Here is a 40971-nt window from a genome sequence, read left to right as displayed (position 1 = left end):
TGGTGGAGCTAAGCGGGATCGAACCGCTGACCTCTTGCATGCCATGCAAGCGCTCTCCCAGCTGAGCTATAGCCCCACAATATGCTTTTATGCGCCAATTCCGTTGGGTGCGGAATTTGGTGGAGCTAAGCGGGATCGAACCGCTGACCTCTTGCATGCCATGCAAGCGCTCTCCCAGCTGAGCTATAGCCCCATCGCGTAAAGCGTGTCGTGTTGACGGGCGGCATAATATGAATTCCCTTGCCAGGTGTCAACGGCAAAATCGCGCCGCATTATTCAATCGCTGAAAAAGCATGCAAATGAAAGACATTGCGAACGCCCTCGCAGCCAGTAGTTAAACATGTCACATTTTCCCGTAAAATGGTGCTATAACATAAGCCATTAATTACCCTTACAACAATTCGGGAAATTACATGCTCAAGGAACGAATGACGCCAGAAGAGTTGGCCAGCCTTACAGGATACAGCCGACAAACCATCAATAAATGGGTGCGCAAAGAAGGCTGGGTGACTTCACCAAAACCCGGCGTACAAGGAGGTAAAGCCCGTCTGGTCCATATAAATGAACAAGTCCGCGCGTTTATTCGCAGCGCACAGCGCACTGAAGATCAACCCAAAGCCACTCTTACCGCAGGTGATACCTCACTCGAGGCGTTATTAATGCGGCTGGCAAAAGAGATGACCGACGCGGAACAAAAACAACTCTCTTCACTTTTATTACGCGACGGCATTTCCGGCTTGTTACAACGTCTGGGGCTCCGCGATCAAAAATAATATGATGAAATTACCTAACAAAATGACCACCGAAGAATTAGCGGAGTTTCTCGGCGTCGCCAGACAGACGGTAAATCGTTGGATCCGCCAGCAAGGTTGGTCAACAGAACCGTTACCCGGTGTTAAAGGCGGTCGCGCCAGACTGATTCACCTCACGAAAGAGGTGCGCAGTTTCATTATGAAAACGCCCTCTATGCGCCACCCTAATTCTCCCTATTCGATTGCCGAACCCGCGCCGGTCTACGTCAGCGGAAACAACGCGCTGCATGAAATTATCAAAGTGCTGCAAAACATGACCGCAGAAGAACAAAAGCAGCTTTCGACACTGCTGGCGCGCGAAGGTATTAGCGGGCTTTTAAGCCGTTTAGGCATCGAGAAAACGCTGGCAGAATAAAAAAACGGCCTAATACAGGCCGATTTTTTATCTGTTTTCCATCAATGGGTATGCTGATGATTCTCCCGCCGGTACGCGCCCGGCGGAAGATTAAAGGTGCGGGTAAAGATGCGCGTAAACGTCTGCTGCGAATCAAAACCGTACTTCAGGCAGATATCGTAAACCCTCTGATCGGTATTACGTAAATCGCGCGCAGCGAGCGATAATTTGCGCTCGCGAATATAGCGCCCCAAACTCTCCCCTTTATATTGCAAGAAAAGCCGTTGCAGATGCCATTTGGAATAGCCCGCATGCGCTGCAATATCATCAATACGTAATGGTTGATGGAGATTGTCGTCGATCCACTCGACGATGGTGTCGATAACCTGAGCGGAAATAGTCATACTGCGCTCCCCCTCTGCTCTTCGATTAATAAACGGATTTATTCCCACCAGGCGTGGAAAACTTGCGCATTGATGTCCGCAAGCACCGGTTCGCCCAGCCTCGGTGTCAGTAAGCGATAGCTTTTGTCCCGGCTTGCTGCCGCCAGCCGTTTGTACGGATCGTCCCATGTGTGTTTTGCCAACACAAAACGCCCCGCATGGCCCGGCAGAACCGCGCGAGCATTAAGTTCCTGCGCTGCCAGCGCGGTCTCTTCCGGCATCATATGAATGTACTTCCAGTCTTCGTCGTACTGGCCATTTTCCATAATGGCCAGATCAACCACGCCAAACTGTTCGCCAATCGCTTTGAAATGTGGGCCATAACCACTATCGCCGCTGTAATAAACGTTTTGCGTAGCGGTAGTGAACATAAAGCTGGCCCACAATGTTTGATTACGTTTCAGACCACGCCCGGAAAAATGGCGCGCGGGTAAAACGTGCACGGCCAAATCGTCGCTGATCACCACTTTCTGCTGCCAGTCAGCTTCCTGAATAATTGCCGGGTTCATTCCCCAGTAACGCAGGTGCGACCCCACGCCGAGCGGCGTCACCACTTTTTTGATTTTCGGCATCAGCGCCTTGATGGTGGCGTAATCCAGGTGGTCGTAGTGATCGTGCGAAATAATCAGCAGATCAATCTCCGGAATATTTTGTGCCATCCAGAGATCGTTTCCGGCAAACGCTTTATTGAGGAATGAAAACGGCGCTGCGTAATTACTCAGGATGGGGTCGATCAGAATGCGCTTACCCGCCAGTTGCAAATACCAGGAGGAGTGCCCCATCCACACCAGCGTATCCTGCTCAAGCGGCAGGCTGGCGAGATCGGTGTGCACCGTCGGCAACGGCTGCTGCGGGCGCGCGTTCTCGCGTTTAGTGACTAAAAAATCCCACCATGCTGCCAGCATATTTTTCTTCCCGGTGAAACCCGGAGTCGGCAACTGGTTTTGAAACTTTCCGTCACGATAATGCGGTGATTTTTCGACTTCAGTAAGCTGTTCGCCCTGTGGAAGTTGGCCAAATCCGGCATTCAGAACAAAAGGTAAACTTGCGGCAGAAGCAACGAGCATAACGAGAACCACGCTAAAAATGAGACGCTTCATATCCTGACCCGACAAAATCGATCCATTCCGTAGATACGACGCTGTTTAAACTTGATTATGAGTGAGTAAGCACTCATTATAGAAAGCAACGCTCAGCCGTCAAGATCATTTTGATCTTTGACATTCGACGTTGCAGCGTTACAGAGGGCATGTTTCAATCGTGGTTTTTATAATGTGAGAGGAAAAGTGTAGTGGCTCGTCCAAAGAGTGAAGATAAAAAACTGGCGTTACTGGAAGCGGCTACCGAAGCCATTGCACAGTCGGGGATCGCTGCCTCCACCGCGTTAATCGCCCGCAATGCGGGTGTCGCGGAAGGGACGCTGTTTCGCTACTTCGCCACCAAAGATGACCTGCTCAACGCACTTTATCTGCATCTGAAAAGCGATCTGTGCGGGACCATGCTGGCGAATATCGATCTCTCGATCAACGATTCCAGGCACCACACGCAATGCATCTGGAACAGCTATATCGACTGGGGGATCCGTCACCCGAATGGTCACTGTGCCGTGCGCCAGATCGCCATTAGCGACAAACTCACCGACGCGACCCGTCAGCAAGTCGCCGAAATTTTTCCGGAGTTGCATGAGCTATGCCATCGCGCGGTACGCCCCGTGTTTCTGACCGATGAATACTCCCCTTTTGGCGATGCAATTTTCCTGTCGATGGCGGACACCACGATTACCTTCGCCAGTCGCGATGCTTCTCGCGTCACCGAATTTAAGCGCCTTGGCTTCGAAGCCATGTGGCGCGCGCTGGCCATTGAGGAAAATAATGGACAGTAAAACCCTGCAAGCGAGCGCACACCGTATTGCGCTCGAACTGCCATTCACCGAGCATTGCTGGCCGTTTGGTCCAGAACATGACGTGTTCAAAGTGTGCGGGAAGATTTTTATGATGACCACCACCGCTCACGGCAGGCCGATGGTGACAATGAAAGCCGAGCCGCAAAAATCGCTGCTTAACCAGCAGATCTACCCCAGCATTGAGCCGGGGTATCACATGAATAAAAAGCACTGGATTTCCGTATTTGCCGGCGATGACATCGACGAATCCCTGCTCGCATTTCTGATTCAGGCGTCATGGGATCGGGTGGTTGACGGCTTGCCGCTCAAAGATCAAAAGCGCCTGCGCCCTTAAGCGTTTTCCGCCAGCCACTTCAATGCCTTTTCACCCGCTTCATCCACCGGCAGATAAACGAGCAGCCGCGAGCCGTTACGCGGCGCCGAGAACCAGTACATCTGCTGAAGAGAAAACTCTCCCAGCTGTGGGTGGTTAAAGATTTTTACCTTATTTTCCACGCCGCGCACGTCCAGATGCTTGCGCCACAGCGCTTCAAATTCTGCCGATGCCGCACAAAACCGCGCCAGCTTCGCTTCCCACACTGCATCCCCCCGGTGCTCCGCCATGGCCGCGCGGAAATAGGCAACAAAGGTCTGTAATACGCTCTCATCATAGCCAAGCCGGCTGCGCCATTGCGGGTGGGTGAGATAGAGGTAAATGCAGTTGCGATCGTCGTCGGGAATTTCGCTGAAATTAATGCCCATCAGGCGCTCAAAACCAACGTTCCACGCCACAATGTCAAAGTTGGTTTTCTGAATACTGGCCGGTTGTGGCAACAGGCTATCCAGTAAGCGCCGGGTGCCTTCACTGATCCCTTCGCATTGCGGCGTATTCAGCGCTTCCGTTGGCGTCAGCCCGGCCAGCAAAAACAGATGGCGGGTTTCCGTTGGCGAACATTGCAAAGCAGCGGCAATCGCCTGCAACACGGTAGCGGAAGGGTTGACGTCCCTGCCCTGTTCAAGCCAGGTGTACCAGGTGACACCCACATCCGCCAGCAATGCCACCTCTTCACGCCGCAATCCAGGCGTGCGACGACGCGTGCTGCGCGGCAGCCCCAGCCGCTGCGGATCGAGGCTTTCCCGCCGCGCACGTAAAAATGCACCAAGCTGTTTGCGGTTCTCATCTAACACCGTCAGTTCCGGGTGCTTTTCGACCATCAGCGTCATAACACTCTCCAGCATGGTAGTGCCAGTACCAGTATAGGTAAGAACTGGTACCCGTTTTTCTGTTAAGCGATGCTACGACCATCCGATGAATGACGCAATGGAGTTACCATGAAAACGTCTGCTGTTTCTCCGGGCCGGGCAGGCCTGATCCTTCTGCTTACCGGGCAGATGCTGCCATTGATTGACACCTCAATTACCAATGTCGCACTCGATTCCATCACCCTATCGCTGCACACTTCTGCCACGCAGTTGGCGTTAATTGTCGCGCTGTACGGCGTGGCTTTCGCCGTCTGTCTGGCGATGGGCAGTAAGCTGGGAGACAACCTCGGTCGCAGGCGGGTGTTTTTATGGGGCGTAGCCCTGTTTGGTATCGCTTCGCTGTTGTGTGGGCTGGCGAATTCGGTCTCCGCACTGCTTGGCGCACGAACTCTGCAAGGTATGGGTGCGGCGCTGATTGTGCCGCAGATCCTCGCGACATTGCATGTCACGCTAAAAGGCACCGCCCACGCGCGCGCCATCAGTCTCTACGGCGGTATTGGCGGCGTGGCATTTATCATTGGTCAGATGGGTGGCGGCTGGCTGGTCTCAGCGGATATCGCCGGTCTTGGCTGGCGCAATGCCTTTTTTATCAATGTGCCTATTTGTCTGTTAGTGCTGGTGCTCAGCCACCGTTATGTACCGGAAACACAAAGTGAAACGCGCACACGCATTGACTGGCAAGGCACTGTCGCGCTGGCGATGATCCTCTGCTGCCTGCTGTTCCCGCTGGCACTGGGGCCGGAACTGCACTGGCCGTGGGAAACAAAAGTGGCGTTGCTGGCGCTGGTTCCGCTGGCGTGGTGGATGCGCACAAACGCCCTGAAGCAGCAGCAAGCGGGTTTTATGCCGCTGCTACCACCGCGTTTACTCAAGCTGCACAGCATCCGTTTCGGGCTGCTGATTGCGTTCCTGTTCTTTAGCGCGTGGTCGGGTTTTATGTTTTGCATGGCGCTCACCTTGCAAGCCGGGATGGGCATGACGCCGTACCAGTCGGGCAACAGCTTTGTCGCGCTGGGCGTCGCCTATTTTATCTCTGCCTGGTATGCGCCAAAACTGATTGGTCGCTATAACATGCGTACCATTTTGCTCACCGGGTTGGTGATTCAGGTCAGTGGACTGCTGGCATTAATTGCGACCTTGCAACTCTCCGGGCGGATGGTGGCTGCGCTGGCGCTCGCGCCGTCTACCGCGCTGATTGGCTACGGCCAGGCGCTGATTGTGAACAGCTTTTACCGCATCGGAATGCGCGATATCACCACCCATGATGCAGGCGCAGGTAGCGCACTGCTCAGCACACTCCAGCAGGCCACGCTCGGCCTGGGTCCTGCGGTACTCGGCGGGTTGTTTTTGCATCTTGTCGGCCAGTCGCAAGGTAACTACAGCACGGCGCTGAGTGGTTTTCTGGCAACAGAAGTAGTGATGATGCTGGTGCTGGCGGCGGCAGCGGTTAGCGCACGCCATCAACTGGCACCGCGCTGTCCGGCGAACTCCTGATTAGCGCTACCCGCAAGATTAAAAAGGGGATAATGTTATCTCTTTGTTAACAAAGGGGAGCGCCGTAGTGGAACTCGATATTTACCAGGTGGACGCGTTCAGCACGCGTCCTTTTTCCGGTAACCCGGCAGCAGTATGTATTACGCCGCAAGGGCTGGATGCCGCGTTAATGCAGCAGATAGCCGAAGAGATGGCGGTATCAGAAACCGCGTTTTTAAACCTGGCGGATAATAATCTTCGCTGGTTTACGCCGCAGGCCGAAGTCGATTTATGCGGCCACGGCACGCTGGCAACCGCGCATATTCTGCGCCAGAACGGGCGGCTCGCAGAGGGCGATGCCATCACCTTTCACACTCTTTCCGGCCCGCTGACCGCAACCGCCGTGGCGCAGGGCATTGCGCTTGATTTCCCGCTACTGACGCCGCAAATGCAGCCTGAAGCGCCAGTGGAATTACTGAAGGCGCTCGGGCTGGCACATGAGCAAGTGAGTGGTTACGGTTTGTTCGGCGCAAAGCAACTGGTGGTGGTCGAGGATGCGCAGGTAGTTTACGCACTCAAACCTGATTTTGCGGCATTACGCGCTCTGCCAGGCCGCGGCGTGGCGATCACCGCGCCCGGTCAGGATGAGTATGATTGCGTGTCGCGCTACTTCGCTCCGTGGGTAGGGGTGAATGAAGATCCGGTGACTGGCTCGGCGCACTGCGCGCTGGCGGCATACTGGTCGGCGCGGCTGGGTAAGCACTCGCTTACGGCCTACCAGGCTTCGACGCGCGGCGGCGTTTTAGCATTGGCGCTCAGGGAAAATGGCCGCGTGGTGATCGGCGGCGGCGCGCATACGGTACTGAGCGGCACGTTACGGCTTTGACGGTAAACGCGCAATCATCCGCCAGCGGAACCAAATCTGCGCCAGCAGGATCAACACGCCGCCAAGGATTTTTTGCAGCGGTAAGCGCTCACCGTACCAAATCGAGGCAGCAATCACCGTCAGTAACGGCTCCAGCACCATAATGATGGCGGCGCTGGCGACGGCGGCATATTTTTGCCCTTGCAGTTGCAGGCCAAAGCGCAGACTAGTGGCAATTAAAATGCTCGCCGCCAGCCACATCGCCGTGGTGCTACTAAAAGGTTGAGTCCAGGATTCAAACAACGCGGAAATTACCAGCCCGGCAATCCCGGTGATCGCGAGCTGTACCGCTGTAAGCGGCAGTAGCGGCACTTCTCTGGCACAGCGGCTGGTGTAGCAAAAATAGATCGACTGCACGAACGCCGTCAGCAAAAACCAGCCCTGACTGGCATGAAACGTGATGGGCATGTGCAGGCTCAGCAGCGCTAACCCAATAATGGCGACCGGTAAACACTCCCAGTAGGCGCGCGCCGGGCGGGTTTTTAGCATCACCCAGGCCACCAGCGGCACGAACAGCATCGACAGGCTCATGATAAATGCCCCCTCGCCCAGCGATGGCGTGGTCGAGACTGACCAGATCCACAGGCAGAGGTTGAGCGCCATCCATAATCCGCTTATCACTACCTGGCGCACTTTTTCCAGCGCAATGCGTTGCCCACGGCAAAACGGCAGCAGCACCAGCGCCGCGCCAAAAAAGCGCAGCCCAAGAAAGGCGAAAACCGGCATCCCGCTAATGGCTTCACGCGAGAAAATCCACCCGCAGGCGGCAATCAGTGTGGTCAGAACAAGAAATAAATCAGCTTGTCGTTGCCGGGTCATGGCAAGGCTCCCAGGGCAATAAAAAAGCCAGCGGGGCGGCTGGCGAAATCTTTACAGACATCATGCCTGAAATGTCAGGCGCTGGCGCGGGAAATATAACGCCAGTCCATGATTACACTTTCTGGTGGGCTATCCGGGTTATCAATGCGGTTCAGCAGTAGCCGTACTGCTTCGCGCCCCATCGCCTGTGAAGGTTGCTCAATGGTGCTGAGCGGCGGCGTAACCATCTCTGCCAACTCCGTACCATCGAAACCGACTACCGCGATATCCTGCGGCATTTTCAACCCGGCTTCATGGATCGCCAGCAGCGCCCCGGCGGCCAGCGTATCGGAAACGGCAAACACCGCGTCCGGGCGTTCCGGCACATTAAGCAGGTGCTGCATGGCGGTTTTACCGGCGCTGAAACTCAAATCACAAGCGTATTCCACTTTTCCATAACTCAGACATTGTGCCTGTAAACCGCTCTGGTAGCCGCATTCACGCAGTCGGGCATATTTATAGCTCAGGTCGTGGTTAATCATGGCAATGCGCTGGCAGCCGCGCTCGACCAGCCGATCAATTACGCAGCGGGCGGCATCGGCATCGTTAATGCCCACGCAGGAGACTTCACCGTTATCGGCGTACTCGGCGCACTGCACCCAAGGCGCGGCACCGATCATAGTGGCCAGCTCCGGCAATTTCGCACACGCATCCATGGTGATGATGCCGTCAACAATCTTGCCCGACAGCAATTTGAGCGCTGAGCGCGAGCGCGCCATATCCGCACCGGAGTTACACAGCAGGATGCGATAACCGTTTTTTTCCGCCTCTTCTTCAATGCCCTTCACTACTTCGGCGCAAAACGGGTTACTGATGTTAGAGACCAACACCAGAATCATTGAACTGCGCGCGGTGCGCAACTGGCGGGCTAATAAGTTGGGTTGGTACTGGCATTCCTTGATGGCCTGCAATACCCGTTCGCGATTTTTCGGTTTCACCGATTCGCTGTTATTCAGCACGCGTGAGACTGTTGCAACGGAAACGCCCGCCATCCTGGCAATTTTTTGAATCGACATAACAACAACATACCCTGCGGTTAGTGCCTAAGGTTCGAGGCTATCACAGTTAAGTCATCGACAACATCGTAAGCCCGGCGAACCGCAGCTCGCCGGATTGGGTGGGAAACGAAGCGAATTACGCGCGCTTCGGCGTGCGGCGCAGCACTTTAAACGCCACGAACAGGAATAGGATCCACACTGGCAGCAGCACCGCCGACAGGCGCATATCGTCCATGGTGCACATCAAAACGAGGATCATCAGCATGAAGCCAATGCACAGATAATTGCCCGCCGGGAAAAGCAGCGCTTTAAACTGCGGATCGCGCCCTTTGCGGCGCATCGCCGCGCGGAATTTCAGGTGCGCCAGCGAAATCATGATCCAGTTAAGCAGCAGCGTCGCCACCACCAGCGCCATCAGCATCGCGAAGGCTTTTTGCGGCAGCAGGTAGTTGACCAACACCACCAGCGACGTGATTGCACCCGAGAGGAACAGGGAATTTACCGGCACGCCGCGGCGGCTGACTCGCGTCAAAAAGGCCGGTGCGTTGCCCTGTACCGACAAACCAAACAGCATACGGCTATTGGAATAAACGCCGCTGTTATAGACCGACAGTGAAGCCACCAGAATCACGAAGTTCAGTACCGATGCCACCAGGTTGCTATCCAGTTCGTGGAAAATTATCACAAACGGGCTGCTGTTGGCTTTGACGTCAATCCACGGATAGAGCGCCAGCAGCACGACCAGTGAGCCGATATAAAACAGTAAAATACGGTACACCACCTGGTTAACCGCTTTCGGAATGGTGGTGTGCGGCTCGCTGGCTTCTGCGGCAGTAATGCCGATCAGCTCCAGGCCGCCAAAGGAGAACATAATCACCGCCAGCGCGAGGATAAGTCCGTGCCAGCCGGTGGCGAAAAAGCCGTTATAGCGCCAGAGGTTATCGAAGCTGGCGCGCTCACCGCCGTGACCGGTAAACAGCATCCACAAGCCAAAACCAATCATGCCGATAATTGCCAGTACTTTAATCAGCGCAAACCAGAACTCGGTTTCGCCGTACAGGCGCACATTAACGAGGTTGACGGCATTGATGATGACAAAGAAAACGGCGGCCCAAATCCAGGTCGGCACGTCCGGGAACCAGTACTGCATGTAAATACCGGCGGCGGTCAGTTCCGCCATCCCCACCAGCACAAACATCGCCCAGTAGTTCCAGCCAGAGAGGAAACCGGCGAACGGGCCCCAGTATTTATAGGCGAAATGGGAAAATGAACCGGACACCGGCTCTTCAACCACCATTTCGCCAAGCTGACGCATGATCAGAAAAGCGATAACCCCGGCAATGCCGTAGCCCAACAAAACGGCTGGCCCGGCCATCTGAATAGCGGGACCAATGCCCAGAAAAAGCCCGGTGCCGATCGCGCCGCCTAGCGCAATCAGCTGAATATGGCGGTTTTTTAAACCTCGTTGTAGTGTCGGCCCGGCTTCCGACACGGCATCGGTGCTGCTTCCCGCTGCCTGTGACGCGTTTTTCACGTCCTTCCCCTTTGTGGTTTTATTTAAAGGGGCACCTTTTAACATCTCCGCTGTGGGCTGGCAAGAAATGAACCCTGAGCGTCCGGTGATGTTTAAACCGTCAGGATCTCAATATTCTCTGCGCTAAAGGCCTGGTAAAACGCTTTACCGAGATCGGTTTCGACCACCAACACATCAATCTGCTGGCTGGCGGCAACAATGTAGCGGGCCACGCCTGGGATCTTATTCGCCGTTAATGCCACCACCACCTGGTTACTCTGAGCAATTACCGCCTTTTTAAATTCGCAGTCGGCATAATCAAACCCGGTCAAACCCATCTCCGGCGACATTGCGCAGCCGCCGATAAACGCCTGATCAAAAATGATCCCGTTAAGCTGACTAATGGCCGGGCCGCCCACGCAACCGCCGGTGCTGTTCTGCACCAGCCCGCCCAGCATGATCACTTCGCAGCGCGGATGTTTACACGCGACAGCGGCGATTTCCGGTGAGTTGGTCACTACCGTCAGGTTCAGCTCGGGCGGCAACGCTTTCGCCAGTTCGAGATTGGTGGTGCCGCTATCAATAAACACGCAGGTACCGGGCTTGAGCAGTGGCACGCAGCGCTGCGCGATAATGCTTTTTTTTGCTCTGTCCTGCTCTTTCCTTTCCGTAAAGCTTCCGGCGGCCGCCAGCTGCAACACTGCGCCGCCATACACTTTTTTGCAGATGCCCTCTTTACTTAGCTCCTGCAAATCCCGGCGAATGGTGTGCTCTGAAACCTGCAATTCAACGGCTAACTCTGCGCACACTACACGTCCCTGCGCCTGAAGACGCTGGCGGATCAGAGCTTGTCGTTGATCCGGGAAAGCTGCATAATCGAGCATAAATCCTCTTTTTAAAATTTAAATCGAGCAATAATGAGCATGATCATGCAAATGAATCAGGCTGTCAATTCACATCCCTTACTCCCTGGAGGTCACCTTGAACATTGCCCATGTCGCACTCTGGACACGCCATCTCGACGCACAGCGCGAATTCTGGCGCGACTTTTTTTCCGCCACCAGCAACGAGAAATATGTCAGTCAGAACCGCGCCGGTTTTGCATCCTATTTTATGTCGCTACACAACGGGCCAACCATTGAACTCATGACCGTACCGGAACTGGCCGATGCGCCGAACGCCGCAGAATTTGTTGGCTGGGCGCATATCGCTATTCATGTCGGGAATGTCGAGGCTGTTGATGAGATGGCAGAAAGAGCCCGCCAGCAGAACCGGTTAGCCAGCGCCGCGCGATGGACGGGAGATGGTTTTTATGAAGCCGTGATTCTGGATCCGGATAATAACCGTATCGAATTGGTTGCCGGATAAGGAAGACAGGGAGCCTGATGCCAGGCTCCCTGTTTAGGTTACGCTTCGATGCGGAACTGATGCACCGTCTGCGCCAGCTGCTGCGCCTGATCTTCGAGTGAGGTTGCCGCCGCGGCCATTTCTTGCACCAGCGAGGCGTTTTGTTGCGTCACACCGTCCATTTCATTGACGGCAATCGTCACCTGGCTGATGCCTTTGGCTTGCTCATCCGACGCGCTGACAATCTCATTGATGATGGCCTGCACGGAATTCACCGCCTGTGTCATCTCCTGCATGGTGTGACCAGCATCGTTCACCTGTTGCACCCCGGCTTCGACGCGTTTGCTGGACTCCTCAATCAACGCGCCGATATCTTTCACCGCGTCGGCGCTGCGCTGCGCCAGGTTACGCACTTCAGACGCCACCACGGCAAAACCACGCCCTTGTTCACCGGCGCGCGCCGCCTCTACCGCTGCGTTCAACGCCAGGATATTGGTCTGGAAAGCAATGCTGTTAATGATCGCCGTGATATCGCCGATTTTCTTCGCACTTTCGTCAATTTTCGCCATCGTTTCTACCACCTGGCCGACCAGTGTTTCACCCCGGCTGGCAATTTGCGTGGCATTGGCGGTCAGCGCTGTCGCCTGGTGGGCGTTGGCGGCGTTATGTTTCACCGTGGCGCTAAACTGCTCCATACTGGCGGCGGTCTGTTCCAGCGCCGCGGCCTGCTGTTCGGTACGCGAAGAGAGATTAATGTTGCCGCTGACAATCTCCCCAGCCCCCTGGCGCACCGAATCACTGGCTTCTTTGATCTGCCCGACAATCTGCCGTAGCTGCGCCTGCATGGTATGCAAGGCATAGAACAGGCTGCTGCGGTCATTATCTTTCACCGGAATAGTGTTATCGAGTTTACCGTCCGCGACTGCCAGCGCGATATTCGCCCCTTCCAGCGGCTCGCCACCAATCGGTTTCAACACTTTGCGGCTGAAGATCAGACCAAGCAGCGTACACACCAACAGAATGCTGATAACGCCCATAATAATGGCGTACAGCAGTTGACGGTTGGCCGCCGCCATCACCGAACTCACTGGCGCAACGACGCCGAGATACCACTTATCGGTGCTGTTGCCGATAGAGACAGGTTGCCAGGTGATCAGTGCTTTTTCGCCGAGGATCGGATCATCTTGTTCCACCACACTACTGGTGAAACCCTCCGTTTTACCCGGATAAGGTTTGCTGGTCAGGCTTTTATCCGGATAAGAGATAACCTTTCCGGCGGTAGAGAGCAGCACCGCATAGCCGCCGCCTTCCCACGGTTTAATCTGATTCACTTTCTGCTGCAGTGAAGCCAGCGAGATATCCGATGTCACGACGGCATGCAGTTTGCCACCGCTGACAATCGGTGCCGCCACTGACGTCAGTAAAGTAGGCACGCCGTTATAGGCGTAGCTATAGGGCTCAATTAACGTGTCTTTCTGGCTTTTTTGCGGCAGCAGATAGTAGTCGCCCTGGCCTGGCGTCAGGATCGACGCCAGCGGATGGAGTTTAAAATTACCGGATTGATCGTGATCGACAAAAAAGGCGTAGCGGCCTTTAGGCGCCTGATCGGGTTTGTCGGCGAACTCCGCATCGCGGCCGTCATAAGCGTTTTCTTCAAAAATAACGGAGATAGAGAGATAGTCAGGATTATCGCGCAGGGCGGAGATAAGCAGTTTATCCGCCACCTGGCGGTCGGTGATCCCAGCTTCAGGTAACGCAATCAAGCTGTGACCGAGGTTATGCGCCACATCGCGGGCATAGTTCAGTTGCTGCTGGATATTCAGCGCCTGGCTTTCCGCAATTTTTTGCAGATATTGTTCGGCACGGTGTTTTTGTTCACTGCTGGACTGCCAGCTTAGTACCCCAATAGTGACAACAAAACCGAGGGTGATGGTGATGGCCCCCGTCAGCAACATTTGCGCGCGGGTGCTCATTTTTTTGGTCACAAATTCTTTGGCCATTACGGCTCTCCTGGAGTCAGCCTTTTACGTCGTCATCTTCCTTTCAGCACGGGCTCCCTGTGAGATCTCTATCGGCGATTATTTTTTGATCTTTAATTGTTAGTGAAAGTGTTATTGCGGGGTAAAAACGCTTTTTAAAGCGAGAAATAGCAGCCTGCACGGGCCGATGAATGTAGTGGCAGTTAAGTTATCGGTCACTGCGGCTTACCACAGAGCTTTACGCTGAGGACGTTGCAGGTAACGATTTCGATCAGGCTTAAGAGATCAAGGCAGACAGCCCCGGCAGCACGCCAGGGCGGGAGGGATTAGCCGCGGTCGTCTTTCGGGCCGAGGAAATAAAAACCAAAAGGCAAAGAACCAATAATGGTGAACATCAGGCTGTAGATGGCAACCCATGCGCCCTGCATGATAAACATCGTTACCGTCCAGTTTTCCATCGGCAAATTGTACTGATCTTCAACGCCCTCGAAGGTCACTTTCGAAATGACGCTCACGGCAACCAGGAATACAATCACCACCGCAATGATAAATTTTTTCCCCTCGCGGGTACGCAATTTTTCCAGCATATAAACCTCCTGTCATGTGGCTTTTCTGTGCCGCGAGTGTAACCGATCTGCTGCCTGGTTGTTGTGAAAAATCAGGAAAAAGGCCATTTACGTGAAACCATGAGCACAACGAATACCGCTGGTTCAGCTTTGCTGAAGCCCACAAATTGCTCACGTTTCCAGGCCAGCGCAAACCGCTCGACTGGGTAAAAATGCATTTCGCGGACAACGCGCTCTCACCGCTGCTAAAAATGCCGTCTGCGCGTTGAACGCGCCATTTTTATATTATTTTTATCGCCGCGTATTTCCTTTTTACGCGGCGTTTATATCAAAATAAAAAGCGCTCTTTTATGCTGAGTTCACCGCCAAAAGGCCTGACAGAAAGAAAAAACATGAACTCGCCGATGACTATTTCGCTGCTGAAAAATATCCGTACTTTTTTTACCGCCACAACATTTCCAACACCGTTAAATTCGCGCTCTGCGCAAATGGTGGATCAGGAAATCAGCCAGCTTCAGCAGAGATTCCCTTACGAAATCAAAGAGTATCTGAACAAATACCCGCAAACGAAACATGTCGACATTTATCTTAACGATACGCATGGCACATTCCGGGGAAAAAGAGTGGCCGTCGAGAACGTATTTTCTCTCAGCACGGGCTGTTATTTCCCGCAATCTGTTTATGCCATGAACCGCGAAGGGAAAATAATCACCTCTTCACCGGACAGGCTGATTAACGAAGAGCCCGATAATTTATGTTTACCCGTTTCCGGCACGCTACGCCCGAGCGCGCACGATCCACGCCATAACGCGCAATTATTATTAACCATGCTCGACAGCGATAATATGCCCTGGCCGCTGGAGCCGAGAGTCATATTGCAAAATGTGCTGCGTCAGTTTCATCAACATGGCCTCTACCCGGTGGTGGCGGCGGAAATGGAGTTCTACCTTGTTGACCCCGCTGCGCAGCAACACCGCCCGCAGGGCTGTTTCCATCTGGCCGTGCCTTCCACCTACTCTGATTTTATTGAGGAGCTGGAAAGCATGGCGGCAGCGCAGCGTCTTCCCTTATCCGGGATCGTGAGTGAAGCCGAGGCCGGGCAGTTTGAACTGAATATGTGCCATTCACACAACGTGGTGGAGATTTGCGAGCAGGTGCTGGCACTGCGCAAACTCACCAGCACCGTGGCTGAGAAGTTTGGCTATCAAGCCAATTTTTTGGCAAAGCCATTCTCGGAACTGGCCGGTAATGGTCTGCATTTTCACGTCAGCCTTAATGGTGTGAATGGTGAAAATGTGTTTGCCAGCCCGGCGGAGGTACCCAATGAGATGCTGCGACTCTCTCTTGCCGGCATGCTGGAACTGATGCCCGCGTCGCTGGCAATCATGGCGCCGGGCGTGAATGGGTTTAGACGGTTGCGTAAGAATCTGGACGAACCGCTTTTTCACTCCTGGGGTTACAACAAACGCAACGCCGCACTGCGCATTCCCTGCTCTGATGCCCACAACCGGCGGGTCGAGTATCGTCTCGCCGGTGCAGACGCCAACCCCTATCTGGTAATGGCGACGTTACTGACTGGCATGTTATACGGCCTGGAACGTATTGATGATGACGCGCTGGCAAACTTCACCCACGCCTCGCCCGCTCTGCCGTTGTTCCAGCAGCCCGCGCTGGAGGAATTCCGCCAATGCGCTTACCTGGCAGACCATTTAGGCATCGCGTTTTGCGAACAGTGGTATCACGGCAAGCTGGCGGAACTGAACGCGTTTGAGCGCATTGTGACGGCAGAAGAATTGTCCTGATCTGCCTGACAGCAGTGGCATCGGTGTCTTAATCTTGCCATCACGTCATTACAAACGTAATGACAGAGGTAATTGCATGGGCAATTTGAATGTTCGTATTGATGACGATTTAAAAACGCGTTCCTTTGCCGCTCTGGAAAAGCTTGGCGTAACACCTTCCGAGCTCTTACGACAGACGCTCGAATATGTCGCCGAGAACGGCAAGCTACCCTTTCACCGCACACTGCTTAATGATGAAGATCGGCAACTGATCGAAATCGTGCGTGAGCGTTTGCGTGATCCGAAGCCGGTTCGTGTGACGCTTGACGATTTGTGATGAAACGCTGATACATGAAGGCGGCCAGGGAAAGGCTGCTTTTGGCAAACAAGGAGGTTGTATGGTTTATCAACTGGATTTCGATGAACGCGCGTTAAAAGGGTGGCGAAAGCTGGGCAGCTCTGTTCGCGAGCAGTTTAAGAAGAAAATGGCTCAGGTGCTTAAAGCGCCGAGGATTGAAGCAAACAGACTCAGCCACTTACCTGATTGATACAAAATCAAACTGCGTGCTTCAGGTTATCGTCTTGTCTACCAGGTGAACGATGGCCGGGTTGTGGTATTCGTTGTCTCTGTCGGAAAACGAGAACGCAACACTGTATATGGTATTGCTGCAAATCGCCTGAAATAGCCCGCTTTGCGCGGGCTACTCCATTACCCAGGCTGGGGGAGCGTTACATCACCTTCCCCCAGCGGGCGCTGCATCAGTACCGTATCCAGCCAGCGCCCGTGTTTCATGCCGACGCTTTTCAGCGTGCCGATCACCACAAAACCGGCACGGCTGTGCAGGCGTAATGAACCTTCATTTTCGCTGTTGCCGACGTTGGCGATGAGCTGGCGGTAGCCATTTTGCTCCGCCCAGGCCACCGCGTGGGCGAGTAGTGCTTTGCCTGCGCCTTGCTGGCGGAAGCTGTCATCAACGTAGATGGAGTCTTCCAGCGTGTACTGATACGCCCGCCGCTCGCGGTAGCGCGATAAATAACAGTATCCCCGGACCTGCCCTTCATGCACAGCGACATACCACGGCAAGCCATTGCGGCGGGTTTTCGCCAGCCGTGTGCGCATTTCATCCACGTCTGGCGCTTCGGTTTCGAACGTGGCGTTACCCTGCATCACGTGATAAGCATAAATCTGCACAATCGCGCTAAGATGGTGTTCTTGCGCGTCAATAATTTCCATAAACTGTTCCCCGTTTGCTGATATCTACAGGCTACCGGTAACGCAGCCAGAGCGGCACTGGGCTGCGCTTATCACCGTTATAAGGAAAACTTTGCCATGCCACGCTTCAGCTTTGACCAGTTAGCGACGTTTAAGCTGGTGCTCGCCCGGGGAAGTTTTACCGTCGCCGCAGAAGTGTTAGGCATTTCGCAACCCGCAGTCAGCCTGCAAATCCGCCAGCTTGAACAGGCATTGCACGTTCGACTGATTGAACGTTCCGGGCGCGGTCTACGCGCTACCGCCGCGGGGGAAACCTTTCTGGCGCATTGCGCAGAGATCGAAAATGCCGTCAGCGCCGCGGTGCAGTCAGTGGCGCAGCATCAGCACGCTGTCAGCGGCAGCGTAACGATTGGCACCGGGGCGACGACCTGCATTCACCTGTTGCCGCCGCTGTTGCAAAGGTTGCACCTCGATTTCCCGCGACTGTCAGTCGGGGTGCGCACTGGCAACACCAGCGATATTGTGCGCGCGGTAGAAGAAAACCGTATCGATATCGGCCTTGTAACGCTGCCCGCCAACGGGCGTAATCTGGCGATTTCACCGTTATTTACCGAAGAATTCGTGGCGATCGCAGCTCTGGGCGCTGACGATGTTTCATTACCGACACCTGCGTCGCTTGCGCCCCTGCCGCTGATTGTTTTCGAATCCGGCAGCAGCACTCGCCTGCTCATTGAACAGTGGTTTAGCGCAGGCGGCGTCGCCCTCGCGCCGGTGATGGAGCTGGGCAGTATTGAAGCGATAAAACGCATGGTGCGCGCCGGGTTGGGTTACAGCATCGTGCCCGGCGTGGCGGTTCAGGCTGAAGAAGAGCGCCAGGGTTTGCGCGTACAATCGGTGCAACCGCCGCTCCAGCGCCAGTTAGCGCTGGTGATGCGTCAGGACAAAGTGGTGAGCCGGGGAATGCGGGAAGTGTTGAATAGCCTGCAACAGGCGGGCATCACGCCCGCCGGATAAAACAACCCTCAGAAGTCGTAGCTCATTGAGACTTTCACGGTGCGCGGGTCGCCCTGGTAAATATAGGTGCCGTTGTCTTCAACGCTGGCCCAGTATTTCTCATTGGTGACGTTATCCACGCCCACGCGCCAAACCATCTCGTTTTTCTCCGCATTCAGCTGCATACGGTAGCGCAAGCCGAGATCCAGCGTGGTGTAACTGTCGAGTTTGCGGGTATTGGCGGTGTTTACATATTGCGAGCCGGTATAGTTCACACGTGCCGTGGCGGTCAGGCCATCGACCGGTTTGATGTCATACTCGGCACCCATCACCCCGTAGAATTTCGCCACACCAATTGGTCGGTTGCCCTGATTGATGCCATCTTTGGTTTTCGTCAGCTCCGCATCCAGCCAGGTCGCGCTGCCGTTCAGGCGCAGGCCGAGCACCGGCTCACCAAACAGATTCAACTCCACGCCACGGTTACGCTGCTCACCGTCCAGCCCGTAAACATTAGTCGTGCTGTTAAGAATGCCGGTCGGCTTTTTGATTTCAAACAGCGCCAGCGTACCGCCAATGCGACCAAAGTCCGTTTTCACGCCGATTTCGTTCTGTTTAGAATGCGCAATGCCCACACTTTGATAGCGGTTTTCCGCCGTCTTCGGCGCCACACCGCCCGGCTGCAACGCTTCAGTATGGTTGGCGTAGAAAGAGACGACATCCCACGGCTTATAGACCACGCCGTACGTCGGCATCCAGCGATCCTGGGTATAACGCGCCGTGGTGGTTTCCGCACCGGTGGCATTGCTGTAGTTGCGCGCCCACAATTTCTGGTGACGCGCGCCCACGGTAAACAGCAGCCGATCCTCGAATACGCCGAGCGTGTCGCTCAGGGTATAACCCTGCGAGCGGTAGCGCGCGGTTGTCAGCGGGTCACTGTAGTTGCCGCTATGGGTCAAGTTGTCTGGCATTGGGATCGCCGAGGGATCATAAATGTTCACCACCGGCAGATTTTTTTGATCGGACTGGGTCCAGGCAACGCGGTCACGCTTGATGTTCGCCGAATAACCGACGTTCACTTTATGGGAAATAAAACCGGTATCGAAGTTACCGCGCAGTCCAGCCATGCCGCTCCAGGAGTCGGAAATACGCACCGTATCCATGCGGCTAAAGGTGGAGTCACCGTTTTGATTAAACAGTTTAGGCGCGCCGTACGTGCCGTCTTCATGGGCATGTTGGCCACCGAATGCGCCATAAGCTGTCCAGTCATCGGTCAGATCATATTCGGCGCGCGCCAGGCCAAATTCGTTCTCAATATCGCTGTTCGCCCAGCGCTGGCTGTAGTTTTTACGGGTATCCGGTAGCGCTGGAATAAAGTCGACGGCGCTGATATTGACGCCCATTTCGCCGCCGTGAACCGTTTTGTTCTGGTAACCGAGATCCAGCGACGTGCGCAAGCGCTCGCCACGATAATCCAGACCAATCGATGCCGCCGTCGTGCGGCGATGATCGTCTTCTACCGCGGCATCACCTTCGCGGTGCAGCAGATTCATACGCACGCCGAACTGATTGTTATCGCCGTACCGACGCCCCACATCCAGCGAACCACCGACTTGTGAGCGAGTGGTGTAATCCACACCCACGCGGGTGAGCGGCGTGTCGTCGGCGTGTTTAGGTTCGAGGTTAATCATCCCGCCAACACCCGAACCCGCAGAACCGTTCATCAGTGCATTTGAACCTTTAAAAATCTCCACGCGCTCCAGCATCTGGGTATCGACAATCTGGCGCGGCACAATACCGGCCAGACCGCCCATCAACATATCATCGCCATCAAGCTGGAAGCCGCGAATACGGTACGTTTCGGCGAAGTTGCCGTAACCCTGTCCGACCTGCACGCCCGCATCGTTACTGACCACATCGGCGATGGTTTTCGCCTGTTGATCCTGTACCAGCTTCGAGGTGTAACCGATGACGTTAAACGGCACATCCATCGCTTTTTGCTCGCCGAGCACGCCAAGGCGGCCGCCGTGCGCCACTTGTCCGTCAAGAAACGCGGGAACCAGTTCGCTGCCACCGGGCTTGAAATCACTGTGCGTTGTGGACTGCACGACAATGGTGTCTTCGTGAGTAGATTTTATGCTGGCGTCAGCCGTTGCTGCCTGTGTGGTATGCGCAGCCGCGCCAATGGCCAGCGCAAGCAACGTTTTGCGCAAAGGTATCGAATGTTTTCTGCGATTATTCATCATTATTAACTATTGAAATAAAAAGGAAATGGCCCGTTTCCAGGCCAGTATCATTACTTGTTCAGATCGATCCTGACGACACTATCCGGGCCGTTAGTGGAGTGATCTTTGTTAAACGCCTGTTTAACGGTGACAAACAGCGTCTGACCATCGGCAGAAAGCAGCAGGCTGTTCGGATGTGACGGCAGATCCCAGCGCTGTTTTACGGCATAGCTGGTTGCATCGAGGCTCAGCACGTTGCCGGACTCACGCTGGGTAATATAGATTTCATGACGTTTGGCATTGAATTTCACCGCCAGCGCATCGCCCTCAATCTGTTTCACTATTTTGCCGCTGTGGATATCCAGCACCAGCGTAGTTTTGGCTTTTGAATTGTCCGTTACCAGCAGGCGGCCGGTGGCCTCATCTTCAGCGATATTCAACAGCAGCGCCGGTTTGTCACCCAGCGGTTTCCAGCGTTGCTCGATACGGTTATTGCGCGGGTTGACCACCAGAACTTCGCCGCCGCCATTCGCCACGTACAAACGTTGCGTCTGCTCAGAGAAGTGCAGGCCAGTCACCCACTTGCCCGCGTTTTTGATACGCGCTTTGACCTTCAGGGTTTTCGCGTCTACGACCCACACCAGCGCCGGATCGGCAACGGCGCCGATATACAAATTGCCGTTATGCAGCACAATTTCACGCGCGCCGTAGGGTAGGCCTTTGTCGTTGCGTTCCGGGAACAGCGTGCGGGAAAGCACTTTACCGTTGCGGGTGTCGATGGCGCTCACACCGCCGTCCAGCGAATTAGTGACATACACGGTTTTGCCATCCGGGGAGATAGCCATGCCAAAGTTTTTCAGATCGGTATGGGTCGCGCCGAGGGTTTTTAGCGTCTTCGGATCCAGTTTGTAAATCACCCCGCCCTGCACATCTTTAAAGCCTTCCGCGCTGGAAACATACAGCGCATCACCCTGCGGGCTGAGCGCCATTTCATACAGTCCGCTGGCAAGAGAGCGTTTCACCACGTTCGCAGGCAACGGCGTCGCCGCAGTTTTTTGTACTTGTGCCGCAGGCTGCGCACTGCTGGTGTGATGTGCGCTGCAACCGGCAAGCGCCATCGCCGCCAGCAGAGCCAGCACGGAGGTTTTCATCTTCATGGGGGATCCTTTACCGTTAATGTCATCAAGGCAGACGAGCGCCCATGCCACGCATCATGTGCGCGATCGTACGATGAGAGCAGATACGGCCCGGCGCAGCTCGTCACGGCTTTTTAGTGTTCCCTGTCAGCCTTCACGCTCACTGTTATTGCGGGAAATTTCCTTGCCGCACCCACAAACACTAAAGAGAATGAGAACTATACGCATTCTTTAATGTCAGGCAAGCACTATTGTTTCATTTCGCTGTTGTGGAAAAGTGGAGTATTAAAAAAGTGAAAAACGCCGGATATGCGGACATTCAGCGTGAAAAGCGGGAATGCCAGGCGGGGCAAGTTTTCGACGAAATGATGAAACGATTGATCTACCGGCCAGCGGTGTTGAAGCGCTAACTTTGCCGACGCCCAGCAAAAGATGACAGCCAACTGCCCTAATAATGCAAGGCGAGCACCGTTATTGATAAGGGCGGTATGGTCCTATCTATCAGTAACCGCGTAATTTTGAACGTTGCCATGCACTGTCGACCAGCTCAGCGGCAGCCTGCACCTGGTCGCAAAATGGTGCGCCAAAGGTTTCCATCAGCGCGGCGTGCCGAGTCAGAAACGCCATTCCCTCTTCGTTACCGGCAATGCTCTCCAGAAACCAGTCTGGCACCTCTTTTTTCAGGCACAGTTCGCACAGCGAGGCGGTAAATTGCGCACGCTGAGCGACATCCTTTATCCAGGAAGGCTGCTGATTATCCATCTCGCTGGCTACGGTCGCTTCCAGGGCACGTTGCGAGCGACTGTAATACTCGCGAATTTTCGCCGAACTCCACGCTTTTCCAAAGAACAGCAACAATATTGGTACTACACACCAGAAGAGGGTCATCGCTTACTCGTTGTCTGTTTTTACCCGCAGAGGATAGTACTGACAAAACCTGACAAAAGCATTAACAGGGATCACTGTTTAATCGGCAATATCGGCAAGGGAAAGGAAACGCAAGGTATTTGCCAGCGAGCCTTCATGCCGGGCTTATCAGCATCAGGAAGGTATTTATATTGAGATGTGAGCTGGCGCGAATTTTTAGAACCCGAGCATTAAGCCAGTGAAGTCGCACAAAATTTGGGGTTGACCGCAAAGATGATAAAGATTATCTTTCGCATTACCGAATAGTTGAGCAAATCACTCAGGTATTCGGTACGACATTGCTCACATTGCTTCCAGTATTATTTGCCCGCCTGACAAGTGCGGGCTTTTTTTTACCGCACCTCACTCACCGCCGCAAATATGGCTATGGTTTCACTTAGGGAGCAATAATCTCCCGTTATTCATCGGCTTACTTAATTGAAATCAAACCGTCACAAACCCGCCTTAACCTAAGATTATTCTTATATTGAGATGCTGTTTGAACCATGGATATACCGCTCTCTTCGCGACAGCTTAACGCTGGTATCTTGCGCCTTACCGTCCCGCACGTGACGCCAGATACCAATAACGTACAGGTCATGTCGTTATTCAGTGAACATAAAGCATTGATTGGCCTGCCAGTGCTGGAAAATAACCGCCCTATTGGCATGATTAACCGGCATATTTTTCTGTCGCAGATGAGCCGTCCGTTTTTCCATGAACTGTATGATCAGAAAAGCTGCATCGCGTTTATGGATAAAAACCCGTTGATTGTCGATGCCGATTCCGGTCTCGAATACCTGTCCGAGCGGGTGATTGAAACCGGCGATAAAGCCGTCACCGAAGGGTTTATTCTCACCCAGCAGGGGCAATACATCGGTATTGGCCTGGGCATTGACCTTATCCGCACAGTATCTGATTTACAGGCCAAACAGCATCTGCAAATTATGCAAAGCCTTGAATACGCGCGCATTATTCAGGAGTCAATGCTGAGCCGCTCGCGCAACACCATTGAAAAAACACTTGAAGATTGGTGCCTGCACTGGCACCCACGCGACTGTGTTGGCGGCGATATCTATGCTTTTCAGCGCGTGGAAAATGGCTGGCTGATGGTGCTGGCAGACTGCACCGGGCACGGCGTTCCCGGCGCGTTTATGACGTTTATTTTCTCCTCGGCGCTGGAAAAAGCGCTCAGCCTCGCACCTGCGAACTCGCCGGAGCAACTGCTCAGCCTGATTAACCAACATATCAAACAGACGCTCAGCCAGGTGCATCCTTCTGCCGATCGCAGCCAGTCCAACGATGGATGTGACGCCATTGTTCTGTTTGTCGATACGCAAAATGAGCAGGTCAGTTGGGCGAGCGCCCGTATGCACGCTTTTGTGCTCAGCGCGGAAACGGACAATACAGCGATGCTTGCGAGTTGCCGCAAAGGCATCGGCTACACCGACACGCCGGTGGACTACCAGTGGCAGCGCTATCAGGCACCACTGCGCCGCGGCGACACGTTTTTGATTGTTTCTGATGGCGCGACCGACCAACCAGGCGGCCCGCGCAATGTCATGTTTGGCAAAAAACGTATTCAGTCACTGTTAGCACAGAACCGCACGCTGCCGATGCCTGCGCTTTCTGACGCCCTGCTCGCGGCGTTGAAAGCCTGGCAGGGGCAGCAAGCGTCGCGCGATGACATGACGTGGTTTGGTTTTCGCTGGTGAACAACATGCAAATAAACGACCCGCAGGTCAAAGAAGCCGTTCTGTTACCCCTTTTCACGCTGCAACGACAGAACGCTGTTGAACTCTTTTATACGGGCTATTTTTCCCAGCAGCATATTGTTTCGCTGGGCGAAGTCATTCGTACATGGCTGGATAAACACGAATCCTCAGCGGTAACGCGCAGAAAGCTATTCTCGGCTTTTATCGAGATGGGACAAAACATTGTGCGCTATTCCTCAGACGACCGGTATTTATCGACGGAACAGCAAGAGCTGCGCTTCGGTTCGGTCTGCTTTCATATGGATCAAACCCACTATTACCTCGAAACCGCAAATCTTGTGGGGCCTGAAGCTTCCACGTTATTGCAGACAAATCTCGATGTCTTGCGCGGTATGTCGCAGGCGGAAATCCGCGATGCCTGGAAACAGGGGCTGCGCAGTGAAGCCCCGGCGACCAGTAAAGGCGCAAACATCGGTTTGTTGACCATGGCGCGGGATACCAGCTTACCGCTGGAATATCGCATTCACCCTCTGGCGGCGAGTTCTCTGTCCGCCTTTCACTTAAAGGCAACGTTCTGCCATGACTGATATGACACTGACGCCGGCTATTGAATTGCCCGCCACCGCCGCAACGCCGGAGGTGAAGTTTGATTTTGCCGCCCAGCGCCTGATACTGAAAGGCGAAGCCTACCCGGAAAATGCCGCCGCGTTTTTCCGCCCGCTGATGGATGCGCTGGAAGGGTGGTTGCAGAGTGGCCAACAGACGGACGCGCCGCTCCAGTTACATGTCGCACTGAGCTACTTCAACAGCTCCAGCACCAAGCTGTTATTTACGCTGTTCGAAAGCCTGAATGATTACGCCAGAGACAGCGCTGCGTGTGAGCTGCACTGGTACTATGACGCGGAAGACGATATTTCTGAGGAATTTGGCCAGGAGCTGCGCATTGATTTCCCGTCGCTGACCGTTTTTCTGATCCCGGACATTCACGCATGCTAGATATCAATGAGCTATTCAAGGAGGACTATTCCGTCCTCGAAGCTGCTCGTCTGGCCGCTGCCGACGACAGGCTAACGGCGGATGCCTGCCGTGAAAAATTGTGGGCGCTGGCGAAAAACTACCAGCGCTTAATTCGTGAATCGTATCGTCTGATTTCGCGCAGTGACCGCGCAGAGCGCGAACTGAACCGTATGAATGAGCAGTTGCAACAACTGGCGGCACGCCTTGAATATGAGGCGACGCACGACCCGCTGACTGCAGTGTTTAACCGCAGCGCGATCATTAATCACATTAACCAGGGTCTGACGACAGGCCATGTGGCGCTGATCCTGCTCGATATTGATCATTTCAAACGCATTAATGATGAATATGGTCACCCAATGGGCGACCGCGTGATTTGCGCATTGGTGGCGCGTATTCGCCGTGCGGTACCACAAAGCGCGGCGATTGGTCGCGTCGGCGGTGAGGAATTCACCATTGTGCTGCCAAAAGCGCGTGTTGAAGAGGCGATGATCACGGCCAGTTATATTCACTCTTCGCTGAACGCCTCGCCGCTTGAGGTATTACCCCAGCAACGGGTGACCGCCAGTTTTGGCGTCAGCCTGGGGCATAAAGACAGCGATTTCGAAACGCTGTATTGCACAGCCGATGCAGCGCTGTATCACGCGAAAAAGCGCGGGCGTAATCAGGTGGCGCTGCATGAGGATTTTTTTCGTCCGCAGGTGAAAATAGGGCTTTCATCGGAAAATGTTCAGCATTGAGGGAGATGGAGATTTCGACGGTGTTTGGTGGAATGGTTTGGCATTGTGGAATGTTTGCCTCTGAGGAATTGTTCCACTCATTGGCATTGTGGAATTGTTCCGTTCACCAGACATTCGGCAGACACCTGAACATCACCGCATGTGAACGGGAAAAGGGGAGCTTGCCGCGCCCCCCCTTTTCAATCCCCGCGGCCCCGCGGGAAATCGGTGCTTCGCACTGCGCTCACCTCCCGCATCTCCGACTTCGGCCGGCTCGACTCGACGTCCTGTCTCGTTTCGCCTCTGGTCGCCATCCCTGGCGCCCAGACCTTGTCGTCGGTGCTCCGGCTCGCCGATTTCAGCGGGGACACAACCCCGCCGCTGTAATATCGCTGCTTATAAAAATCCTTTATCGCGGCAGGAACGACGTCCCGCGATATGGCTCGCACGTGCTTTTCATTCTTTCACTAAAAAACAAAAGTTTTGCGAAGCTGCTTCCAGGAATGGTAATCCCTTCATCAGGTTAGCTATAATCCCTTGCCGCTTGTACGTGTTAGTCATATGTTCTCTCCGCGCCTGCAAAATCAGGCGTCGGGTTTAGCATCCTGATTAACCTTATCGGCGACATTTTCTGTCGTGTGCTCTGCCACATCTCAATGGTGGGCTGAGCGGGGGCACCGCAAGGTGCGCCGGTTTCCGATAAGGCCGGTAATGCTAACTCCGTTCAGCCCGCCACCCATGAAATTAGCATTTCCGGTGGTGGTGTTTTTATCACTTATCGGAGGCTGCCTTATGGCTACTACCCCAACCCTGACTCAGGCGTTATTGACTTCACCGTTCAATCACGCGACCGATTTCACCGAGCTTGCTGATAACTGCGAGCGTTTTGCGGAAGTGCTGGCGGAATGCGGCGAACCACAGCAAAAAATGGCGCTTTGCGGCAGGCTTTCCGCCTGCCTTGCTCTGTTGCAACCGACGCTTCTCGAACCTGTTCCGCAGGCGTTGAAAGCCAGCCTGACCGTAGAGAATATTCCTGCGTATGTTCCCTCATTTGAACCTGAATCCGACCAGTTGTGCCGCTATTGCCAGGTGCTAACGCAATTACTGATGAGCAACACGCTTGCGCCTGCATCCGAAAGCGTACTGCGGGATTTGCTCTATATGCTGGTGGCGTTTTTTGCCGATACACTAAAAGCACCGCGCTGGTTAAAACAAGGGAATGACGTTATCGAGCTTTAATACCGGGCCCGGTGAGACTCCACTTACCGGGCAACGTTCTCACATACAGCGACTCAGGCGCAGGTATCGCAGAAATAGTGAAGATGACTTGCCACGCTGTCGGGCTGATCTCCATAGACAACTCCCTGTCATTAGGTAAATAACTGGCTTAAAGCTGAAAGCTTTCCGCAACCCCCAGCCTGGCAGGGGGTTTTCTATAGACAAAAAAGCGGAGCCTGAGCTCCGCCTGTAAAAGTTGTCTGTCGGATGTTTCAACGTGCGGCACCGCGCGAAAATACCGATTAGCGGTCTGTTTTTTCGGTTCTGAATCACTGCCCTCACCGGCTGGATTGCAAAAACTTTCTCACCCTGTCCGAATCCGGGTTGGTGAAAAATTTCTCCGGCGGTGCTTTCTCAATTAGCAGCCCTTTTTCCAGAAACACCACTTCATCCGATACCTGGCGGGCGAAGTCCATCTCGTGCGTCACCACCACCATGGTGTAGCCCTCCGCCGCCAGATCTTTCATTACCCCCAGCACTTCGTTAACCAGTTCCGGGTCCAGTGCGGAGGTCGGTTCATCAAATAGGATCACCTCCGGCGACATCGCCAGCGAACGGGCAATTGCCACGCGCTGTTTCTGCCCGCCGGAAAGCGTTATCGGATAGACATCGGCTTTATGGTCCATACCCACTTTTTTCAGTTGCCGGTGGGCTATTTCATTCGCCTGTTCACGCTTCATTCCCTTCACATGCACCAGCGCTTCGCTGACATTGTGCAGCACCGATAAATGCGGCCACAGATTAAAGCTCTGGAACACCATGCCGACACGTTCACGGATGTGCGAAAGATCTTTATGCGACATCGCTTTGCCAGTTTTTTCATCCACACCAATACGTTTCCCGCTGATGCGCACTTCTCCGCGATCCGGTTGTTCCAGCCAGTTCATGCAGCGTAACAACGTCGACTTGCCCGAGCCGGACGAGCCCAGAATACTGACCACCGTGCCCTTCTGCACCGTCAGGTTGATATCGCGCAGGACTTCCACGTTATCAAACTGTTTGGACAGATTTTTAATGCTTACCGCGCTTGCTTCAGGCATGGGTCATTCCTCTTTTCGCTCCGTAATGACTTAACCGTTTAATCAGCAGTTCGAGCAGAATGCTGATGCCCCAGTACAGCGCAATGGCGACAATAAAGGCGTTAAACGGAATAAAATAGGTCGACTGCACGCTATTGGCAGCGGCGGTGATCTCCTGCACGGTAATAATGCACAGAAACGCCGTGTCCTTCAGGCAAATAATTAGCTGGTTGCCCAGTAAGGGCAGCGCGGAAGAGACAATATTTGGCAAAATAATACGCAGGAAAATTTTATAACGGGAAAAACCTTGCGATACGGCAGCTTCAATATAGCCGGAAGAGAATATTCTTCGCTGGCTACGCAATATTTCGAAGAAATAGGCACCGTGATAAATCACCAACGCGAGTAACCCTGCGGTCCAGGCATCCATGCTGATACCTAACTGCGGCAAACCGTAATAAAGCAGATATGCCAGAATCAAAAATGGCACGGCGCGCATCAGGCTGACAAAAGCAATAATCAGGCGATGAATAAAACGGTTCTGATATTCCATCACATAGCAAAAAACCACGCCAATCAATAACCCAATAACGGCAGCGACAATAAACAGCTCCAGAGTCGCCAGTAGCCCGTTGAAAAAACTCTCACGCGCAGCCCAAATAATTCCCCACTGATTCATAATTCCTCCGCCTTTTATCGCGCCAGGCGCTTCGCTTTGCGTTCGGCTACGCCCTGTAATTTCAGCAGCAGGCCGATGATCATCACATACAACAGCGCCGCGGCGAGGATCGGCGACAGCGGTTCATACGTTACCGATGAGATCCGGTTAGTGACGCGCGTTAAATCCACCACGCCAATCACCGCAATTGCCGGGCTGCCTTTGATCAAAAACGACATCTCATTGACCAGCGCAGGCAGGCTTTCAATCCACATTTGCGGCAACATAATGTGGCGGAAATAGGTCCAGCGCCGCATGCCTACCGATTCCGCCGCTTCCCGCTGTTCACGGGGGAAATTACGAAAAGCGTTGCGCCAGATTTCCGCGTTAAACGCCGAGGTGTTCAGCGTCAGCGCGACAATCGCCGCCAGCGTTTTATCCAGGTTAATGCCGAGCGTTGGCAGGGATAAAAACAGAAACAGCACCAGCGTTACCAGCGGCGTAGCCCGCGCCAGGCTGATGTAGACCACCAAAAACTGATCAATAAAGGGGATCTTCATCATGCGAATAAACGCAATAACCAGACCGATGACTACCCCGAACGCAATCGCCACACCAGAGATCCAGAGGGTCGTCCATGCGCCTTCAATCAATAACTGCCATGAGATTAAGTCCATGTTCCCTCCTGTTAAAACGGGCGGCGGTTGCCCGCCGCAGAACACTTAAAAACCGGCTAACTTGTGGAACTGATCGGCGTTGGTGATCGGCTCTTTCGGCAGCTCGTAGGTTTCGCCAAACCACTTTTTCTGCAGTTCTGTAAGCTTGCCGGTTTCAGTCATATGGTTCATAAAACCGGTCATAAATTTCAGCAGTTCTGGTGAGTTTTTCGGGATTGGCCACGCCATGTAACCCGGCCCGGAAACCGCCAGACCTTTGGCGAAGACTTTCGGTTTGGCTTTCACCAGATCGTTGACGGAAATCACCACGTTAATCACGTAATCAACACGCTTGTTCGCCAGATCGGCGTAGGCTTCCGGGTAGGATTGGTACTCGACCACTGGCCCGAGTTTTCCGCCCACTTTCTCCAGCATCGCTTTCAGCTCCGGCAAACGTGCCAACAGCGCGCTGCCTGCCTGTACGCCCACTTTTTTACCGCTGAGATCGGCAATGCTATTTAAGGTTTTATCGTCGGCGCGTTTTACAAAATAGTGCTGCGCGGAGGCCCATGGCGGGGTGAAATTAAAGACATTGAGGCGTTCATCGGTAATAACTGCACCGGTGAGTGCCATATCATATTGGCCAGTGGAAACCGCAGCGAGTAACCCCGTCCACGGTAAAATACTTTGGTTAATATTGAATTTTGCGTACTTGCGTAATTCCTCAAGCATATCCTTATTAAAACCATCCGTCTGGCCATTATTCATAAAATTGAATGGCGCGTAATCGTCTTCGGTCGCCACTTTCATGGTGCCGGATTTTTCAATTTCAGGTAAATCCGCTGCGACTGCGTGTAAGGAAAATGCCAAAGAGATCATGGCTGCAAGACAATATTTGCCGAATACGTTTTTCATCTCTCCACCCTTATTTAATGTGCCAGACCGGTATATCCCAGGTGTGCCGGAAGCGTTGCAAGATATATGCCGAAACACGACATCGTGTGTTTTTCATGACTGCGTTTTTACAATAGGGAGGCTTGCGCTTTTGTGAATAGAGCCAGTTCTGGCGAATGGGTGTGTCAGTTAACAGGAAGCTGGTATGGAATTTGCTCCATTGCATAACGCGATATATCCGAAGGAGTGCTGCATGATTCGTCACCTGTTGAATGTGAATTTTGACGGCCAACGCGGGTTGCAGGAGCAAGTCCGCGAATGTTTGATCAACGCCATTCTGAGCGGGATTTTCCCGGCGGATACCGCGCTGCCCTCTTGCCGCCAGCTTGCCAGCCAGCTTAATGTTTCACGCAATACCACCGCGTTGGTGTTTGAAGGCCTGGTCAACGAAGGCTATCTGGTTAGCCGCCCGCGCAGCGGTTACTACCTGCACCCGGATTACTACCGCTGCGGGCAAAACCCGACGCCGCCTGCACCTGAATGCGAGAGCGCTGCACCACTCTGGGGCAACCGCCTGAAAATTACGCCCAGCCAACAGGAGTCAATTCTTAAACCAGCGGGCTGGATGCACTACCGCTACCCCTTTATCTACGGTCAGCCCTATACCCAGCAGTTCCCGCTTGCCAGCTGGCGTGCGGCGGCAAACTGGTTGCACGGCGGGGTGCGCGACCCGGCGTGGGTGATCGATCATATTGATCAGGATGTGCCGATGTTGATTGAGCAGATCCGTACCCGCGTGTTGCCGAAACGCGGCATCGTTGCCGCACCCGATGAGATCCTGATTACACTCGGCTCGCAAAACGCCCTCTATCTACTGACGCGCCTGCTGATGTCGCCCACAACCCGCGTGGCGGTGGAGAATCCTGGTTTTCGCGAAGCCATTAACACCTTCTTATTAAGCGAGCCGCAAATCGTGCCGCACGATGTTGACAGCGAAGGGCTGGTGCTCAACGAAACGCCTTGCGACTACTACTATGTGACGCCGGGCCACCAGGTACCGACCGGCGTGACGATGAGCAAAGCGCGTCGTACGCAGTTGCTCGATTACGCCGCTCGCCACGATGCGGTGGTGATTGAGGATGATTACGACTCGGAAAGCAACTTTATGCAAAACCCACTGCCCGCGCTGAAAGCCAGCGATCGCAGCGGGCGGGTGATTTATGTCAGCAGCTTGTCAAAAGCGTTGTCGCCGGGTTTGCGGCTGGGGTACATGGTCGCCGCGCCGGAAATCATTGACGAAGCGCGGGCATTGCGCCGCCTGGTGTACCGCCATCCGCCAACCAATATTCAATACCAGATGGCGCATTTTCTGGCTCAGGGGCATTACGAAACCCATTTGCGCCGCTACCACGAAGACTCTGCCCGCCGTTGGGATTGTCTGCATAACGCGCTACACACGTTTCTGCCGGAGTGTCAGTTGATGCAAGGTAGCGAACATGCCAACGCCTTCTGGCTGCGCACGCCAGAGCAAATCAACACCCAGCAACTGACCTGGCGCGCCGCCCATGCGGGCGTGTTGATTGAGCCGGGCGCACGGCATTTTCTTGACGCCGCACCGCCGGATAACTTCTTTCGCATGGGGTTTCACGCCATCAACCCGGATGCGATTGCGCCTGGCGTGGAGGTGTTGCGCGGTCAGTTGGCGCAGCTGTGTTGATATTTTGAGCGGTTGTCGCCGCCTCGCAGGAAGGAATGATTAATCGCTTCCATACTGAAGCAAACCCTTTTCTCGCGAGGACACTATGCCACTGCCAGATTTTCATGTTTCCGAACCGTTTACGCTCGGCATTGAACTGGAGTTACAGGTTGTTAACCCGCCGGGTTACGATTTGAGCCAGGACTCTTCGCGCCTGATCGACGCGGTAAAACACCAGATAAGTGCCGGTGAGGTCAAACATGACATCACCGAAAGTATGCTGGAGATTGCCACCGGCGTGTGCCGGGATATTAATCAGGCAGCACATCAGTTTTCCGCTATGCAGCATGTGATTTTGCAGGCGGCATCTGAGCACCATGTGCAGATATGCGGCGGCGGCACTCACCCTTTTCAGAAATGGCAACGCCAGGAGATCTGCAACGATGAGCGTTATAGCCGCACGCTGGAGACGTTTGGTTATTTGATGCAACAGGCGACGGTGTTTGGTCAGCACGTGCATGTTGGCTGCACCAATGGCGACGACGCGATCTATTTGCTGCATGGTCTTTCGCGTTTTGTGCCGCACTTTATTGCGCTCAGCGCCGCCTCGCCCTATATCCAGGGCACCGATACCCGCTACGCGTCGTCGCGTCTGAACATTTTCTCTGCCTTCCCTGATAATGGCCCGATGCCGTGGGTGGCGAACTGGCAGGAATTTGAAGGGTTGTTTCGCCGCCTGAGTTACACCTCGATGATTGAAAGCATCAAAGACTTGCACTGGGATATTCGCCCGAGCCCACATTTTGGCACCGTTGAAGTGCGAGTCATGGACACGCCACTTACCCTGTCGCATGCGATTAATGTTGCCGGGTTTATCCAGGCGCTGTCGCACTGGCTGCTGGCCGAGCGGCCGTTTAAACACCAGCCGCAGGATTATTTACTGTATAAATTCAACCGTTTCCAGGCCTGCCGTTACGGGCTGGAGGGCGTGATTACCGATGTGCATACCGGTGAGCAATACACCATCGCCGAGGATCTCACTCGCCTGCTGGAGAAGCTCGCGCCGTCGGCAGATAAACTCAATGCGAGCAGCGCACTGGGTGAACTGGCAAACGTGGTGAAACGCGGTAAAAGCGAAGCACAGATGATGCGTGAATTCATCGCCGATGGTGGCTCGCTAATTGGGTTAATGCAAAAACACGCTGAGATTTGGGCGGCGGGATAAAGAGTTAATTTTTTAGTTATTATTCTTAACCACAACTTAAATAACCTGCGAATCAGCAGGTTATTTTTTTCTTATTACTCAAGATAATAACCACTAAGTGGTAGATGAATTTGACAGAATTGATAAATATCAACAAGCCCTGTGTTAGAAATAAAGACCTCGCCCTCTACTCCGATAACGAATTAAAGCAAACGAGAAAATGAGGCATTTGTATGAGATGGATTTACCGTTTATCAATGAAATTTAAATTACTACTGGCTTTACTGCCTTTATTGTTTGCCCTTATATGGTTAGCAACCAGCGGCATTCTGGCGCGTGTGGAAACAGGCCAGCAGATGCGCACCATCATGTCATTAACGGATCTGGCGAAAAATGCCGGTGGCGTTATTCATGAATTACAAAAAGAGCGCGGCATGAGTGCAGGATATATCGGCAGTAAAGGCCAGCAATTTAACGCTGAATTATCTGCGCAATATATTCTCTCTGATAAAGCCCTGAGCCAATTAGCCGAGGCGTTAAAACAATTCCCACTCCAGCGGGCGAATAACGATATTCGTCGCGCTCTCGAGCAATTCCATCAGCATCAACAAGGCATAACGGATTTTCGACAACAAATTCACGCCCTGAGCGTTAGCGGCACAGAATCGCTGACCTGGTACAGCACCATTATTAGCGATTTGCTCAATGTGGTGGGCGGTATTAGTCAGTTGACCGATAACGGCGAAATTGTGAATCAACTGGCGGCATATTACAGCGTGCTGAATGCCAAAGAGCAAACCGGCGTTGAACGTGCGTTGATGTCTAACGTGTTTTCCGCCGATCGGTTTACCGACGGGCAGTTCCGCCAGCTAAATGAAGTGGTAGGTAAGCAGCTTTCCTGGCTGGCGGCTACGCGCGCGTTCAGCACTGCCGCCGTCAATGAAAGACTGGCGGCGCAACTGCAAACCCCAGAAGTAACGCGCGCGCTTGAGATGCGCCAGCAGGCGATTGATCACGTAGCGACGGGGGGTTTTGGCATCGCCCCAACCGACTGGTTTAACGCCCAGACTGCGCGTATCAATACGCTGAAATCCGTGGAAGATGCCGCGGCAAACACCCTGTTGCAGACGGCAAAAGGTCTGGCGGATAACGCCTGGCGTGATGTGATTGTTTTTGCGGTGATAAGCATTGCAGCCCTGGTGATCGCACTGTTCTTCGCCCTGCTGGTCGCCAGCAGTATCCATCGCCAGTTGCATCATTCACTGGCAACCATTGAGGGGATGGACGGCGATCTCACCCAGCGGCTGGATGTGCCGGGCAGCGATGAGTTGTCTTTGCTGAACCGTGCTTACAACCAGGCCATCGAGAATATTCAGCATATTGTGAGCGAGATAAAACACGGCGCGGGCGTGCTGCGCGGCGCCAGTTCCGAGATTGCCAGCGGTAACCAGGATCTGGCCTCACGGACGGATGAACAAGCCGCATCGTTGGTGGAAACAGCAGCCAGCATGGAACAGATCGCAACCGCGGTGAACCAGACGGCGGATAACGCCAATGAAGCCAAACGGCTAACGCAAGAGATGGAACAGCAAGTGCAGGAAGCAAGCCGGGTGGCGGGTGAAGCCAGCCAGAGCATGATTGCCATTCGCGGCTCCAGCGAGCAGATCTCGAATATTGTTAGCTCGATTGACGAAATATCCTTCCAGACCAACCTGCTGGCGCTGAATGCGGCAGTGGAAGCCGCACGCGCCGGTGAACTGGGCAAAGGTTTCGCCGTGGTGGCGAGCGAAGTCCGTAACCTTTCGCAACGGTGCGCCAATGACGCCCATCAGATCCGCGAACTGGTGAGCAAAAACATGGAGCAGATCCAGCAAGGCGTCACGCTGGTGCAGGCTTCTGACCGCGCGCTGCAATCGGCAAAAGACCATACCGGGCAGATGCTGGCGTTTGTCAGCGACATTGCCCGCGCGGCGAGCGAACAGTCGCTGGGTGTATCGCAGGTGCATCAAGCATTGAACCAACTTGAGCAGGTAACCCAGCAAAATGCCGGGCTGGTCGCCAGTGCAGCGACCGCCAGCCAAATGCTGGATCAACAATCGGAAACCATGTCGACGCTGGTTGACCGCTTCGTCGTCGCGTAAATGCCTGTCGGGGAACGTTGCACAGCGCGCAGCTTTCCCCGACAATGCGGCTTTTCACCATCGATTAACACTTTATGAAACACTCGTTAGAACCGCTGCTTACGCTGGCAGGCATTCTGCTGATGGCCTTTCTTTCCGTGCTGCTGCTTCCCGCGCCTGCGCCAGGGTTGCAACTGGCGCAAAGTCTGGTACAGCGTTTTCATCTGCTCGATCTAACCCAGCTTTACATCATTCTTTACTGCTTGTGGTTTTTGTTGCTCGGCACGGTGGAGTTTTTTGTGGTGCGCTTTATCTGGAAGCGCTGGCTCGCCGTCTAAAAACGCAACGTTCCCCTTCCCTGTGCTTGTACGGTGGGGAACACGCCCGCCTTCACCCTAAATAACTATTCAATAGTCGTTCTAATTTTTTGAACACTACGCGCAAATAGTTCAGCTTTTTCTTTTGCCATCACAGGCCTATCATTCCTCCTATTCGGGCAAAACAGCCCATTACGAACGTAACTGGCCCGCAGGTTGGCCGTAAAATTAATCAAAACTTTCGTTGCAGGCCAGGTTAACCATGAACCCATTACAGAAACTTTTTAGCGCTTTGTTTCCACAGTCCGCGGGTAACAACGTAGCGGACGTGCAGCCAACTTCAGGAGTGATCATGTCAGACAATTTTCTCGCTTTAGCAAAACAACGCCGCACCATTTACGCCCTGGGTAAAGATCTGCCGGTGGCAGAAGATGTCGTCATTGAAACCATCAAAGAAGCGATTCGCCAGGCACCTTCGGCGTTTAACTCACAGAGTTCCCGTGCGCTGATCCTGTTAGGTAAAGAACATGTGCAGTTCTGGGAGCTGACGCGTGAACAACTGAGAAAGATCGTGCCGGAAGAGAGCTTTAAAGCCACGTCCGACAAGCTGGACGGCTTTGCCGCAGCGGCAGGTTCAGTGCTGTTCTTTGAAGATCAGGATGTGGTGAAAGGTTTGCAGGAGCAGTTTGCGGCTTACGCAGATAACTTCCCGGTATGGTCTGAACACAGCTCCGGTATTGCACAGTACGCTGTGTGGCTGGCGCTTGCCGAGAAAGGCATTGGCGCGAACCTGCAACACTACAACCCGCTGGTTGACGCCGATGTGCAGCGCACCTGGGGCATTCCGGCGAACTGGAAACTGCGCGGCCATATGAACTTCGGTTCTATCGTGGCGCAGGCCGGCGATAAAGCCTTTATGGATGACGCCAAACGCTTTGTAGTTGCCCGTTAATTAAGCGTAAGCGGCTGAATAATCATTACGTAGCAAGCCGACAGACATAAAAAAGCCGCCTTCATTGAAGGCGGCTTTTTTTACAGCAGGCAAAAATTACTGTTGGCTTTCGCGCTCAGCAATAAAACCCAGCGCTTTGTTGATACGCGCGATGCTGCGCGCCTGGCCAATGGCGTGAACGGTGACGTCCAGCGCTGGCGACTGACCTGCGCCGGTCACGGCAACGCGCAGCGGCATACCAACTTTACCCATACCCACTTCCAGCTCATCGGCGGTCGCCTGAATCGCGTGATGAACATTTTCCGCCGTCCAGTCGGTGATGGCAGCCAGTTTGTCACGCACCACTTCCAGCGGCTGACGCGCAACCGGACGCAGGTGTTTTTTCGCCGCATCGGCGTCGAATTCGTCAAACTCTTCATAGAAATAACGGCAGCTTGCCGCCATCTCTTTCAGCGTTTTGCAACGCTCGCCGAGCAGCTTCACTAACTCAAACAGCTGCGGGCCGGTATGGGTATCGATGTTTTCCTGCTCGATGTGCCACTGCAGGTGCGTCGCCACATACTCGGGATCCAGCGTATTAATATAGTGGTGGTTCAGCCACAGCAGCTTGTCTGTGTTGAACGCGCTCGCCGATTTGCTTACCGCGCCGAGTGAGAACAGCTTGATCATCTCTTCACGGGAGAAGATCTCCTGATCGCCGCTTGACCAGCCCAGGCGCACCAGATAGTTAAGCAGCGCTTCCGGCAGGTAACCGTCATCGCGATACTGCATTACGCTGACCGCACCATGGCGTTTAGAGAGCTTTTTACCGTCGTCGCCGTTGATCATCGACACGTGCGCATAAACCGGAACCGGCGCGTTCAGCGCTTTCAGGATGTTGATCTGACGCGGCGTGTTGTTGATATGGTCTTCACCACGGATAACGTGGGTAATTTCCATATCCCAGTCATCCACCACAACGCAGAAGTTATAGGTCGGCGAGCCATCAGTACGGCGAATAATCAGATCGTCGAGTTCGAGGTTGCTGAACTCAATCGGGCCACGAATCTGATCGTCAAAAATAACAGAACCATCCTGCGGGTTGGCAAAACGCACCACACACGGCTCATCATCAGCATGATGCGAGTGATCGTGGCGGCAACGGCCGTCATAACGCGGTTTTTCATTGTTTGCCATCTGCGTTTCGCGCAGTTGCTCAAGGCGTTCTTTCGAGCAGTAACATTTATAGGCGGTACCGGCTTTGAGCATCTCGTCGATAACCGCGTTATAGCGATCAAAGCGTTTGGTCTGGAAATACGGGCCTTCGTCCCACTCCAGATTCAGCCAGTTCATGCCATCCATGATGGCTTCAATTGCTTCCGGCGTGGAGCGCTCGAGATCGGTGTCTTCAATACGCAGCACAAACTCACCGCCGTGATTACGTGCAAATAGCCAGGAGTAAAGAGCAGTGCGCGCGCCGCCAACATGCAGATAGCCGGTGGGGCTTGGCGCGAAGCGAGTTTTGATTTTCATGAAATGGCCTTACGTTTATAAAGATGCCGACCGTCGGCAATAGCTAAAATGAAGTGGGCGATATTCTATCACTGTGGGCTGATTCCTCAATGTTGTTGCCGCAATGAGGGGTTTATCAGGCTATTTTGTTTAGAAATCATGCTCTCGCGACGCTTTACGCAGCGGGTTGTCTAATTTTACGACGAACGAACAATTTCTTTTGAAAATGCGTTGACTCATTTTCAACTCTCCCTATAATGCGACTCCACACAGCGGGGGTGATTAGCTCAGCTGGGAGAGCACCTCCCTTACAAGGAGGGGGTCGGCGGTTCGATCCCGTCATCACCCACCACGATTTTTTGTGGCTTCCGCAGTGTAGATAAGAATGAGAAGTGGGTGATTAGCTCAGCTGGGAGAGCACCTCCCTTACAAGGAGGGGGTCGGCGGTTCGATCCCGTCATTACCCACCACTTTCTCGCCAGCGAATTCTTATCAGTTGAAGTACCGAAGTGGGTGATTAGCTCAGCTGGGAGAGCACCTCCCTTACAAGGAGGGGGTCGGCGGTTCGATCCCGTCATCACCCACCACTTCGGGTCGTTAGCTCAGTTGGTAGAGCAGTTGACTTTTAATCAATTGGTCGCAGGTTCGAATCCTGCACGACCCACCAATGTAAAAAAGCGCCCTAAAGGCGCTTTTTTGCTATCTGCTCAAGTTGAAGATTCGAACCTGCAGCAGGTTCGAGTCGAACGCAGTGAGACAACGGAGCTGCCTGTGGCGACGGCCCGAAGGGCGAGCAAAGCGAGTCGTCCTGCACGACCCACCAATGTAAAAATGGCGCTGGCGGCGCTTTTTTGCTATCTGCGATTTACCCTTTGTCTGCCCATTCCGGCCTTCAGTTGAAATCTATTGATCACCAACCGCGCGACTCAAGTTATGCGACCAGTAAACCAATGAATTTTTCCCACCACGAAATTTCCACTAGGTCAGCATATAAACGCTTAAATTCCTGTTGGGTTAGCCATTAAACCCACTCTGACAGCAATAGGGAAACGAATAAAACCCTATTATTTTCAAAGAATAAAACGGTAACGCTTATCCATAATTTATCCTTAATGTCCGGATATGATGCCCGCCGAACGGCCATTCGATTAAGACAATTCAAGAAATAGATGATGACGGCCGATAACAATGTTTTATGGCAAAAAGGAGTGTGCAATGACCACAATCTCGACAACCACAGCGTCAATTCAAACTGGCAGCGCGGGCAGTTCATCGTCCACCAGCAACGACACCGCATCGCAAATCAGCCGCATTACTCAGAAGATCACCAAGCTGACGCAACAGCTGAAAGAAGTCGCTAACGGTAGCGGTTCGACCGAAGACAAAAAGAAACAGCAAGAGATGATTCAGGCTCAAATCCAACAACTGCAAGCGCAGCTGGCACAATTGCAGCGCAAACAGGCTGAGGAAGCAGAGCAGAAGCAAGCCCAGCAGCAACCGCAAGCCAAAGCGGAAGGGGTTAACAACCCTTCCGACGATCATCAGGTTGATATTTACGTCTGAGTAAATAACGGGTCGTCCTCACGGGCCTGGTTTAAACACCGGGCCTGTTCTCTGACCACTTCCCACAATGCCTGCGCAGCCCCCGATAGCGAACGGTTTTTCCGCCGCACCAGCATAATTTTGCGCTGCATATCCGGCACCAGCCTTTTTACCGCCAGCTCACTCCCCTGAGGCAGCGGCAACGCGAGTGCAGGCAGAATACTGATGCCGATCCCCGCTTCAACCATTGGAAACAGCGTCGCCGGATGGCCAATCTCCTGCACGATTGTCGCGCGTACGGCAAAATGGCGGAGCGCCGCATCAATAAGCGGTCGGCTGCCGGATGCATAATCCTGCACCACCAGTCGCGCGCCATCCAGCGCCGACCACGGCACCTCCGCAAGCTGCGCCCACTGATGATCATTGCGGCACAGCAAAAAGAACGGTTCCTCGAGGATCTCCTCGCTCTGAAAATCATTCACCGGACCAGGATCGATAACAATGCCAAAATCCACCTCGCCCTGGCGAATGCTCTCCAGCACCCATTGCTGCGGCCTATCGTGCAGCACGAAATCAATTTCGGGATAGCGCTGGTTACTGCTGGCGATGCACTGCGGGATCAGGTGCGCCGAAATGGTCTGGCTCGCCGCCACGCGCACCGTGCCAGTCAGTTGCTGCCCGACACGCCCGGCTTCACGCAGTGTGCTGCTAAGCTCATCTAATAGCCGCTCAAGGCGTCCGGCAAGTTGGTGCCCGGCTTCGGTCAACACCACTTCGCGGGTCGTTCGGTCAAGCAGACGCACACCGGTTTGCAGCTCCAGCTCTTTCACGCTGTGGCTTACCGCAGACTGGCTGAGGCCGATTATCTCCCCTGCCCGGCTAAAACTTTTGGCCTGCGCCACTGTGACAAAGACCCGTAACTGACGTAAGGAATAATTCATCTTATAAATTCATGAATGGATGCAATAAATCAATTTTATTTCTCAAAGCAGAAAAAGCACAATAGCGGCATCGACTTTCAGGAGTGCACATGAAACTTTTTCGTATCC

The 40971-nt window shown here is 53.8% G+C and carries 41 protein-coding genes, 6 tRNA genes, 1 other RNA gene and 2 pseudogenes (1 of these 50 only partly in view); 29 read left to right on the top strand and 21 right to left on the bottom strand.

Features of this window, described 5'->3' with window-relative positions; genetic code table 11:
- Both ACFX4O_RS17355 and ACFX4O_RS17350 read right to left on the bottom strand, forming a co-directional pair.
- Positions 1-76: transfer RNA gene (locus ACFX4O_RS17355), tRNA-Ala, on the bottom strand.
- Positions 77-117: 41 nt separating this feature from the next.
- Positions 118-193, bottom strand: a tRNA-Ala gene (locus ACFX4O_RS17350).
- Positions 194-413: 220 nt separating this feature from the next.
- On the opposite strand from ACFX4O_RS17350, the gene ACFX4O_RS17345 reads away from it, so the two are divergent.
- Both ACFX4O_RS17345 and ACFX4O_RS17340 read left to right on the top strand, forming a co-directional pair.
- Positions 414-773: a YfeC-like transcriptional regulator gene (locus ACFX4O_RS17345; protein WP_131406703.1), complete on the top strand. Its 360-nt coding sequence runs from the start codon at positions 414-416 to the stop codon at positions 771-773.
- Between the two features lies 1 nt (position 774).
- Entirely contained in the window at positions 775-1167 is a 393-nt protein-coding gene (locus ACFX4O_RS17340) for a YfeC-like transcriptional regulator (RefSeq protein WP_131406701.1), read from the top strand.
- A gap of 41 nt (positions 1168-1208) precedes the next feature.
- Here ACFX4O_RS17340 and ACFX4O_RS17335 read toward each other — a convergent pair whose 3' ends face one another.
- Complete coding sequence (locus ACFX4O_RS17335) at positions 1209-1550, bottom strand: RamA family antibiotic efflux transcriptional regulator (protein ID WP_131406699.1); 342 nt, start codon at positions 1548-1550, stop codon at positions 1209-1211.
- Positions 1551-1588: 38 nt separating this feature from the next.
- Positions 1589-2704 (bottom strand): MBL fold metallo-hydrolase, encoded by a 1116-nt coding sequence (locus tag ACFX4O_RS17330; protein ID WP_380210066.1) that lies wholly within the window; start codon positions 2702-2704, stop codon positions 1589-1591.
- Positions 2705-2880: 176 nt separating this feature from the next.
- Here ACFX4O_RS17330 and ACFX4O_RS17325 point away from each other — a divergent pair, with 176 nt between their 5' ends.
- Together ACFX4O_RS17325 and ACFX4O_RS17320 are read left to right on the top strand one after the other, a co-directional pair.
- Positions 2881-3471 (top strand): TetR/AcrR family transcriptional regulator, encoded by a 591-nt coding sequence (locus tag ACFX4O_RS17325; RefSeq protein WP_380210065.1) that lies wholly within the window; start codon positions 2881-2883, stop codon positions 3469-3471.
- A complete protein-coding gene (locus tag ACFX4O_RS17320; protein ID WP_380210063.1) occupies positions 3461-3826 on the top strand; it encodes an MmcQ/YjbR family DNA-binding protein in 366 nt (121 codons plus the stop codon). Before ACFX4O_RS17325 ends, ACFX4O_RS17320 begins: the two co-directional genes overlap by 11 nt.
- Here the strand turns inward: ACFX4O_RS17320 and ACFX4O_RS17315 are convergent.
- Positions 3823-4695, bottom strand: a complete 873-nt coding sequence (locus tag ACFX4O_RS17315; protein ID WP_380210061.1) for a helix-turn-helix transcriptional regulator — start codon at positions 4693-4695, stop codon at positions 3823-3825. The genes ACFX4O_RS17320 and ACFX4O_RS17315 overlap by 4 nt on opposite strands.
- 108 nt (positions 4696-4803) lie before the next feature.
- On the opposite strand from ACFX4O_RS17315, the gene ACFX4O_RS17310 reads away from it, so the two are divergent.
- Both ACFX4O_RS17310 and ACFX4O_RS17305 read left to right on the top strand, forming a co-directional pair.
- Positions 4804-6228, top strand: coding sequence for an MFS transporter (locus ACFX4O_RS17310; RefSeq protein WP_380210059.1), 1425 nt, complete (start codon positions 4804-4806; stop codon positions 6226-6228).
- A gap of 67 nt (positions 6229-6295) precedes the next feature.
- Positions 6296-7093, top strand: coding sequence for a PhzF family phenazine biosynthesis protein (locus ACFX4O_RS17305; protein WP_131406687.1), 798 nt, complete (start codon positions 6296-6298; stop codon positions 7091-7093).
- On the opposite strand, the gene ACFX4O_RS17300 is transcribed toward ACFX4O_RS17305, so the two are convergent.
- From ACFX4O_RS17300 to ACFX4O_RS17285, 4 genes are all read right to left on the bottom strand, one after another.
- On the bottom strand, positions 7082-7951 hold the full coding sequence (locus ACFX4O_RS17300; RefSeq protein WP_380210057.1) for a DMT family transporter: 870 nt from the start codon (positions 7949-7951) through the stop codon (positions 7082-7084). The two genes, ACFX4O_RS17305 and ACFX4O_RS17300, sit on opposite strands and share 12 nt — an antisense overlap.
- A 74-nt stretch (positions 7952-8025) precedes the next feature.
- Positions 8026-9006: a LacI family DNA-binding transcriptional regulator gene (locus tag ACFX4O_RS17295; protein WP_380210055.1), complete on the bottom strand. Its 981-nt coding sequence runs from the start codon at positions 9004-9006 to the stop codon at positions 8026-8028.
- Positions 9007-9124: 118 nt separating this feature from the next.
- Complete coding sequence (gene pheP, locus ACFX4O_RS17290; protein ID WP_380210053.1) at positions 9125-10522, bottom strand: phenylalanine transporter; 1398 nt, start codon at positions 10520-10522, stop codon at positions 9125-9127.
- 92 nt (positions 10523-10614) lie between these two features.
- Positions 10615-11385 carry a DeoR/GlpR family DNA-binding transcription regulator gene (locus ACFX4O_RS17285; protein WP_380210051.1) on the bottom strand — a complete coding sequence of 257 codons (771 nt, stop codon included), beginning with the start codon at positions 11383-11385 and terminating at the stop codon, positions 10615-10617.
- 97 nt (positions 11386-11482) lie between these two features.
- Here ACFX4O_RS17285 and ACFX4O_RS17280 point away from each other — a divergent pair, with 97 nt between their 5' ends.
- Positions 11483-11869, top strand: coding sequence for a VOC family protein (locus ACFX4O_RS17280; protein ID WP_380210049.1), 387 nt, complete (start codon positions 11483-11485; stop codon positions 11867-11869).
- Positions 11870-11907: 38 nt separating this feature from the next.
- Here the strand turns inward: ACFX4O_RS17280 and ACFX4O_RS17275 are convergent, their stop codons facing one another.
- The gene (locus ACFX4O_RS17275; protein WP_131406675.1) at positions 11908-13848 is read right to left on the bottom strand and encodes a methyl-accepting chemotaxis protein; all 1941 of its coding nucleotides are present in this window, start codon (positions 13846-13848) and stop codon (positions 11908-11910) included.
- 305 nt (positions 13849-14153) lie between these two features.
- On the bottom strand, positions 14154-14414 hold the full coding sequence (locus ACFX4O_RS17270) for a DUF2534 family protein (RefSeq protein ID WP_131406673.1): 261 nt from the start codon (positions 14412-14414) through the stop codon (positions 14154-14156).
- A gap of 371 nt (positions 14415-14785) precedes the next feature.
- Here ACFX4O_RS17270 and ACFX4O_RS17265 point away from each other — a divergent pair, with 371 nt between their 5' ends.
- The 3 genes and pseudogenes from ACFX4O_RS17265 (at position 14786) to ACFX4O_RS17255 (ending at position 16860) form a co-directional block, all read left to right on the top strand.
- Positions 14786-16195 (top strand): glutamine synthetase family protein, encoded by a 1410-nt coding sequence (locus tag ACFX4O_RS17265; protein ID WP_380210047.1) that lies wholly within the window; start codon positions 14786-14788, stop codon positions 16193-16195.
- Between the two features lie 76 nt (positions 16196-16271).
- Positions 16272-16511 (top strand): type II toxin-antitoxin system RelB/DinJ family antitoxin, encoded by a 240-nt coding sequence (locus ACFX4O_RS17260; protein ID WP_380210046.1) that lies wholly within the window; start codon positions 16272-16274, stop codon positions 16509-16511.
- Between the two features lie 61 nt (positions 16512-16572).
- Positions 16573-16860, top strand: a pseudogene (locus ACFX4O_RS17255) (type II toxin-antitoxin system RelE/ParE family toxin).
- Positions 16861-16883: 23 nt separating this feature from the next.
- Here the strand turns inward: ACFX4O_RS17255 and ACFX4O_RS17250 are convergent.
- Entirely contained in the window at positions 16884-17408 is a 525-nt protein-coding gene (locus tag ACFX4O_RS17250) for a GNAT family N-acetyltransferase (protein ID WP_380210044.1), read from the bottom strand.
- A 96-nt stretch (positions 17409-17504) separates the two neighbouring features.
- On the opposite strand from ACFX4O_RS17250, the gene ACFX4O_RS17245 reads away from it, so the two are divergent.
- Complete coding sequence (locus tag ACFX4O_RS17245; RefSeq protein ID WP_380210042.1) at positions 17505-18401, top strand: LysR family transcriptional regulator; 897 nt, start codon at positions 17505-17507, stop codon at positions 18399-18401.
- A gap of 8 nt (positions 18402-18409) precedes the next feature.
- Here the strand turns inward: ACFX4O_RS17245 and ACFX4O_RS17240 are convergent, their stop codons facing one another.
- From ACFX4O_RS17240 to ACFX4O_RS17230, 3 genes are all read right to left on the bottom strand, one after another.
- Complete coding sequence (locus tag ACFX4O_RS17240; RefSeq protein WP_380210040.1) at positions 18410-20623, bottom strand: TonB-dependent receptor; 2214 nt, start codon at positions 20621-20623, stop codon at positions 18410-18412.
- 50 nt (positions 20624-20673) lie between these two features.
- Positions 20674-21759, bottom strand: coding sequence for a YncE family protein (locus ACFX4O_RS17235; RefSeq protein WP_380210039.1), 1086 nt, complete (start codon positions 21757-21759; stop codon positions 20674-20676).
- A gap of 480 nt (positions 21760-22239) precedes the next feature.
- Positions 22240-22626, bottom strand: coding sequence for a hypothetical protein (locus ACFX4O_RS17230; RefSeq protein WP_380210037.1), 387 nt, complete (start codon positions 22624-22626; stop codon positions 22240-22242).
- Between the two features lie 524 nt (positions 22627-23150).
- Between ACFX4O_RS17230 and ACFX4O_RS17225 the strand changes: the two genes are divergently transcribed.
- From ACFX4O_RS17225 to ACFX4O_RS17200, 6 genes and pseudogenes are all read left to right on the top strand, one after another.
- Positions 23151-24359 carry a SpoIIE family protein phosphatase gene (locus tag ACFX4O_RS17225; RefSeq protein ID WP_380210035.1) on the top strand — a complete coding sequence of 403 codons (1209 nt, stop codon included), beginning with the start codon at positions 23151-23153 and terminating at the stop codon, positions 24357-24359.
- A 5-nt stretch (positions 24360-24364) separates the two neighbouring features.
- Positions 24365-24946, top strand: a complete 582-nt coding sequence (locus ACFX4O_RS17220; protein ID WP_380210033.1) for a SiaB family protein kinase — start codon at positions 24365-24367, stop codon at positions 24944-24946.
- A complete protein-coding gene (locus ACFX4O_RS17215) occupies positions 24939-25355 on the top strand; it encodes a DUF1987 domain-containing protein (protein WP_380210031.1) in 417 nt (138 codons plus the stop codon). The genes ACFX4O_RS17220 and ACFX4O_RS17215 overlap by 8 nt, the downstream gene beginning before the upstream one ends.
- Positions 25349-26116: a GGDEF domain-containing protein gene (locus ACFX4O_RS17210; RefSeq protein ID WP_131406652.1), complete on the top strand. Its 768-nt coding sequence runs from the start codon at positions 25349-25351 to the stop codon at positions 26114-26116. The genes ACFX4O_RS17215 and ACFX4O_RS17210 overlap by 7 nt, the downstream gene beginning before the upstream one ends.
- Before the next feature lie 698 nt (positions 26117-26814).
- Positions 26815-26967 (top strand): annotated as a pseudogene (locus tag ACFX4O_RS17205) (hypothetical protein); the annotation flags it as partial.
- On the top strand, positions 26921-27334 hold the full coding sequence (locus ACFX4O_RS17200) for a hypothetical protein (protein ID WP_380210076.1): 414 nt from the start codon (positions 26921-26923) through the stop codon (positions 27332-27334). The pseudogene ACFX4O_RS17205 and the gene ACFX4O_RS17200, both read left to right, overlap by 47 nt.
- A gap of 317 nt (positions 27335-27651) precedes the next feature.
- Here the strand turns inward: ACFX4O_RS17200 and ACFX4O_RS17195 are convergent, their stop codons facing one another.
- From ACFX4O_RS17195 to ACFX4O_RS17180, 4 genes are read right to left on the bottom strand one after another with little or no spacing between them, the layout of a single operon-like run.
- On the bottom strand, positions 27652-28413 hold the full coding sequence (locus ACFX4O_RS17195) for an amino acid ABC transporter ATP-binding protein (protein ID WP_131406648.1): 762 nt from the start codon (positions 28411-28413) through the stop codon (positions 27652-27654).
- A complete protein-coding gene (locus tag ACFX4O_RS17190; protein ID WP_380210029.1) occupies positions 28406-29071 on the bottom strand; it encodes an amino acid ABC transporter permease in 666 nt (221 codons plus the stop codon). The genes ACFX4O_RS17195 and ACFX4O_RS17190 overlap by 8 nt, the downstream gene beginning before the upstream one ends.
- Before the next feature lie 14 nt (positions 29072-29085).
- Complete coding sequence (locus ACFX4O_RS17185; protein WP_131406644.1) at positions 29086-29727, bottom strand: amino acid ABC transporter permease; 642 nt, start codon at positions 29725-29727, stop codon at positions 29086-29088.
- A 45-nt stretch (positions 29728-29772) separates the two neighbouring features.
- Complete coding sequence (locus ACFX4O_RS17180; protein WP_131406643.1) at positions 29773-30621, bottom strand: transporter substrate-binding domain-containing protein; 849 nt, start codon at positions 30619-30621, stop codon at positions 29773-29775.
- A 232-nt stretch (positions 30622-30853) separates the two neighbouring features.
- Between ACFX4O_RS17180 and ACFX4O_RS17175 the strand changes: the two genes are divergently transcribed.
- From ACFX4O_RS17175 to ACFX4O_RS17155, 5 genes are all read left to right on the top strand, one after another.
- Positions 30854-32317, top strand: a complete 1464-nt coding sequence (locus ACFX4O_RS17175; protein ID WP_380210026.1) for a PLP-dependent aminotransferase family protein — start codon at positions 30854-30856, stop codon at positions 32315-32317.
- A gap of 85 nt (positions 32318-32402) precedes the next feature.
- Positions 32403-33521 (top strand): YbdK family carboxylate-amine ligase, encoded by a 1119-nt coding sequence (locus ACFX4O_RS17170; protein ID WP_380210024.1) that lies wholly within the window; start codon positions 32403-32405, stop codon positions 33519-33521.
- Between the two features lie 212 nt (positions 33522-33733).
- Positions 33734-35641 (top strand): methyl-accepting chemotaxis protein, encoded by a 1908-nt coding sequence (locus ACFX4O_RS17165; protein WP_380210022.1) that lies wholly within the window; start codon positions 33734-33736, stop codon positions 35639-35641.
- Between the two features lie 74 nt (positions 35642-35715).
- Positions 35716-35958 carry a DUF1158 family protein gene (locus ACFX4O_RS17160; protein ID WP_131406635.1) on the top strand — a complete coding sequence of 81 codons (243 nt, stop codon included), beginning with the start codon at positions 35716-35718 and terminating at the stop codon, positions 35956-35958.
- Between the two features lie 331 nt (positions 35959-36289).
- Entirely contained in the window at positions 36290-36889 is a 600-nt protein-coding gene (locus tag ACFX4O_RS17155) for a nitroreductase family protein (RefSeq protein ID WP_380210020.1), read from the top strand.
- Between the two features lie 96 nt (positions 36890-36985).
- Here the strand turns inward: ACFX4O_RS17155 and gltX are convergent, their stop codons facing one another.
- A complete protein-coding gene (gene gltX / locus ACFX4O_RS17150; RefSeq protein WP_249881178.1) occupies positions 36986-38401 on the bottom strand; it encodes a glutamate--tRNA ligase in 1416 nt (471 codons plus the stop codon).
- A gap of 255 nt (positions 38402-38656) precedes the next feature.
- On the opposite strand from gltX, the gene ACFX4O_RS17145 reads away from it, so the two are divergent.
- The 6 genes from ACFX4O_RS17145 (at position 38657) to ACFX4O_RS17120 (ending at position 39943) form a co-directional block, all read left to right on the top strand.
- A tRNA-Val gene (locus ACFX4O_RS17145) sits at positions 38657-38732 on the top strand.
- A 42-nt stretch (positions 38733-38774) separates the two neighbouring features.
- Positions 38775-38850 (top strand) — tRNA-Val (locus tag ACFX4O_RS17140).
- 41 nt (positions 38851-38891) lie between these two features.
- Positions 38892-38967, top strand: a tRNA-Val gene (locus ACFX4O_RS17135).
- A 4-nt stretch (positions 38968-38971) separates the two neighbouring features.
- Positions 38972-39047: transfer RNA gene (locus ACFX4O_RS17130), tRNA-Lys, on the top strand.
- Between the two features lie 31 nt (positions 39048-39078).
- Positions 39079-39203: non-coding RNA, RtT sRNA (locus tag ACFX4O_RS17125), on the top strand.
- 392 nt (positions 39204-39595) lie between these two features.
- Positions 39596-39943 carry a FlxA-like family protein gene (locus ACFX4O_RS17120; RefSeq protein ID WP_131406629.1) on the top strand — a complete coding sequence of 116 codons (348 nt, stop codon included), beginning with the start codon at positions 39596-39598 and terminating at the stop codon, positions 39941-39943.
- On the opposite strand, the gene ACFX4O_RS17115 is transcribed toward ACFX4O_RS17120, so the two are convergent.
- Entirely contained in the window at positions 39934-40863 is a 930-nt protein-coding gene (locus ACFX4O_RS17115; protein ID WP_380210018.1) for a LysR family transcriptional regulator, read from the bottom strand. The genes ACFX4O_RS17120 and ACFX4O_RS17115 overlap by 10 nt on opposite strands.
- 89 nt (positions 40864-40952) lie before the next feature.
- Between ACFX4O_RS17115 and ACFX4O_RS17110 the strand changes: the two genes are divergently transcribed.
- On the top strand, positions 40953-40971 hold the beginning of the coding sequence (locus ACFX4O_RS17110; RefSeq protein WP_380210016.1) for a bile acid:sodium symporter family protein. The gene runs 971 nt beyond the window's last position; the window shows 19 of its 990 coding nt (coding positions 1-19); it begins with the start codon at positions 40953-40955; its stop codon lies beyond the right edge, outside the window.

Source organism: Kosakonia sp. YIM B13571 (genome assembly GCF_042788095.1).
Classification (GTDB): Bacteria; Pseudomonadota; Gammaproteobacteria; order Enterobacterales; family Enterobacteriaceae; genus Kosakonia; species Kosakonia quasisacchari.
This window is presented reverse-complemented; position numbering and strand designations above follow the sequence as displayed.

What these genes read in the sequence shown, in the direction of transcription:
- ACFX4O_RS17285 (WP_380210051.1), bottom strand. Translation starts at nt 11,385, where the DNA reads ATGCTCGATTATGCAGCTTTCCCGGATCAACGACAAGCTCTGATCCGC.
- ACFX4O_RS17265 (WP_380210047.1), top strand. Translation starts at nt 14,786, where the DNA reads ATGAACTCGCCGATGACTATTTCGCTGCTGAAAAATATCCGTACTTTT.
- gltX (WP_249881178.1), bottom strand. Translation starts at nt 38,401, where the DNA reads ATGAAAATCAAAACTCGCTTCGCGCCAAGCCCCACCGGCTATCTGCAT.
- ACFX4O_RS17250 (WP_380210044.1), bottom strand. Translation starts at nt 17,408, where the DNA reads ATGGAAATTATTGACGCGCAAGAACACCATCTTAGCGCGATTGTGCAG.
- ACFX4O_RS17220 (WP_380210033.1), top strand. Translation starts at nt 24,365, where the DNA reads ATGCAAATAAACGACCCGCAGGTCAAAGAAGCCGTTCTGTTACCCCTT.
- ACFX4O_RS17225 (WP_380210035.1), top strand. Translation starts at nt 23,151, where the DNA reads ATGGATATACCGCTCTCTTCGCGACAGCTTAACGCTGGTATCTTGCGC.
- ACFX4O_RS17335 (WP_131406699.1), bottom strand. Translation starts at nt 1,550, where the DNA reads ATGACTATTTCCGCTCAGGTTATCGACACCATCGTCGAGTGGATCGAC.
- ACFX4O_RS17230 (WP_380210037.1), bottom strand. Translation starts at nt 22,626, where the DNA reads ATGACCCTCTTCTGGTGTGTAGTACCAATATTGTTGCTGTTCTTTGGA.
- ACFX4O_RS17275 (WP_131406675.1), bottom strand. Translation starts at nt 13,848, where the DNA reads ATGGCCAAAGAATTTGTGACCAAAAAAATGAGCACCCGCGCGCAAATG.
- ACFX4O_RS17215 (WP_380210031.1), top strand. Translation starts at nt 24,939, where the DNA reads ATGACTGATATGACACTGACGCCGGCTATTGAATTGCCCGCCACCGCC.
- ACFX4O_RS17300 (WP_380210057.1), bottom strand. Translation starts at nt 7,951, where the DNA reads ATGACCCGGCAACGACAAGCTGATTTATTTCTTGTTCTGACCACACTG.
- ACFX4O_RS17120 (WP_131406629.1), top strand. Translation starts at nt 39,596, where the DNA reads ATGACCACAATCTCGACAACCACAGCGTCAATTCAAACTGGCAGCGCG.
- ACFX4O_RS17115 (WP_380210018.1), bottom strand. Translation starts at nt 40,863, where the DNA reads ATGAATTATTCCTTACGTCAGTTACGGGTCTTTGTCACAGTGGCGCAG.
- ACFX4O_RS17310 (WP_380210059.1), top strand. Translation starts at nt 4,804, where the DNA reads ATGAAAACGTCTGCTGTTTCTCCGGGCCGGGCAGGCCTGATCCTTCTG.
- ACFX4O_RS17315 (WP_380210061.1), bottom strand. Translation starts at nt 4,695, where the DNA reads ATGACGCTGATGGTCGAAAAGCACCCGGAACTGACGGTGTTAGATGAG.
- ACFX4O_RS17320 (WP_380210063.1), top strand. Translation starts at nt 3,461, where the DNA reads ATGGACAGTAAAACCCTGCAAGCGAGCGCACACCGTATTGCGCTCGAA.
- ACFX4O_RS17295 (WP_380210055.1), bottom strand. Translation starts at nt 9,006, where the DNA reads ATGTCGATTCAAAAAATTGCCAGGATGGCGGGCGTTTCCGTTGCAACA.
- ACFX4O_RS17345 (WP_131406703.1), top strand. Translation starts at nt 414, where the DNA reads ATGCTCAAGGAACGAATGACGCCAGAAGAGTTGGCCAGCCTTACAGGA.
- ACFX4O_RS17180 (WP_131406643.1), bottom strand. Translation starts at nt 30,621, where the DNA reads ATGAAAAACGTATTCGGCAAATATTGTCTTGCAGCCATGATCTCTTTG.
- ACFX4O_RS17165 (WP_380210022.1), top strand. Translation starts at nt 33,734, where the DNA reads ATGAGATGGATTTACCGTTTATCAATGAAATTTAAATTACTACTGGCT.
- ACFX4O_RS17270 (WP_131406673.1), bottom strand. Translation starts at nt 14,414, where the DNA reads ATGCTGGAAAAATTGCGTACCCGCGAGGGGAAAAAATTTATCATTGCG.
- ACFX4O_RS17245 (WP_380210042.1), top strand. Translation starts at nt 17,505, where the DNA reads ATGCCACGCTTCAGCTTTGACCAGTTAGCGACGTTTAAGCTGGTGCTC.
- ACFX4O_RS17175 (WP_380210026.1), top strand. Translation starts at nt 30,854, where the DNA reads ATGATTCGTCACCTGTTGAATGTGAATTTTGACGGCCAACGCGGGTTG.
- ACFX4O_RS17170 (WP_380210024.1), top strand. Translation starts at nt 32,403, where the DNA reads ATGCCACTGCCAGATTTTCATGTTTCCGAACCGTTTACGCTCGGCATT.
- ACFX4O_RS17195 (WP_131406648.1), bottom strand. Translation starts at nt 28,413, where the DNA reads ATGCCTGAAGCAAGCGCGGTAAGCATTAAAAATCTGTCCAAACAGTTT.
- ACFX4O_RS17240 (WP_380210040.1), bottom strand. Translation starts at nt 20,623, where the DNA reads ATGATGAATAATCGCAGAAAACATTCGATACCTTTGCGCAAAACGTTG.
- ACFX4O_RS17340 (WP_131406701.1), top strand. Translation starts at nt 775, where the DNA reads ATGATGAAATTACCTAACAAAATGACCACCGAAGAATTAGCGGAGTTT.
- ACFX4O_RS17190 (WP_380210029.1), bottom strand. Translation starts at nt 29,071, where the DNA reads ATGAATCAGTGGGGAATTATTTGGGCTGCGCGTGAGAGTTTTTTCAAC.
- ACFX4O_RS17160 (WP_131406635.1), top strand. Translation starts at nt 35,716, where the DNA reads ATGAAACACTCGTTAGAACCGCTGCTTACGCTGGCAGGCATTCTGCTG.
- ACFX4O_RS17185 (WP_131406644.1), bottom strand. Translation starts at nt 29,727, where the DNA reads ATGGACTTAATCTCATGGCAGTTATTGATTGAAGGCGCATGGACGACC.
- ACFX4O_RS17155 (WP_380210020.1), top strand. Translation starts at nt 36,290, where the DNA reads ATGTCAGACAATTTTCTCGCTTTAGCAAAACAACGCCGCACCATTTAC.
- ACFX4O_RS17210 (WP_131406652.1), top strand. Translation starts at nt 25,349, where the DNA reads ATGCTAGATATCAATGAGCTATTCAAGGAGGACTATTCCGTCCTCGAA.
- ACFX4O_RS17235 (WP_380210039.1), bottom strand. Translation starts at nt 21,759, where the DNA reads ATGAAGATGAAAACCTCCGTGCTGGCTCTGCTGGCGGCGATGGCGCTT.
- ACFX4O_RS17260 (WP_380210046.1), top strand. Translation starts at nt 16,272, where the DNA reads ATGGGCAATTTGAATGTTCGTATTGATGACGATTTAAAAACGCGTTCC.